At 67.2% G+C, this 52,062-nt stretch carries 61 protein-coding genes, 1 tRNA gene and 1 pseudogene; 11 read left to right on the top strand and 52 right to left on the bottom strand.

The annotated features are described in order from the left end of the window. From AX672_RS06830 to AX672_RS06735, 20 genes and pseudogenes are all read right to left on the bottom strand, one after another. Positions 1 to 727, bottom strand: a 727-nt coding sequence (locus AX672_RS06830) for an outer membrane protein (RefSeq protein WP_168727371.1), incomplete at its 3' end; no start/stop codon positions are given. Between the two features lie 118 nt (positions 728 to 845). Continuing rightward, on the bottom strand, positions 846 to 1,349 hold the full coding sequence (locus AX672_RS06825) for a DUF2793 domain-containing protein (protein WP_066650242.1): 504 nt from the start codon (positions 1,347 to 1,349) through the stop codon (positions 846 to 848). A gap of 22 nt (positions 1,350 to 1,371) precedes the next feature. Next, entirely contained in the window at positions 1,372 to 3,492 is a 2,121-nt protein-coding gene (locus tag AX672_RS06820; RefSeq protein WP_066650240.1) for a phage tail protein, read from the bottom strand. Continuing rightward, positions 3,492 to 3,800: a hypothetical protein gene (locus tag AX672_RS06815; protein ID WP_066650239.1), complete on the bottom strand. Its 309-nt coding sequence runs from the start codon at positions 3,798 to 3,800 to the stop codon at positions 3,492 to 3,494. The genes AX672_RS06820 and AX672_RS06815 overlap by 1 nt, the downstream gene beginning before the upstream one ends. Then, positions 3,797 to 4,600 (bottom strand): DUF2163 domain-containing protein, encoded by an 804-nt coding sequence (locus tag AX672_RS06810; RefSeq protein WP_066650238.1) that lies wholly within the window; start codon positions 4,598 to 4,600, stop codon positions 3,797 to 3,799. The genes AX672_RS06815 and AX672_RS06810 overlap by 4 nt, the downstream gene beginning before the upstream one ends. After that, positions 4,600 to 6,785 (bottom strand): annotated as a pseudogene (locus AX672_RS06805) (DUF2460 domain-containing protein). Before AX672_RS06805 ends, AX672_RS06810 begins: the two are co-directional and overlap by 1 nt. Beyond that, entirely contained in the window at positions 6,785 to 7,354 is a 570-nt protein-coding gene (locus AX672_RS06800; protein ID WP_066650237.1) for a tail tape measure protein, read from the bottom strand. Before AX672_RS06800 ends, AX672_RS06805 begins: the two are co-directional and overlap by 1 nt. Further along, entirely contained in the window at positions 7,347 to 7,667 is a 321-nt protein-coding gene (locus AX672_RS19255; RefSeq protein ID WP_066650229.1) for a phage tail assembly chaperone, read from the bottom strand. Before AX672_RS19255 ends, AX672_RS06800 begins: the two co-directional genes overlap by 8 nt. Next, the gene (locus tag AX672_RS06790; protein ID WP_066650225.1) at positions 7,667 to 7,981 is read right to left on the bottom strand and encodes a gene transfer agent family protein; all 315 of its coding nucleotides are present in this window, start codon (positions 7,979 to 7,981) and stop codon (positions 7,667 to 7,669) included. The genes AX672_RS19255 and AX672_RS06790 overlap by 1 nt, the downstream gene beginning before the upstream one ends. After that, entirely contained in the window at positions 7,978 to 8,385 is a 408-nt protein-coding gene (locus AX672_RS06785; RefSeq protein ID WP_066650224.1) for a phage major tail protein, TP901-1 family, read from the bottom strand. The genes AX672_RS06790 and AX672_RS06785 overlap by 4 nt, the downstream gene beginning before the upstream one ends. Positions 8,386 to 8,528: 143 nt before the next feature. Then, positions 8,529 to 8,918: a tail completion protein gp17 gene (gene gp17 / locus AX672_RS06780; RefSeq protein WP_066650222.1), complete on the bottom strand. Its 390-nt coding sequence runs from the start codon at positions 8,916 to 8,918 to the stop codon at positions 8,529 to 8,531. Next, positions 8,915 to 9,121, bottom strand: a complete 207-nt coding sequence (locus AX672_RS06775; protein ID WP_066650220.1) for a hypothetical protein — start codon at positions 9,119 to 9,121, stop codon at positions 8,915 to 8,917. Before AX672_RS06775 ends, gp17 begins: the two co-directional genes overlap by 4 nt. Then, the gene (locus AX672_RS06770) at positions 9,118 to 9,687 is read right to left on the bottom strand and encodes a head-tail connector protein (RefSeq protein ID WP_066650218.1); all 570 of its coding nucleotides are present in this window, start codon (positions 9,685 to 9,687) and stop codon (positions 9,118 to 9,120) included. Before AX672_RS06770 ends, AX672_RS06775 begins: the two co-directional genes overlap by 4 nt. Before the next feature lie 27 nt (positions 9,688 to 9,714). Further along, a complete protein-coding gene (locus tag AX672_RS06765; protein WP_066650217.1) occupies positions 9,715 to 10,617 on the bottom strand; it encodes a phage head spike fiber domain-containing protein in 903 nt (300 codons plus the stop codon). Further along, a complete protein-coding gene (locus AX672_RS06760; RefSeq protein ID WP_066650216.1) occupies positions 10,614 to 10,880 on the bottom strand; it encodes a spike base protein, RCAP_Rcc01079 family in 267 nt (88 codons plus the stop codon). Before AX672_RS06760 ends, AX672_RS06765 begins: the two co-directional genes overlap by 4 nt. Before the next feature lie 204 nt (positions 10,881 to 11,084). Then, a complete protein-coding gene (locus AX672_RS06755) occupies positions 11,085 to 12,125 on the bottom strand; it encodes a phage major capsid protein (RefSeq protein ID WP_231731188.1) in 1,041 nt (346 codons plus the stop codon). Positions 12,126 to 12,205: 80 nt separating this feature from the next. After that, positions 12,206 to 12,640 (bottom strand): HEAT repeat domain-containing protein, encoded by a 435-nt coding sequence (locus AX672_RS06750; protein ID WP_082730423.1) that lies wholly within the window; start codon positions 12,638 to 12,640, stop codon positions 12,206 to 12,208. Between the two features lie 41 nt (positions 12,641 to 12,681). Continuing rightward, complete coding sequence (locus AX672_RS06745; protein WP_202189264.1) at positions 12,682 to 13,071, bottom strand: HK97 family phage prohead protease; 390 nt, start codon at positions 13,069 to 13,071, stop codon at positions 12,682 to 12,684. Beyond that, complete coding sequence (locus tag AX672_RS06740) at positions 13,068 to 13,376, bottom strand: DUF6127 family protein (RefSeq protein ID WP_066650213.1); 309 nt, start codon at positions 13,374 to 13,376, stop codon at positions 13,068 to 13,070. Before AX672_RS06740 ends, AX672_RS06745 begins: the two co-directional genes overlap by 4 nt. Beyond that, positions 13,376 to 14,494 (bottom strand): phage portal protein, encoded by a 1,119-nt coding sequence (locus AX672_RS06735; protein WP_066650212.1) that lies wholly within the window; start codon positions 14,492 to 14,494, stop codon positions 13,376 to 13,378. Before AX672_RS06735 ends, AX672_RS06740 begins: the two co-directional genes overlap by 1 nt. Before the next feature lie 14 nt (positions 14,495 to 14,508). Between AX672_RS06735 and AX672_RS06730 the strand changes: the two genes are divergently transcribed. Further along, entirely contained in the window at positions 14,509 to 14,799 is a 291-nt protein-coding gene (locus tag AX672_RS06730; RefSeq protein ID WP_066650210.1) for a hypothetical protein, read from the top strand. A gap of 1 nt (position 14,800) precedes the next feature. On the opposite strand, the gene AX672_RS06725 is transcribed toward AX672_RS06730, so the two are convergent. Further along, positions 14,801 to 15,463 (bottom strand): spermidine synthase, encoded by a 663-nt coding sequence (locus AX672_RS06725; RefSeq protein WP_066650209.1) that lies wholly within the window; start codon positions 15,461 to 15,463, stop codon positions 14,801 to 14,803. A 223-nt stretch (positions 15,464 to 15,686) separates the two neighbouring features. On the opposite strand from AX672_RS06725, the gene AX672_RS06720 reads away from it, so the two are divergent. Beyond that, positions 15,687 to 15,965: a hypothetical protein gene (locus tag AX672_RS06720; protein WP_066650207.1), complete on the top strand. Its 279-nt coding sequence runs from the start codon at positions 15,687 to 15,689 to the stop codon at positions 15,963 to 15,965. Between the two features lie 161 nt (positions 15,966 to 16,126). Here the strand turns inward: AX672_RS06720 and AX672_RS06715 are convergent, their stop codons facing one another. From AX672_RS06715 to AX672_RS06695, 5 genes are all read right to left on the bottom strand, one after another. After that, positions 16,127 to 17,410: a DNA-packaging protein gene (locus AX672_RS06715; RefSeq protein WP_066650253.1), complete on the bottom strand. Its 1,284-nt coding sequence runs from the start codon at positions 17,408 to 17,410 to the stop codon at positions 16,127 to 16,129. 20 nt (positions 17,411 to 17,430) lie between these two features. After that, complete coding sequence (locus AX672_RS06710; protein ID WP_066650205.1) at positions 17,431 to 17,949, bottom strand: hypothetical protein; 519 nt, start codon at positions 17,947 to 17,949, stop codon at positions 17,431 to 17,433. 154 nt (positions 17,950 to 18,103) lie between these two features. Continuing rightward, positions 18,104 to 19,060, bottom strand: a complete 957-nt coding sequence (gene dapF / locus AX672_RS06705; RefSeq protein WP_066650203.1) for a diaminopimelate epimerase — start codon at positions 19,058 to 19,060, stop codon at positions 18,104 to 18,106. A 27-nt stretch (positions 19,061 to 19,087) separates the two neighbouring features. Continuing rightward, positions 19,088 to 19,750 (bottom strand): glutathione S-transferase family protein, encoded by a 663-nt coding sequence (locus AX672_RS06700; protein WP_066650201.1) that lies wholly within the window; start codon positions 19,748 to 19,750, stop codon positions 19,088 to 19,090. 77 nt (positions 19,751 to 19,827) lie between these two features. After that, positions 19,828 to 20,316 carry a DUF6456 domain-containing protein gene (locus AX672_RS06695; RefSeq protein ID WP_066650199.1) on the bottom strand — a complete coding sequence of 163 codons (489 nt, stop codon included), beginning with the start codon at positions 20,314 to 20,316 and terminating at the stop codon, positions 19,828 to 19,830. A 95-nt stretch (positions 20,317 to 20,411) separates the two neighbouring features. Here AX672_RS06695 and AX672_RS06690 point away from each other — a divergent pair, with 95 nt between their 5' ends. Then, positions 20,412 to 20,996, top strand: a complete 585-nt coding sequence (locus AX672_RS06690) for a helix-turn-helix domain-containing protein (RefSeq protein WP_066650197.1) — start codon at positions 20,412 to 20,414, stop codon at positions 20,994 to 20,996. Positions 20,997 to 21,008: 12 nt separating this feature from the next. Here the strand turns inward: AX672_RS06690 and AX672_RS06685 are convergent. From AX672_RS06685 to AX672_RS18175, 7 genes are all read right to left on the bottom strand, one after another. Further along, positions 21,009 to 21,084: transfer RNA gene (locus AX672_RS06685), tRNA-Val, on the bottom strand. A gap of 45 nt (positions 21,085 to 21,129) precedes the next feature. After that, positions 21,130 to 22,032 carry a MarR family transcriptional regulator gene (locus tag AX672_RS06680; RefSeq protein WP_066650194.1) on the bottom strand — a complete coding sequence of 301 codons (903 nt, stop codon included), beginning with the start codon at positions 22,030 to 22,032 and terminating at the stop codon, positions 21,130 to 21,132. A 9-nt stretch (positions 22,033 to 22,041) separates the two neighbouring features. Then, positions 22,042 to 23,466 carry an NAD(P)(+) transhydrogenase (Re/Si-specific) subunit beta gene (locus AX672_RS06675; protein WP_372587559.1) on the bottom strand — a complete coding sequence of 475 codons (1,425 nt, stop codon included), beginning with the start codon at positions 23,464 to 23,466 and terminating at the stop codon, positions 22,042 to 22,044. Between the two features lie 112 nt (positions 23,467 to 23,578). Then, positions 23,579 to 23,896, bottom strand: coding sequence for a proton-translocating transhydrogenase family protein (locus AX672_RS06670; protein WP_066650189.1), 318 nt, complete (start codon positions 23,894 to 23,896; stop codon positions 23,579 to 23,581). 3 nt (positions 23,897 to 23,899) lie between these two features. Next, positions 23,900 to 24,316, bottom strand: a complete 417-nt coding sequence (locus tag AX672_RS18180; RefSeq protein ID WP_231731185.1) for an endonuclease domain-containing protein — start codon at positions 24,314 to 24,316, stop codon at positions 23,900 to 23,902. A gap of 75 nt (positions 24,317 to 24,391) precedes the next feature. Beyond that, positions 24,392 to 25,513 carry an NAD(P) transhydrogenase subunit alpha gene (locus AX672_RS06665; protein ID WP_066650187.1) on the bottom strand — a complete coding sequence of 374 codons (1,122 nt, stop codon included), beginning with the start codon at positions 25,511 to 25,513 and terminating at the stop codon, positions 24,392 to 24,394. 7 nt (positions 25,514 to 25,520) lie between these two features. After that, positions 25,521 to 25,646, bottom strand: coding sequence for an aa3-type cytochrome c oxidase subunit IV (locus tag AX672_RS18175; protein ID WP_082730421.1), 126 nt, complete (start codon positions 25,644 to 25,646; stop codon positions 25,521 to 25,523). 136 nt (positions 25,647 to 25,782) lie between these two features. On the opposite strand from AX672_RS18175, the gene AX672_RS06660 reads away from it, so the two are divergent. Beyond that, positions 25,783 to 27,204, top strand: a complete 1,422-nt coding sequence (locus tag AX672_RS06660) for a sigma-54-dependent transcriptional regulator (RefSeq protein ID WP_066650185.1) — start codon at positions 25,783 to 25,785, stop codon at positions 27,202 to 27,204. Here AX672_RS06660 and folP read toward each other — a convergent pair. From folP to glmM, 14 genes are all read right to left on the bottom strand, one after another. After that, a complete protein-coding gene (folP, locus tag AX672_RS06655) occupies positions 27,201 to 28,265 on the bottom strand; it encodes a dihydropteroate synthase (RefSeq protein WP_066650183.1) in 1,065 nt (354 codons plus the stop codon). The genes AX672_RS06660 and folP overlap by 4 nt on opposite strands. 23 nt (positions 28,266 to 28,288) lie before the next feature. Next, a complete protein-coding gene (locus AX672_RS06650) occupies positions 28,289 to 29,407 on the bottom strand; it encodes a site-specific DNA-methyltransferase (RefSeq protein ID WP_066650181.1) in 1,119 nt (372 codons plus the stop codon). A gap of 182 nt (positions 29,408 to 29,589) precedes the next feature. Next, entirely contained in the window at positions 29,590 to 30,177 is a 588-nt protein-coding gene (locus AX672_RS06645; RefSeq protein WP_066650179.1) for a ribonuclease HII, read from the bottom strand. Further along, complete coding sequence (gene thiD, locus AX672_RS06640; protein WP_066650177.1) at positions 30,159 to 31,316, bottom strand: bifunctional hydroxymethylpyrimidine kinase/phosphomethylpyrimidine kinase; 1,158 nt, start codon at positions 31,314 to 31,316, stop codon at positions 30,159 to 30,161. The genes AX672_RS06645 and thiD overlap by 19 nt, the downstream gene beginning before the upstream one ends. 10 nt (positions 31,317 to 31,326) lie before the next feature. Next, a complete protein-coding gene (locus AX672_RS06635; RefSeq protein ID WP_066650175.1) occupies positions 31,327 to 31,551 on the bottom strand; it encodes a DUF1272 domain-containing protein in 225 nt (74 codons plus the stop codon). Continuing rightward, entirely contained in the window at positions 31,551 to 31,979 is a 429-nt protein-coding gene (locus AX672_RS06630; RefSeq protein ID WP_066650173.1) for an organic hydroperoxide resistance protein, read from the bottom strand. Before AX672_RS06630 ends, AX672_RS06635 begins: the two co-directional genes overlap by 1 nt. Positions 31,980 to 32,176: 197 nt before the next feature. Further along, on the bottom strand, positions 32,177 to 33,001 hold the full coding sequence (locus AX672_RS06625; RefSeq protein WP_202189263.1) for a DJ-1/PfpI family protein: 825 nt from the start codon (positions 32,999 to 33,001) through the stop codon (positions 32,177 to 32,179). A gap of 85 nt (positions 33,002 to 33,086) precedes the next feature. Further along, positions 33,087 to 34,457 carry a PepSY-associated TM helix domain-containing protein gene (locus tag AX672_RS06620; RefSeq protein WP_066650171.1) on the bottom strand — a complete coding sequence of 457 codons (1,371 nt, stop codon included), beginning with the start codon at positions 34,455 to 34,457 and terminating at the stop codon, positions 33,087 to 33,089. A 14-nt stretch (positions 34,458 to 34,471) separates the two neighbouring features. After that, positions 34,472 to 36,553, bottom strand: a complete 2,082-nt coding sequence (locus AX672_RS06615; RefSeq protein ID WP_066650168.1) for a TonB-dependent receptor — start codon at positions 36,551 to 36,553, stop codon at positions 34,472 to 34,474. Positions 36,554 to 36,585: 32 nt separating this feature from the next. Further along, the gene (locus tag AX672_RS06610; protein WP_082730418.1) at positions 36,586 to 37,212 is read right to left on the bottom strand and encodes an SCO family protein; all 627 of its coding nucleotides are present in this window, start codon (positions 37,210 to 37,212) and stop codon (positions 36,586 to 36,588) included. Next, positions 37,202 to 37,672 carry a copper chaperone PCu(A)C gene (locus AX672_RS06605; protein WP_066650165.1) on the bottom strand — a complete coding sequence of 157 codons (471 nt, stop codon included), beginning with the start codon at positions 37,670 to 37,672 and terminating at the stop codon, positions 37,202 to 37,204. The genes AX672_RS06610 and AX672_RS06605 overlap by 11 nt, the downstream gene beginning before the upstream one ends. A gap of 169 nt (positions 37,673 to 37,841) precedes the next feature. Then, positions 37,842 to 38,330, bottom strand: a complete 489-nt coding sequence (locus AX672_RS06600; protein ID WP_066650164.1) for a DUF2244 domain-containing protein — start codon at positions 38,328 to 38,330, stop codon at positions 37,842 to 37,844. A gap of 74 nt (positions 38,331 to 38,404) precedes the next feature. Continuing rightward, entirely contained in the window at positions 38,405 to 38,800 is a 396-nt protein-coding gene (locus tag AX672_RS06595; protein WP_066650163.1) for a DUF2946 family protein, read from the bottom strand. A gap of 84 nt (positions 38,801 to 38,884) precedes the next feature. Continuing rightward, complete coding sequence (glmM, locus tag AX672_RS06590; protein WP_066650162.1) at positions 38,885 to 40,222, bottom strand: phosphoglucosamine mutase; 1,338 nt, start codon at positions 40,220 to 40,222, stop codon at positions 38,885 to 38,887. Between the two features lie 77 nt (positions 40,223 to 40,299). On the opposite strand from glmM, the gene AX672_RS06585 reads away from it, so the two are divergent. Then, a complete protein-coding gene (locus tag AX672_RS06585) occupies positions 40,300 to 41,565 on the top strand; it encodes a dicarboxylate/amino acid:cation symporter (RefSeq protein ID WP_066650161.1) in 1,266 nt (421 codons plus the stop codon). Here the strand turns inward: AX672_RS06585 and AX672_RS06580 are convergent. Both AX672_RS06580 and AX672_RS06575 read right to left on the bottom strand, forming a co-directional pair. Further along, entirely contained in the window at positions 41,562 to 42,251 is a 690-nt protein-coding gene (locus tag AX672_RS06580; protein WP_066650159.1) for an NnrU family protein, read from the bottom strand. The genes AX672_RS06585 and AX672_RS06580 overlap by 4 nt on opposite strands. Positions 42,252 to 42,290: 39 nt before the next feature. Then, complete coding sequence (locus AX672_RS06575; RefSeq protein ID WP_066650157.1) at positions 42,291 to 44,081, bottom strand: peptide MFS transporter; 1,791 nt, start codon at positions 44,079 to 44,081, stop codon at positions 42,291 to 42,293. Positions 44,082 to 44,201: 120 nt separating this feature from the next. Here AX672_RS06575 and AX672_RS06570 point away from each other — a divergent pair, with 120 nt between their 5' ends. Both AX672_RS06570 and AX672_RS06565 read left to right on the top strand, forming a co-directional pair. Next, positions 44,202 to 44,780, top strand: a complete 579-nt coding sequence (locus tag AX672_RS06570; protein WP_066650156.1) for a nitroreductase family protein — start codon at positions 44,202 to 44,204, stop codon at positions 44,778 to 44,780. Between the two features lie 38 nt (positions 44,781 to 44,818). After that, positions 44,819 to 45,175 carry a GntR family transcriptional regulator gene (locus AX672_RS06565; protein WP_066650155.1) on the top strand — a complete coding sequence of 119 codons (357 nt, stop codon included), beginning with the start codon at positions 44,819 to 44,821 and terminating at the stop codon, positions 45,173 to 45,175. A gap of 309 nt (positions 45,176 to 45,484) precedes the next feature. Here AX672_RS06565 and AX672_RS06560 read toward each other — a convergent pair whose 3' ends face one another. Both AX672_RS06560 and AX672_RS06555 read right to left on the bottom strand, forming a co-directional pair. After that, a complete protein-coding gene (locus AX672_RS06560) occupies positions 45,485 to 46,399 on the bottom strand; it encodes an alpha/beta fold hydrolase (RefSeq protein WP_231731184.1) in 915 nt (304 codons plus the stop codon). Beyond that, entirely contained in the window at positions 46,396 to 48,117 is a 1,722-nt protein-coding gene (locus AX672_RS06555) for an acyl-CoA dehydrogenase (RefSeq protein WP_066650248.1), read from the bottom strand. The genes AX672_RS06560 and AX672_RS06555 overlap by 4 nt, the downstream gene beginning before the upstream one ends. 101 nt (positions 48,118 to 48,218) lie before the next feature. On the opposite strand from AX672_RS06555, the gene AX672_RS06550 reads away from it, so the two are divergent. Continuing rightward, a complete protein-coding gene (locus AX672_RS06550) occupies positions 48,219 to 49,109 on the top strand; it encodes an L-threonylcarbamoyladenylate synthase (RefSeq protein ID WP_231731182.1) in 891 nt (296 codons plus the stop codon). Positions 49,110 to 49,168: 59 nt separating this feature from the next. After that, a complete protein-coding gene (gene aqpZ / locus AX672_RS06545) occupies positions 49,169 to 49,900 on the top strand; it encodes an aquaporin Z (protein ID WP_066650148.1) in 732 nt (243 codons plus the stop codon). Between the two features lie 50 nt (positions 49,901 to 49,950). Here the strand turns inward: aqpZ and msrA are convergent, their stop codons facing one another. Then, positions 49,951 to 50,499 carry a peptide-methionine (S)-S-oxide reductase MsrA gene (msrA, locus tag AX672_RS06540; RefSeq protein WP_066650147.1) on the bottom strand — a complete coding sequence of 183 codons (549 nt, stop codon included), beginning with the start codon at positions 50,497 to 50,499 and terminating at the stop codon, positions 49,951 to 49,953. A 72-nt stretch (positions 50,500 to 50,571) separates the two neighbouring features. Between msrA and galE the strand changes: the two genes are divergently transcribed. Continuing rightward, positions 50,572 to 51,561, top strand: coding sequence for a UDP-glucose 4-epimerase GalE (galE, locus tag AX672_RS06535; protein ID WP_066650146.1), 990 nt, complete (start codon positions 50,572 to 50,574; stop codon positions 51,559 to 51,561). Between the two features lie 76 nt (positions 51,562 to 51,637). Beyond that, on the top strand, positions 51,638 to 52,062 hold a 425-nt coding region (locus AX672_RS06530), incomplete at its 3' end, for an HpcH/HpaI aldolase/citrate lyase family protein (RefSeq protein ID WP_231731180.1).

Genomic DNA, 52,062 nt, shown 5'->3' with positions numbered 1-52,062 from the left:
GCGGCGGTGCGGGCTCAGCCGGAGGCGGAGCTTCCGGACCACCGAAGTTGTACGTGATGCCGCCGAGCAGGCTGTGCGAGCGATAAGTGCCCGAGAAGTTACGGCCCTGAATGTCGACGAAGCGTGCATCGGGCGCTGTGAAGAAGCGATACTTCACCGACACGTCGATATGCTTGCTCAGCGGAGCACGGACACCGGCAATCGCCTGATAGGCAAAGCGCGTGTCCGAGTCGTCGAGGAACGCGCCTGGCGCGCTGATCGCGTAGCGCGATGCCTTCACGCGCGCGACACCGACACCGCCGCCGACAAAGCCCTGGATCTCATCATCGGCGCCGAAATCGAGCAGGCCGTTGACCATGAAGCTGAGCGCCGAGGTGTTGCCGCCAACGCCGTTGTAGAGGCCAGGGGCAACCGTGTAGAGGGTGCCATTGCCACCGATCGCCGCCGTGCGGGTCGACGAGCGGTAGTCACGAACGGTTGCGCGCTTGTAAGCGACTTCCGCTTCGACCCGGAACACGCCGAAGTCGTAGCCGATGTTGCCCGACACGTCGAAGCCATAGTCATGCGAGGCAGACGCCGCATCCCGAGCGGCACCGATGTCGTAATTGATTCGTTCGACGATCGTCGCACCACCATCGACGCCAACATACCACGACTTGTCGCGGGCGAGGGCAGGCGTGGCGATGATCGTGGAGGCAAGTGCCAGTGAAACGGCCAGCTTCCGCATCATAATCCCCTTTCTTGAGTGTCACTACGGACAGCCCGAACTCCCTAGCCAAAGCTTGGTTTCCACGCAAGCGAACAAATACCCCGAACTGTGGCGAAATAGCCACAACGGCGCCTTGTCATACCTCGATCAAACCATGGCCGCGCAGCGCGGTCAGGATCGCGGTAACCGCCTCGCGCGCCTCAATATCAACGGTTGCGCCACCTGCCGGATCGCCGATCGCGGGACGACGCGGGCCGATCAGCTGATCGTCCCCGATCATCAGCACGCTTCCCCGTAACTCGCCGCTGCGCCACGCGATTCCGTCGAATCGGCTGGCTTGGTCTTCGCTGCGGTTCCACACAGTCATTCCCTCGCGCGCAGGCACAAACCGCCAGCCGCCGCCGGTCCAGCCCGCAATCGCCAGCGCCTGCCCCGTCCAGCCACCGACGGGTGCGCTGCCGACCACCCAGCAGGCGCCCATCGCGGGGGCTGCCGGTGGCATATCGACACCAACCGCCTCGACGACGGCTTGAGTCGCAAAATCGAGCAGCGCGAGCGCTTCATTGTGGTAGAGTTCCTTTTGCGCCTGGCCCGGCTGCAGCAGCGGCAATGCCAGCCGTGCGGTGGTCTCGTCGGTCATCCCTTGCTCCTTCGGTTGTGGCTCAGCCAAGCGTGGCCGCGCGCGACAGTCCCTGCGTGCCGCGCTGACGCACCGTGACCGGCAGCGCCGCACCGTCCGCGATCGCGAGCGCGGGCGCCTGCGTCTCAACGCTTGCGCCATTCGCGAAATCGATGCGATAGGCTTCACTTTCCTCGCTGAGCGGCACGTCGCTGCCGTCGATCCAACGCCACCCGGTCCGGCTGCGCCGGGCCCAGCGCAACATGCCAGCGTCGTGGTCGATGCGCAGGTGGACGGGCGATGCCGGCAGCACCGATGCGCCCGTCACCACCATATCGACGCGCGCGGGGCCCTCGCTGTCGCCGACGCCCGATGCCATCACGGCAATCTGGCGGCCGATGGCGGTGACGGGCAGGTCGATCGCCACCAGCGCCTCGCGCTCGATCAGCACGAACCGGTCGCCAACCTGCTGGGCGCCTGCAGCAAATTCGGTGCCCCGCCGTCCGCGCAACAGCCTCGACAACCGCCAGCGCGCTGGCCCGATCGGCACAGCCTCACCGAATTGGAGCAGTTCATCACCGACCAGCGCCAGATTGGCACCGCTGTCGAGCGCGGCGTCATCGGCGTCGGCAAGGACCATGTCGGTCCGCGCCAGCTCGACTTCGACGCTGCTGACAAGATCGCGGAGCGCACTGCCCGCGGCGCGCGGCGGCGCCGCTACCGTACCGATCACGGCAGGCAGCGCGGTCGACCCGGCCGGGGTCCAGCGCCCGCCATTGTCGGTGCTGTAGAGCAGCGCGGCGCGCCGCCAGCCCGCACCGGTCCCGGCGGCGGCAACCAGCACCCGCGGCGATGAGAGGAGCGTATCGTCGAGCGCCGGCAGTTCAAACGCATGGATGATCGTCGGCCCGGCCGCCACGTCGGGACTCGCCAGTACCCGGCCCGAGCTTGCCGGCGATCCCGCCACGGCGCTGCCCAGCCGGACCAGATCGAGCGTCAGCACCATCGCCTCGAGCGACCAGCCGGTCACGCGCCAGCGCCCCGCTTCGCCCGCAATCGACACGACCGCGCCGGGCGCGAGATCGAGAGCCGACCAGCCGTGCGCGATCCGTCGGGTCTCGCGCCCAGCCTCGGCGCGGCGCAATTTGGCTTCGGCCATCGCCTTGGCAGGACCGGCATCGATCGCCGCCGCCACCTCGATGCGGATGCTGCGTTCGCCGGGGCCGGGACGGCGCGCGCGCTGGACACCAGTCTGGTAATCGCGCGCCGGGTCATAATGGGCGAGCGTGATCAGTTGCGGCACGGTTTCGATCGCGGCGATCTGCCTGACCGCCCGCGCGCCACGCTGGCCAGCGCCGGCACCTTCGTCGGCAATGGCGCGTTCGGGCAGACCATCGCCGCGCAGCGTCAGCGTGCCACCGGTCGGCGCGAGCCAATAGCCGCCCACCTCGATGAGCGCGCCGAGCGTCCCTCGCGCGCTGTCGCCATAGGCTGAAAAGCCCGCCAGCACTGTCGTTGCCCTGTCCGCCGATACCAGCCCTGCGCCGATCGCCTCGGCAATGGTACCAATCGCGACCGGGCCTTCGTCGGCGAAAACTTCGAAAGTGAGCGAAGGAATGCGATTGCCGAAATCGGCAAGCTGGAGATGCTCGAACACCGCATAGGCCAGCCCGCGATGCGCAGGCGCCAGCGCACCCTCGGCAGCGGCGATCAGCGGATCAACCGGCTGGTCCTCGCCGCCGGTATGAAGCCGGAAGCCGGTCGCGGTCTTAAAGTCGCCCCCACTCCCGCGCAGCAGATTGCCGTCGGCCCAGATCCGCCCCACGCGCTTGATCGGTCGCCCCGACAACGCGACGGCGAACGATGCCGAATAGCTGTAATTGGTGGTGCTCGGCTGCCCCTTGCCATTGCTGGTCTTCGAGGTGCTTTCGATCAGGTCGGTCGACCAGATCACCGTGCCCGCAACGCGCATCGTCCCAAAGATTGCAGGAATCGGGCTGCCATAGGACGAGGTCTGGACCGACAATTCGGTCAGCCGGGGGCCTTCGCGACCCTTGCCCTTGAACAGCTCGCGGTCGATCGCCTGGCCCGCAATGGCACCAATCGCACTGCCGATCCGCCCGCCGAACGCGGCACCGACCGCCGTCAGCAACAGCGTCGCCATCAATCCTCTCCCTTCAGCCGCCAGCGGCCGATCACCGTCCAGGGCACCGGCCCCGGCCGCTCGACGACGCGGCGCAGCATCGCATCGGCGTGAATCACCCCGCCGCCGCTATCGATTGCGAGATGCAACTGCCCCGGCCCGCTCGCGCACAGCAGAAGATCGCCTGCGCGCACGTCGACCGCTGCCACCGCCGCTTCGCCATAAGCCAGCGCGGCCAGCCCGACGCAATCGAGCCCCGTTGCCGCCTCGCGCCCGTGCAGCCGGAACCGCGCGCCGACTGCCGATCGCGCGCGTTCGACAATATTCACGCGCCCGGATAGCGCGTCAGCAGGTCGATCCCGGGCAGGAACGGCTCGCCGCGAAAATTGGCAGCATTGGCAAAGCGTCCGGCGCAGGTCGCGATGCTCTTGTCGCAACCCTCGCTGATCTCGACCAGCTCGCCCGCCGCTGGCGCGTAGACCGGTTCGGCGCGCAGCATGACCGACGCGCCGTCGGACGAAGCGATCACTGCCTCCAGCCCGGCATTGGCGCCGTCGAACCAGCGCAGCCGCCCGCCGCCATAGGCATTGGCGCTCGGCTCGGCGATATCGAGGCTCAGCGCGGCGCCATCGGCCGCGACCACGCGCGCGAACCGCCGCCGCCCCGCCATCGCCACGCCGCAGCGCCGGTCGCCCAGCTCAGCACGGCATTCGGGCGAGGTTTCCTCGGCCACCGCGCGGTCGAGCAGCGCGCTCGGCCCGCGCAGCTCGGCGGTAAAGCCGTCGCCCTGCGTCTCGATGGCGCCGATCAGCCCTTCACCCAGGTCGACGCGGCCCGGTGCGCCAGTCCAGTCGACCGCGAACAGCGCCACCCGCGCGCCGTCCCACCGCCCGGCGAGCAGATCGCGCGCGGCGATCGCCGCGCTGGTCAGTGCGCCAGCGACATCCATCGTATCGGCCTCCAGCGCGTCGCTGCGCTTGATTGCCGAAGGGGTCATCCCCGGCGCGGCACGATGGACCAGCCCGTCGATGGTCAGGTCGCGGTCGTGATCGGTCAGCCCGATCGTCACGCCATCGCGCCGCTCGATCCGCCAGCACAAGGCTATGGTGGTGAGGTCGCCGGTCAGCATCAGTCTTCCCGCACTTCGATCAGCGGGACCGAAGGCGCCGCACCCGCGAGGAAAGTCGCGCGGGTGACGCTCAGCGCATCCTCGGCAAAGCGCACCGGCACGTCGAAGCGAAAGCTCGCGCGCACCGTAGCGCCGGACGCGGGGGCGGCATCGAGAACCACCCAGCCGCCGGGCTCGACCGCAAACGCCGCCGTCTCGGCGCCGCCCACCGTTACCCGCACGCTGCCCACGATCGGCCGAGTGATCCGCCGCACCCCCTCGTCATAATGTTTCACCAGCGCAAAGCGGGTGTTGACCCCATCGCCGGTCCCGATCGACTGATCGACGCCCTCGGCATCGAACGGATCGCGCAGGCGGAACCCCCGCGCCGGCCCCATCCGCGCGCGGAAGAAGTCGAGCAGCGCGGCGATGTCCGCCTCGGACCGCACGCCGGGGCCGACATCATAGCGCGTGCGCGCCGCCGACCAGCTCGCGTTGCGTGCTTCATGCCCGCCCGCGCTCGTCACGATCGCGGTCGAGAAGGTCGGCGTCACTTCGGCCTCGCGCCCGAGCGCCAGCGGAAACAGCACGTCGTCAAAGGGCTGCACGTCCTCTTCCTCCTCCTGCTCATCGAAATGGACGAAGCCATCGCGGATCACTTGCGGCAGCGCCCAGATGAAGGCCTGCGCTACGCCGCGCGCCCACGCCGCCCGAGCCGCAAGGTCGCCGCCGCGGCGCCCCGCGCGCTGCGCGATGTGTCCCCCGCCGTCACCCAGTCATAATCCTCGAGCTGAAGCACATCGAACGCAGGCGACGCCCAGCCGATCGGCAGGTTCATCCGCTCGACCTCAGGCGCGGCGGCATCGAGCAGGCTCGGCAGATAAGCGAGCACCAATGTCTCGCACCCCGGCGCGACGGCCTTCACCGCTGCCGCCAGCGCGGCGGTCGACGCCGCCAGCAGCGCCCCCGCCGCATCGAGCACCGCGATCGTGGCGGCATCCTGCGGCCCCCGGACATTGATCGCGGGCGGATTGCCGAGCGCGGCCCGCGCGGCATCGTCGTAGATACAGGGCCGCCCATCGGCCATCACCCACCACCACGGCTCGCCGACCTGAAACTTCGGTGCCAACCCCGCCGCCACCGCAATCTCGATGAAGGCGACCGCGACTGCCCGCAGATAGGCCATTGCGCCGGCGCTCGCCGGGCTCAGCAGCGTCGACGGCGGTTCCCAGCCGGTGAGGGCAGGCGACCCATCGACCGCGCGCTGCTTCCAGTCGCCCCAGCAATGTGCGTCGAACAGCTCGTAGCTGAGCGACCAGATCACGTCGTATCCGAGCGCCCTGGCCCGCTCGGCGAAATCGCGGTGCCACGCGGCGCAGGCGACGTTGAGCACGCCCCCGGTCAGGCTCGCATAGAGCCCGCCCGAATTGGCCTCGAGCCGGAAATAGTGGCTCATCCCGACATAATGGTTGATCGCGCCGCGATACCCTAGGTGGAGCGCATTGCGCAGCAGCCGCGCGGGTGTGACATTATAGCTGTCGTCATACCCGCTCGCGATGCCGAGGCCATGGTCGGGGACGATCGCATCGCCGATGCCCAGCACCGCGCCCGCACCGGTGCAGCCGATGTCGCTCAGCTCGACCCAGCCCTCGGCGGGCGCGGCCAGCATTCCCCCGGCGGGGTCGAACCCTGGCGGCACCAGCGACACGAACATCCGGTCGACATCGCCCGCCCACACGGGATCGGCCTCGCCCGGCAGCAGGAAGCCGCCGTCGAGCGCGGCGAAATCGATCCGCACCACCGCATCCTCGGGCGAGCCGCTCGCATAATTCCACAGCCGCACATACCAGGCGCGGGGATTGCCCCCGGCATCGCGCCCCTCGATCGTCAGCGTCGGGCCGTTAACCGCATCGAGCGGCAGCACTCCGCCCGACCGCCAGCGAAAGCTGAGCGCGCAATCGCGGAAATCGCGCCGCGTCTCATAGGCAAGCAGCGGATGATCGAAGCGATCCTCCGCCTCCCAGATCAGCCCCGCGAGATCGTCGGCGCGGTAAAACACCGCATCGACGCGCAACGCATCGGGCGCAGTCGTCACCACGCTCGCCATCATCGGGCGCGGGAAATTGACGCTCCAATACGCCGGATCGAAGCGCGAGACGAACCCCGTCGCCTGCCCGCGCCGCTGCGTCGCCAGCCAATGGCCCATCACGCGTCCTCCGCCAGCGACGCCCGCACCGCGCGCGCGATCTGGCGGCTCGAGCGGGCGAGCGCCTGCGGTTCGGTGCCCGCAGGCGCGGCGATGTTGATCGCGATCCGCACATCGCGCCCGCCGCCGCTGCCGCGCGTCTCGACCCGCCCGCTCGACGTCGGCACGAACAGTTCCGGCCCACGCTCGCCCACCACATAGGCGCGGCCCGGCGCCACCGGCCCGCCGGTCGCACGCCCCGGCGCGCCGAACAGCGACCCGATCGCGCCGAGCAAGCCCCCGTCGCCGCTGCCCGAGCGGCCACCGCCCAGGATCGCGTCGATGCCGCTCCGGATCGCGCTCGCGGCGATATCGGCGAGCACCGACAGCGCGACCTTGCGCAGATCGTCGAAGCCAAGCTTGCCGCTTCGCGTCGCGCGCACCAGCGCATTTTCGATCCCGCGCCCGGCCGCATCGGCGGCGCCCTGCAGCGGCCCGTAGAGCTGCCCGCGCATCGCCGCGACATCGCGCGCAAAGCCGCTGGTGTCGGCGCGCACGCTCACCACCAGCCGGTCGATTTCCTCATCCATCGGGAAATGCCTCCATCAATTGGGCGATTGTCGCGGGGTCGGGGGGCGGGGGCGCGGCGTCACCGACAAGCGCCGCGACGACGCTCGCAAGTTCGGCCGGGGTCGCATTCCAAAAAGTATCTGGACTCCAGCCGAACAGCGCGCCCGCCAGCCCCGCGAGCTTGGCGGCGCGATCCGCAAAATCCTCCCCGGAAGCGGGAGGGGGACCGCCGAAGGCGGTGGAGGGGGCAGGCCCCGAGCGATTCGCCTGTGGCACACCCCCTCCGTCGGCCTGCGGCCGCCACCTCCCCCGTGGGGGGAGGATCGTGCTCATCACCGCCCCGCCAGAATCTGCCCAAGCAGCACCTTCAGCGCGGGCGTCGTATTGGCGAGCCCCCCCGCCGCAACACCCTCGGCAAAGGCCTCACGCGTCATCCCCTCGGGCACTTCGGCCAGACAGTGCCAGAACAGTGCGACCAGCTCGCCCAGCCCCAGCCGCTGGTCGGCGGCGCGCTCGACGAGCGCGAACAGCGGCCCCAGTTCCGCCTCGGCGGCGACCAATGCCGTGAACGTCGGCCGCAAGGTGAGCATCGCGCCGCCCACCCGCACTGCCGCCTCGCCTCTCGCCGGATTGGCAGGCGGATTCATGCGCTCACCACCGCGCCCGAGCTTTCGAGCGCGAGCGTGTAGTTGCGTTCGCCATTGTAATCGCCGGCATAGTCGAGCCGCGTCACCAGGAACCGCCCGGTCAAGCTCTCGCCGCTTTCGAAGCTCAGCCGGTAATCGTCGATCGTCCCGCTCAGCGCATTGCCCTTCAGCCGCGCTTCGGCGGCGGAACCGGTGAAGATCCCCGCCCCCGAAACGCTCACCGATCGCACACCCGCGCCCGACAGCAATTCGCGCCAGCCGCCCGAATCCTTGGAGGTGATTGCCACCGCCTCGCCGTTGATCTGCAACTGCGTCGTGCGCAGCCCCGCGACCGTGGTGAACACCGGCGGCGTCGCGCCATTGCCGATCTTGAGCAGGAACGCGCTGCCCTTTTCCGCTGCCATGTCTCTTCTCCCGTGATTATGTCGCCAGCACCCCAGCACCCCAGCACCCGCCGTCATTGCGAGCACCGCGAAGCAATCCAGGGGCATGCTCGCGTGGTGCTCTGCATTGCTTCGCTGCGCTCGCAATGACGTTGAAGGGCGCGTTATTCCGCCAGCACCCGCGCGCGGTGTTCGATCAGCGCGGTCCATTGCCCGACGCCCGACCGCACGATGCGATTGCGCACCAGCACGACGCTCGCGATCCGCCAGCCGTCAAGCGCCGGTGCCATGCCGCGGATCGCGGCATCGGCGTCGCAGGCAAGGCCTTGCAGCCGCACCGCCGTCTCGGCCCGGTCGCGCAGCTGGATCAAGCTGCGCAGCTCGCGCCCCTCGGCATCCTTGGTGCTCCAGTCGATGCTCAGCAGCTCGCCGATCTCGGCATAGGGCGCGGTGGCTTTCACCGCTGGCCCCTCGAACACGCCGTTCAGCCGGTCACCGATCGCATTGGTCAGTGCGTCGGTCAGCGCCGCCTGGAAGACGGCCTCGGCGCTCATCGCAACAGGCTCCCGATCCAGCGCAGCGCGGCATTGACCAGCCGCCGCCGCGCGAGCCCGCGCCCTTCGACGATGATGCGGCCGCGCTCGGTCGACACGCGCGCTTCAGGCAGTGCTTCCTGAATGGCCGCCGCCGCGCGTTCGGTTGCGGCGACTTGTACCTGCGCGGCGATGTCGCGCGCGGTGTCTTCGATATTGCTCATGCGTGGATACTCCCGGTCAGTGTCAGGGTTCGGTAAGGGCGCCACAGCGCGGTGATCGCGCCGGACGGCGGGCGGCTGGTGTCGCGCTCGCTGAAGAGGTAAGCGGCGAGCAGCACCGCGCCCTGGCGGATCGCCGCCGGGATCGCGTCCCAATCGGCGGCGACCCCGGCCGTCACCGACGCGGTGACCCGCACCGCCGCGCCGACGTCGCGCAGCCGCGCCCAGCCTTCGCCGCGCAGGATGTCGATGTCATAGCCATGCACCGGCAGCATCACCGCGCTCCCGTCCGCCGCCACGCCCGCCAGATTGGCAATGGCCGTCACCGGGGCAACGCCGATCCGCTGCCACCCCGTCCGCACCGGCAGCGTCACCACCACCGTCCGCGCGATCAGCATCTGCCCCAGAAACTGTTCGGCCAGCCCCAGCGCGGTTTCGGCCAGCGCCGCGAGCAGATCGTCATGGTCGTCGAGGCTCAGCTCGAGCGCCGCTTTCACTGCCGCGACCGCGCGCACGCGGTCCTCAGCGCCCAGCGTCACTGCGCCGGGGCCGTTTGCCTCGATGGTCATCGTCTCAATCCCTTGAAAAGCGCCGCCTCAGGCGCGCTCGATCCGGCGCAGATGGGCGCGGGGCAGGTCGGTCGGCACGTGCGCCGTGCCGCCGCTTACGGTCTGGGTGGCGGCAAGGCTGCTGCCGTCGTCGAACAGGTAGCGCACCGCCAGCGGCCCGTCGGGCACGCCGCGCGTGCCCCAGTCGAGCGTCAGCACATCGGCTGCGCGTGTCACTGGCGCCGCCGCGGTGGCGATGTAGCTGCCGGGGGCAGCGCCTGCCTCGAACTGCGCGCCCCAGGCGTGCACCGTCGCGGTCGCGGGTGACGTGGCGACCGCTGCCCAGAGCAGCAGCTGGCATTGCGTGGCGCCTGCCACCGGCGCGACAACCGAATAGCGTCGCCAGTCGCCGTCGATCGTCAGCGCCGGGCTGAGGATATTGTCGATCGCGAGTGCAATCGAGCGCCCGGGCTGCGGCGTGCGCAACCAGATGCTGAGGCAATGGTCGCCCGGCGCGGCGATCGCCGGATAGAAGATCGCCCGCGCATAGCCGCCGAGGTGCTCGAAAAACAGCCGCGTCGCGGTGGTGCTGCCGTCGGGCGCGACCGCGTCGGCGGGCGTCACCACGACCGGGTTCGCGCCGCCGCCGGCATCGGTCGTCCACAGCGCGATATTGCCCGCATGGGTGACGAAATTGGTCGCGGCGGGCTCGATCAGCAAGCCGCGCCGCGCCACGCCGGACGCGCTCGCGGCATGATCGAAGCGCGGGGCGTCGGCGGCCGCCTGCCGCATCACGCCGTCGGCGTCGGTGACGCTGGCAGGCGACGCGCGAGTGAGCGTCGCGCCAGCGGGCAGGCGCGTGCCGCCGAAATCGAACCCGCGCGGATCGACCGCGGCCGCGCCCGCCCGACCAGTGCCGAGCGCAAGGCCCAGCCCGAGCGGCCGGCTCATGACAGCGCCAATATGTCGCCGGCCGTGGTGCCGGTCGCGCGGATATGGCTCGGCCGGAACGGCAGCACGCTGCCCGAAGGGACGTTCGCCCAGACGCTGTCGGCGCTGTCGCCACTGCCACGCATCGTGATCGCGCCGCCGCTGCCGATATAGAGCGCCTTGGGAATTTCGGGCAGCGCATTGCCGTCATGCGGCGTCACCGCACGCGCCCGGGCCGCCGGTGCCGACACGCTGTCGGCCCGGGTCGAGAAGGGATCGGTCATGGGGGTCTCCGGTTTGATGTGTGCCGCTGCCTCGCGGCAAGCAAAGCCCCTCCCCTTGAGGGGAGGGGTTGGGGTGGGGCGCTTCAACGGGCGAAGCACTTGCGGAGAGGCCCCACCCCTTTCCAGTTCGGGCGCCCTTGGTCCCGTCCGGGGGACGGGACTGCGCGCGAACTCCTGAAGGGGAGGGGTTAGATCGGTCGCGCCTCAGCTCGCGGCGAACTTCATCAGCTTGATGGCCTCCGAATTGCTCACGCAACCGCCAATCCGCTTGGTCGCGTAGAAGGTAACGAACGGCTTGTTGCTGTACGGATCGCGCAGGATTGCGGTTTCGGCCCGCTCGGCGATCAGATAGCCGGCGCGGAAATTGCCGAACGCGATCGACAGCGAATTCGCGGCGATATCGGGCATGTCCTCGGCCTCGATCACCGGATAGCCGAGCAGCGTATCGGGCTGCCCCGCCGCCAGCCCCGGCGACCAGATGAACGCGCCTTCGCTCGTCTTGAATTTGCGGATCCGCGCGAGCGTCGCCGAATTCATTACGAACACCGCGCCCTGGCGATAGGGGCTGCGCAAGCTCTGGACGAGGTCGATCAGCCGGTCCTGCGGATTGGCGGCAAAATCGCCGGCCGCACCACTCGCCAGATATTGCAGCGTCCCGAACGCGCGCGTCCCGTCGCCGGTCGCCGCCGTCGGCGCGGCGAGGAAACCCTTGGGCCGGTTGGTACCGCTGCCGTTGACGAACGCCGCGCCTTCGGCCTTGGCGAATTCGGTCGCGATTTCGCTCGCCAGCCACGCCTCGACATCGAACGCCGCATCGTCGAGCATCGCCTGGGTCGCGCTCGGATTGGCGTAAAGCTCGCCGAACGGCGGCGCGATTTCGACGAAGGCAGGCGTCGCCGTCTCGCTACGCGCGCCATCCTCGGCCGCCCAGCCCGACGCGGTGCCGCCGGTCGTCACCAGCTTGCGATAGCCCGCCGATCCGACCTGCACGACATTGGCGATGCTGCGGATGGGCGAGATCGACTTGAGCGTCGCATCGATCATCGCATCGATTTCCTGCGGGATCGCTACGCCACCAGTCGCATCGCTGGTGCCCGCAAACGTCTTCACCTCGGTAGTGGCGCCGCTGCGCAGATAGCCCTCGAACGCCGCACCCCCGGCGCGCGCCCCGCTCAGCATCGGCCGCTCGACGGCGCCCTTCATCGTCACCTGCTCGAAGCTCGCCGCGAGCGTATCGGTCGTCATGTCCATGTCCTTCTCCCACGAAAAAGGCGCGCCGCAAGGGTGCGACGCGCCTGAATGATTTGTGTATTCAGATTTGGCGGTTAGCCTGCTGTCGACCCACCACATGCCGCGATGGCATGTGCCAAAGCCTTGTCGATCCGGTCGGGCGGATTGGCTCGATCCCCCCACCATGCCATCAAAATCGGCAGCAGCGTCCGATCGGCAAGTGCCTCGGCGGCCTCGATCAAGACCGTGTTACAGTCATTTCCCTGCAGTTCGGCGGCAACGAGCGGCAGCGCCAGTTCACGGTCGCGTTGCACCAAACCGACCAGCGCTTCAGCGCGGACGATCGCGTCGGTATCGCCGACCCGCTCCAATAGTGCCGCCCGGACTTCTGCCGTATCGATTTCAGTCTGCGCCAACAGCATCGTCGCCCAGTCGCGATTGGCCGTGTCGGGGTCGCTCGTCAAAGCAATCAGCCGCCGCAAATTGGCTTCGGCAAACGCAGACCCGCTGAACGGCACGTGTTCGTTCATGCATAAACACAGAAAATCGGATGGCGGAAAATACTCCTTGGTCATGCGCCTTCGTTAGCATCCGAAACCACCGCATGCACCCGCGCCAGCGGCTGCATCGGTTGCGCGACCAGACTGACCTCGACCAGCGCGACGTGCGTCAGCTCGCGGTAGTGGCGGTGCTTCACCCCCGTCGCGCGATAGCCGAACGAGAGGCCGGTCACCGCCCCGCCACGCACTTGCGCCGCGAGCGCCGGATCGTCGATCCGCCCTATCACGCGCAGGCCCTTGGCGTCCTCGGTAATTGTCTCGATCACCCCGACCGGGCGCCCGCGATGCTGCCACAGCAAAGGCACCGGGCGCGGCGCCCCGAAAGCCCCGGCGCGCACCACATCGCCGCCGCGATCGGGTCGATCGAACACCGCCGCATAGCCCGCAAAGCGCACGCTCATTTGAACGGCTCCAGCACCCCGAACTTGATCGCCAGCCCTGCCAGCACCACCGTGCCCGCCAGCCGCGCGACCCACCCCAGCGCCGCCTTCCACAGCGACGCGCGCGCATCGCGCCACAGCGCCAGCAACTCGCGCAGCTCGCCCATGTCCTTCGCCGCGGCCGCATCGTCGAGCCCCAGCCGCGCCAGCGCCCGCTCGGCCGCCAATGCGCCCGCTTCCTCGGCGAGCGCGCGCAGCGTCGCGAGATCGGCGCCCGCCGCCTGCCCCTGCGCCATCAGCTGCGCCAGGATCGCCCCGTCGTTCATCATGCTTCTCCCGCAATGCCGAGCATCGCTCGCTTCTCCTGCGGGCTCAGGAAATCCGCCGCGCTCACTTGCGCCCAAAGCCGCTCGCGGTCCTCGGCAAGCGCCGTCACCCGGTCGAGATCGACGCGCAGGCTTGCATTGTCGAACCATCCGCCGAGCGCCTGCCCCAGCCCGCTCAAGATCGTCTCCGCCAGCGGCAGGATCGCCAGCCGCCACAGCGCGCGATTGGCCTCGCGGTAATTGGCATAGGTCGCGTCCCCCGGCAGGCCGAGCAGCATCGGCGGCACCCCGAACGCCGTCGCAATCTCGCGCGCCGCCGCCTCGCGCGTGCCGGCGAAATCGAGATCGGCGGGCGACAGGCTGAGCGGCTGCCACTTCAATCCGCCTTCGAGCAGCATCGGCCGCCCGGCATTGCCGACGCCCGAGAAGCTCGCCTCGATATCGGCGCGCAGCCGCTCGAGCTGCTCGCGCGACAGGCTCGACCCGTCGCCGGGTTCGTAGACGAGCGCGCCGGAGGGCCTTGCGGCATTGTCGAGCAGCGCCTTGTTCCAGCGCGCGGCGGCATTGTGGACCGCGATCGCCCCCGCCGCCGCGCCCAGGCAGCCCAGCCCATAATGATCGTCAAGCGGGTTGAAGCTCTTCAGATGAACGATCTGCGGGCGCGGCTCCTCGGCGGAGAGGCTGCTTACCCGCTCACCGACGCGGTAGTCGTACGCGACCGGCCAGCCGCGCGCATCGGGCGCGACCCGCACCCGCTCGGGCCGCAGCGCGAACAGTTCGGCGACGTCGCCCGCGCCATCGGTCGCGATCTGGACATAGGCATTGCCGTGAAGCAGCAGCTGCGCCGCCACCGTCTCGACCAGCGCCTGCCCGCCCGACCGCACGCTCACCAACGCTGCGAGCGCCGGATCGGAAGCGATGAGCGGCGCCCCACCCACCCCTTCCGCCACCAGCCGCACGCAGCGCTGGGCGATGGCATTGCGCGCATAGCCCTCGCGCACCTGCGCTTCGTAAGTCAAAGGCCATTCGCCGAGTGTCGCGCCCGTGCTGAGGCCATAACGCGAGAGGGCCGGACGGAATCGCTCCCGCCCGGCCGCCTTCCAGCCGAAGATTTTCATGCTATGCTCCTGAAATGACCCTGTTCGACCTCGCCCAGTGGATTCTGGCCATCGGCAGAGCCGCGATTCCGGTGGTGTTGACGTGCATGCTCGTTTGGTGGTTCGCCGATTATGATGGCTTCAACCGCCGCTTTTCGTCACTCCCCCACGCGGCCCAAGTCATCATGAGCATTTTCTTGTTGTTACCTGTTGCCACCCTCGGCTTGGAAGGTGATCACTGGGCGACCGCGATGATCGTCCTCGCCATGTGCTTCTTGGGTATCGCGATATTCATCCGCGCTCGGCGGCGCCGAGCCTCCGCCTAACTTACCGCCGGCCGAACCAGATCACGTGCCTTGCGCCCTTGCCGCTCGCTCTTGCGCGTACCACTACTTCGTCGACGTCCAATCCCGCCCGCTCCAGCGCCTTGGCGAACGCCGGATCGGCCGCTGCCGACCACACCGCCAGCACCCCGCCGGGCCGCAGCGCCGCGCGTGCCGCCGCCAGGCCCGCCTCCGAATAGAGCCGGTCGTTGCCCTTGCGCGTCAGCCCGTCGGGGCCGTTGTCGACATCGAGCAGGATCGCGTCCCACGCCCCCGCGCCGCGCGCGATCACCGCGCCGACATCATCCTCGACCACCCGAACGCGGGGATCGTCGAGGCACCCGGCGGCGAACGCCGCCATCGGCCCCTTCGCCCAGGCGATCACCGCCGGCACCAGCTCGGCGACCGTCACTTGCGCCGTCGGCCCCAGCCGCCCGAGCACCGCACGCAAGGTAAAGCCCATCCCGTAACCGCCGATCAGCACCCGCGCGTCCGTCCCGATCCGGTCGCACGCCATCGTGCCGAGCGCTTCTTCGGAGCCGCTCATCCGGCTCGACATCAGTTCCTCGCGGCCGAGCATGATGAACCAGTCGGTGCCGCGCCGCACCAGCCGCATCTCGCCGCCACCGGGCACCTGCACCGTATCGATCAGTTCGCGCGGGATCATCGGGCCTCCATAATGCTGGTTCGCGTGACCCGCTGCCGGGCCGATTGCGCCCGGGGCTCGTTACAGCACAATGCGTCACGCTGAACTTGTTTCAGCATCCACTGCGCCAGATCAGCCAACCTCCGTGTTGCACGATGGACCCTGAAACAAGTTCAGGGTGACGGATCGCCATGGGCAAGCGCTCGCTATAGCCGCGCCCGCCCCCGCGCGATAGGATGCCCCCATGCCCAGTCTCGCCCAGGCCGGTTGGATCGCGCTCGCGCTGCTGTTTGCGGTGCCGCTGATCGGTTTCGGCTGGTTCTTCGTCCATGAAGATAGCGCACGCCGCCACCTTGGCGGAATCACGCCCTATCTGGTCTATATCCTGCCGCTCTATTGCACCGTCATCGGCGCGATCGGCGTGGCGATGAACGATCCCCACACCGCGATGACGGGGTTTGCGGTGGCGGTGTTCACCCTGTTCCCGGCGGCGAGCGCCTGGCGCAAGCGGGGGCGGTCCTGATTGAGCCCACTCCCTGAGCTTTGCACCGTCATCCCCGCGCAGGCGGGGATCCATAGTCCTTCATTGGCGCGAGTCTCTTGAGCGTCAGCCAGAATGGATTCCCGCCTTCGCGGGAATGACGGATAGAGCTGCTCTTGTTCGGCCCCGGTCGTCGGCAAAGCTCACAACCGCCGCACCCCCACCTCGCGCCGCCGCCGCAGCATCAGCTCGCTCAGTGCCCACACCAGCGCATCCGCCCGATCCGGCGACCGTCCCGGCCCCTCATAGCCGCCGCCCGCGATCAGGCCGCACAGCTCGTCCTCCAGCGCCGGAAAAGCACCGAGGTGCTTCACACGCCCGCGCTCGTACAGCGCCGCGACCGGCTCGGCCCGCGCGCTCTTGCCGTGGGCAGCGTGGACCAACGTCACCGGCAACGCGGCGTCGGCGCCGATCAGCACGCTGCGCACCATCGCGCCGCCGTTGTTCGCCTCCGCTACCACCCGATCGGCGCCGACCCGCGCGGCGCAATCCGCCACCGCGCGCGCCCAGCCCTCGGGCGAGGCCCCCGCGACGCTCGCATCCTCGATCACATAGCCCAGCCCGTCGTCGCCCAGCCCGACCGCGACGATCCCGCAGGCATCGCCGCCGACGCTCGCCGACGGATCAACGCCGACCACCACTCGCACCAGCGACGGCAGCACGCGCACCCGGCATACCTCCAGCAGTGCGCGGGTCCACAAGGCGCCCGCGGCATCCTCGATCAGCTCACCGTCCAGTTCCTGCCGCCCCAGCCGGGTGCCGCCGTACAGCCGCCCCATCGCCTCGGCAAAATGCACTGGCAGATGCGGATTGTCGCGCGTTGCCCCGCGCGTTTCGACAAAGCCCGGCATCGCCATCACCCGCCGCATCAACGCATTGGCGCGCGGCGTCGTCGTCACCAAGACGCGCGGATGCTGGCCAAGCCGCAGCCCGAGCAACAGATTGTCCCACGCGGCATCCCCGCTGCGCCACTTTGCCAGTTCGTCACACCAGGCGGCATGATGTTCGGGCCCGCGCAGCTTTTCGGGCGCCTCGGCCGAATAGACATAGGCCCGCGCGCCCGAATCAAAGATCACTTCGCCCGCGACCTGGCGCCACTCGATCCGCTCGCCGCCGTGGCGCACCGCCATCAGGCCGCTCTCGCCCTCGATCATCACCCGGCGCACATCGTCGACGGTGCCGCCCACCAGTGCGATCCGGGCGTCGGGCTTCGCGCGGGCGATGCCACTGATCCATTCGGCGCCCGCACGGGTCTTGCCGAATCCGCGACCGGCGCGGATCATCCAGACATGCCAGTCACCGGGCGGCGCGTTCTGGCCGGGCAGGGCCCAGACATCCCAACTATCGAGCAGCGCCCGTAATTCGGGCTCGGTTAGCCGAGCGAGCAGCTTTCGACGCTGTTCGGCGGGTAACAGCGCCAGTCGCATGACGGCGGCATCCAGCGCACTCAAGGCGCACCCCCTCGCGAAGCGCGCAGCCGCTTTTCAAGGGCCGCCAGCTGCCGTTCGAGCGCTTTGGTCAACTGGTCGCGGTCGATCTTCTTATACTTGGGTCCGGGCGCATTCGGCGCATGGCGATCGGGATTTGCCCCCCGCCGTGCAAGGACTTTCAAAGCGACTTCGGGGTCGATCCGCTTGGCAAAGGCGGCTTCCTCCACGGCGCGGTCGGCATCGACCTCTTCATCGACAGTCGAAGTCCCGAGCGCGCGGGCCAGCACTTCGCCCTCAAGCCGTGCATAAGCGGTTTGCAAGGCCGTCTGCCAAAGCTCTGCAAACGCCGGGTCGCGCCGCCGCAAACTATAGGCCGCATGCGGCTTCAGCCCGACGCCGCGCGTTGCCTGAGCAACATTGGCAGTGGCCGCAAGCGTGTTCAGGAATGCCTTGCGCTTGGCATTGGTCCAGCCGTCACGGCGGGGTGTCCGGCGCTGGATCGGGCGGTCCTTGCCGCTGGAAATCTTGTCGGTCATCAACCGCCTTTCGCCAACCGCCGGAGCCAGACAGCCGCACTTCACGCCACCACTTGGCGGCGCCAACGCAAAAGGGCGGCCCGGCTCATCGCCTGACCGCCCCGACTCGCAATTCTTCAGCGTTCCTGTTATGTACCAAATTAGCGTGACGATGTCAAGCGTTTTGTGCCTGATTGGTTAGTCGCTCGATCACGCCTGCCCAGGCGGCAATCTCGTCATTGTGCCAGCGATCGATCACCAGATCGCCGGCCAGCCCGCGCCCGGCGTCGAGCTCGACCGATCCTTCCCATTCGAAGGTCGCATTGCCGCTCAGCGTGACCATGCCATCCGACGCCGCTTCGGCGCGGACCATCCCGCCCGCATTGAACACCGTCAGCGGCACCGCGAACGGCACGCGCCCGGTCAGGCAGGCGGCATAGGTCGACGCGGCCATCGCCGACCCGCAACTGTCAGTCAGCCCGACGCCGCGCTCGAAAGTGCGCACGAACAAATCGCCGCCGCGCGACGTCACGAACGACACATTGGCGCGATTGGGGAGCCACGACGGCGCGGCTTCGCATACCCCACCCAACGCGCTCAGCTCGGCATCGTCGACGGTATCGACGAAGCTGATCAGATGCGGGTTGGGAATCGCGATCGCGGTGAACAGCCGTTCGCTCGGCAGGTTCGGCACCCGCGCATCGACCAGCAGCGCCGCGCCAGCCAGCGGCCAGTGGCTGACATCGGGATCGGCGGGGCCGGCGGTCTCGCGGATCGTGACGACGCCGGGGGCAAGATCGGGATCGATCGCCACCACCGCGCTCGACGTCTTGAGCCTGACCCGCGCCTCGCTGCCGCCCAGCGCCGCAAAGCCCGCGCGCGCGACGCAGCGCAGCCCATTGAGGCACGTCTCGGCCTCGGACCCGTCCGAATTGAACATCCGCATGCCGAACGCGTGCGCCTCGTCGCCCGCGGTCAGCAGCAGCAACCCGTCGCCGCCGACCGGCCCGGTGCGATCGGCGAGCGCGCGCGCAATCCCCGCCCAGGTCGCATCGGGCAGTTGAAGCGCGCGCGCGTCGATCAGCGGGAAGTCATTCCCCGACCCATGGCATTTGGTGAAAGCGATCCGCATGCCGCCGATGTAGCGCGCCGCAGCGCCTCACGCCATTGCCGCGACCATCGCCTTTTCGGCGGCAACGATCGGCGCAAAGCTCGGCCGCGCCAGAATCGCCGCGATATAGGCCGCCGTCTTGGGCCAGCGCGCCGCGTCGATCGGGTCGCTGCAATGCGACAGATTGACGAACGGGCTCGCCACCGCGAGGTCGGCGAGCGTGATGCGATCCTCGACCAGGAAGCCGCTGTCGGGAATCATGCCTTCGAGATAATCGAGCAGCGGCGGCAATTCCTTGGCCTCGGCTTCGTCGGCCACCGCCAGATCGCCGTCACGCTTCAAGAATTTCGGCGCAACCAGGCGGTTAAAGAAGATCTTGCCCCCGCAAGCCACGAAAATCGTGTCCGAAAATTCCTCGAACCAGATCGTACGGGCACGGGCGATCGGGTCGGTCGGGATCAGATTCGGCTCCGGGAATTTGGCTTCGAGATAGGCGATGATCGCGGTCGAATCCGAAATCACGAAATCGCGGCCCGCATCGGCGCCGGGGTCGCGGAAAGCCGGCATTTTCCGGAACGGGCTGGCCTCGTAAAATTCGGGTGAGCCGCCGCCCAGCCCGGCGCGCTCGAGCGTCAGCTCGATGCCCTTTTCATGCGCGAAGGCCATGGTCTTGCGGACGAATGGGGACATGCTGTTGCCGTAAAGGATCATTGCGACTCTCCTGCTCCTGTTTCGCCCGATCTACGCCGTTCAGTTTCGATCGGCAACGCATCGACTCAGGCCAAAGCTTAACAGGGAAACCGGTAATGATCGGCGAGCCGGTCGAGCGCGAGGCCGAGCACGAGCTTGCCCGAACGGACGGGCCACCCCAGCGCTTTCTCGGCGATCGGCAGCCCTTCACACGCGCACACCACGCGCCACAATATGTCGCTCAGCCCCGGCCCGGCGGCAGCGATCGCTTCGCCGAAACGGCGCTTGGCGGCGATCTGCGCGAGGGTCGGATCGAGCGGCGCATCGGCGGCGCGGCGCCCGCGCGCAACCGGCGTCGCTTCCCAGCGCATCGTCACGCGCGGGCCAAGCTGGGCAGTTTCGTAATCGGCGCGCAGCCGCTCGCCTGCCTCGAACTGGCGCGCATCGACCATCCCGCGCGAGCGCAACCACGCCAGCGGCGATTCGGCAAGGTTCACGGTGACGCTGCGCGCGCGCCGCGCCGAGGCCGCCTTGCCTTCGGGCAGCAGCCCGCGGTCGTCGATCGTCCGTTCGGCAAGCTCGCGCATCGTTGTACCTCATTTGTTCCGATTCGCGAAGGCTATTGCCACAACGGCACCGATGTTGGAAAGTGAAAAAACCAGATGGGTTATAGGAGCGCGGGATGATCACGGCGATTCGCGAAGTGCGCCGCGCCAAGGGCATGACGCTTGACGATGTCGCCCGGGCCTGTGTGCCGCCCACGACGGCGCAGACGATCGGGCGGCTCGAAACCGGCACCAGAACTGTGTCGGTCGGCTGGCTCAACCGCATCGCTGCCGCGTTGGGCGTCGAAGCTGCCGATCTCGTTAAGCTGCCCGAATCGGCCGACATCGCCGTGGCGGCGATCCTCGACGCGAGCGGCGCGCACGCCCCGCGCCAGCCGGCCAGCGTCGTGCCGCCGCGCCCCGCCGCCGGGCTCGTCGCGATCACGGTCGCCGCCAGCATCGGGGATTATCGCAGTGGCGACGAAATCTGGGCTGAGCGGCTCGCCCCTGCTGATTTCGCGCGCGCGCTCAACCGCGACGTGCTGGTGCCGCGCCCCGCGGGTCGCTTCGTCTTCGCGCGGCTGATCGGGCGCGAGGCCCCGACGGGCGAGGATGCGCCCGGCAAGCTCCAGCTGCTGCCGCTCGGCGCGGGCGCACGGCAACAGGTGGTCGCCGACCCGGCATGGATCGCACAGGCCGTGCGGCTGGTCCGCAAGCTTTGAATGGTGGCCGGATGGTGGGCGATGACGGGCTCGAACCGCCGACATTCTCGGTGTAAACGAGACGCTCTACCAACTGAGCTAATCGCCCCCGCGCCGGGAGGCTGCTTCTAGCCGCTGCACCGCGTGCGTCAACTCACGCCGGAGCTGCGCCCAGTTTTCTCAGCGCTTGCCAATAACCGACCATCCCCGCCCGCGCGGCTGGCGAAAGCCTCAGAAAGGCGCGCCGCCGGTCGCCGGGATCGGGCTCGCGTTCGAACAGCCCGGCGTCGCTCATGCGACCGATCCAGCGCAGCGCCGTAGTAGGAGCGACGGCGGCGGCGATGCACAGGCTCGATACCGACACCCGCGCACGTTCGAGGTCGGCGGCGAACAGGTCGAGCAGCATATCCCACGCCGGATCCTCGAACAGCCCGCCGCCGAAGAATTGGTCGCGCAGCCGCCGTGCCCGGATCGCGCGGCGAATCTCGGCCGGGGCAATCGCGCTATCGTCGCGCTCGCCCGCGAAGGCCAAACTGCGATCGGCAAACCCCGACGGCTGCGGCGCGTGCCCGATCCGCGCCAGCAGATCGGCAATGCGCGCGACCTCGTCATTGAGCCGCCGCAGCCGCGCCGTTTCGGACTCGGGATCGCTCTCGCGCAGCCGCCCGCCACGTCGTCCCGCCAGCGCAACTGCCAAGGCGGCGGCGCGGTCGGCTGGCCCGGGGGCACATAAAAGCTGCGCGCGGCGGCCAAGCATCGCTGCGGCGACCTGATCGAGCTGGGTTTCGGGGAAGCTGACGATCACGGCGACGCCGCGCGCAGCCGGATCAGCGATCACCTCAAGCACGGCGCCGAGCAGCTCGGGGTCGGTCCCCGCGGTTTCGACCAGCAGCGCATCGGCATCGGGCTGATCGTCCAGCCCTGCCGCTGCATGAGTCAAATCGATCGTCGCAAGTTGCCGGGCGCCACTCGCCGCGATCGCCGTGGCGGCGGCGTCGACCGCGGCTGCACTGGCGATCAGTAGAGCAGTCGGTGCTGCCGCACCCCAATCATTCATCGCGTGCGATCAGTCGAGCGACTTGACGATGTCTTCGACCATCTTCTTGGCGTCGGCGAGCAGCATCATGGTATTGTCCATGTAGAAGACATCGTTGTCGACGCCGGCATAGCCCACGCCGCCCATCGACCGCTTGATGAACAGCACGGTCTTGGCCTTTTCGACGTCGAACACCGGCATGCCGTAAATCGGCGATCCTTTGTCGGTCTTGGCTGCCGGATTGACGACGTCGTTGGCGCCGATGATGAACGCGACATCGGTCTGCGCGAATTCGCTGTTGATGTCCTCGAGCTCGAACACTTCGTCATAGGGCACGCTGGCTTCGGCCAGCAGCACGTTCATATGCCCCGGCATGCGCCCGGCGACCGGGTGGATCGCGAACTTCACCTTGACGCCGTGTTCCTTCAGCTTGTCGGTCATCTCGCGCAGCACATGCTGTGCCTGCGCGACCGCCATGCCGTAGCCGGGGACGATGATGACCTGTTCGGCCTGCCCCATCAGGAAAGCTGCGTCCTCGGCGCTGCCGCGCTTCCACGGGCGCTGTTCCTTGGCGGCACCGCCGCCCGCGCCCGCCTCGGCACCGAAGCCGCCGGCGATCACGCTGATGAAGCTGCGGTTCATCGCCGCGCACATGATGTAGGACAGGATCGCGCCCGACGAGCCGACCAGCGCGCCGGTGATGATCATCGCGGTGTTGTGGAGCGTGAAGCCCATCGCCGCCGCTGCCCAGCCCGAATAGCTGTTGAGCATCGACACCACGACCGGCATGTCGGCGCCACCGATCGGGATGATCAGCAGGAAGCCGATCACGAAGCTGAGGATAGTGATCGTGAAGAACACCCAGGGGCTCTGGTCGGTCAGGAAATAGCCGACCAGCCCGAGGATCGCGGCCAGCGTGCCGAGATTGATCACGTGGCGCGCGGGCAGGATGATCGGCTTGCCGCTCATATTGCCGTTGAGCTTGGCAAAGGCGATCACCGATCCGCTGAAGGTGATCGCACCGATCGCGACGCCAAGGCCCAGCTCGACGCGGCTCTGAAGCAGAATCTTCCCGGCTTCGGCAATGCCGAACGCATCGGGGTTGAGATAGGCCGACATCCCGACCAGCACCGCCGCCAAGCCCACCAGCGAGTGGAAGGCAGCGACCAACTGCGGCATGTCGGTCATCTTGATGCGGCGGGCGGTCGCGATGCCGATGGCGGCCCCGATGCCGATCGCGACGAGGATTTCAGCAGCGGTGACGAAATCGATCGTCGATGCGTCGATGCGCGGCGCATGGACGATCAGCGTCGTCACCACCGCGATCGTCATGCCGATCATGCCGTTGCGGTTGCCGCGCTGGCTGGTCGCGGGGCTCGACAACCCGCGCAGCGCGAGGATGAAGCACACCCCCGCCACCAGATAGGCCAGTGCTGCCCAGGGATTTACCGCCATATGTTCCACGTTTTTCTACCCCTCTCGTCACCCCGGCCTTGCGCCGGGGTCCCGCTGTTCTTCCCGCTTGCACCAAAAAGCGGGACCCCGGGTCGAGCCCGGGGTGACGAAATCAATGTTTAGTCGCAGCCGCGGCCGGCTTGTCCTTCTTCTTGTACATCGCCAGCATGCGCTGGGTGACGGCAAAGCCGCCGAAGATGTTGACGCTCGCCAGGACGACCGCGAGCAGCCCCAGCCATTTTGAGGTTGCCCCGCCGCTGCCGATGCCGGCCGCCGCACTCGCGATCAGCGCGCCAACGATGATCACCGACGAAATTGCATTGGTGACGGCCATCAGCGGCGTGTGCAGCGCCGGCGTCACCGACCAGACGACGTAATAGCCGACGAAACACGCCATGACGAAAATCGAAAGGGTTGAGATGAAGTCCATCGGTCAAGACACCTGATGAAATCCTCCCCCACTGGGGGAGGTGGCAGCGCGTAGCGCTGACGGTGGGGGAACAGTGGCGCAGTGGCGAACAATCGCGTCGGCTGCGCCTGCCACGTCATTGAGGACATCGACAGCGGACAATCTCAGGACATCGATTTTTTGTGCATGCAGCCACGCTTCGCGACGATCATCGCGTGCGGGGCGATCGCCCAGATCATGGGCGATACCGTCAATCTCGACCGCGAGGCGCTTTTCTGCACAATAGAAGTCGACGACAAAATCGCCGACCGGGTGTTGTTTGCGGAACTTCAGGCCCAGCGGTTTGCCACGAAGATGATTCCACAGCAGAACTTCCGGGAGGGACATGGTCCTACGGAGGCGACGGGCTGCTGCGAGCGCTTCGGGCGTGTGATCTTCCACGCTACGCCCCCACCGTCAGCGCTTCGCGCTGCCACCTCCCCCAGCGGGGGAGGATTGGCAGGACAACCGACAGCGTCACGCCAGCAACCTCTCGCTCACAACCTTGCCGCCTTGCGTCAGCCGCACGGCGTTGCCGATTTCTTCGTCGAGCACGGGCTTGCCCGCTTCCTTGTCCCAGAAGGTCGAGAGAAAGTTGAACAGGTTGCGCGCGAACAGCGCCGAGGCGTCGGCGGGCAGGCGGCTGGCGACATTTCGGTGACCGACCAGCTTCACGCCGTGGACCTCGACCACGTCGCCCGCCACCGACCCCTCGACGTTGCCGCCGCTTTCTACCGCCAGGTCGACGATCACGCTGCCCGGCCGCATCGTCGCGATCTGCGCATCGCTGATCAGCCGCGGCGCCGGGCGGCCGGGGATCAGCGCAGTGGTGATGACGATGTCCTGCTTGGCGATGTGCGACGATACCAGCTCGGCCTGCGCTGCCTGATATTCGGGGCTCATCTCGGTCGCATAGCCGCCCGATCCCTCGCCCTCGATGCCTTTCACATTCTCGACGAAGATCGGCTTCGCACCCAGCGACAGAATCTGCTCCTTGGTCGCCGATCGCACGTCGGTGGCCGATACCTGCGCGCCGAGCCGCCGCGCCGTCGCGATTGCCTGAAGCCCCGCGACGCCGACCCCCATCACGAACACCCGCGCGGCCGACACCGTGCCCGCCGCCGTCATCATCATCGGGAAAGCCCGGCCATATTCGGCGGCGGCATCGAGCACCGCCTTGTAACCGGCAAGGTTCGCCTGGCTCGACAATATGTCCATCGACTGCGCGCGAGTGATGCGCGGCATGAATTCCATCGCCAGCGCTTCGAAGCCCGCAGCGGCATAAGCATCGACGCGCGCGCGCTCGACGAAGGGATTAAGGCTGGCGACGATCCAAGCGCCGGGCGCAGCGCCGCTCAGGCTCGCCGGATCGGGACCCTGCACGCCAAGCAGGATGTCGGCGCCCGCGACCGTCGCGGCGCGATCGGCGACCGTCGCCCCCGCTTCGGCGAACTGCGCGTCGCTGATCGCGGCCTGCTCGCCCGCGCCCGCCTCGACCGCGACACTGGCGCCAAGACCGACGAATTTCTTGACCGTCTCGGGCGTTGCCGCCACGCGCCGCTCGCCCGCCTGCTGCTCCTTCAGGACCGCGATCTTCATGCGCAGGCTAGCGCTTGATCAGCAGGATGACGAAGAACGTCAGCACCGCCGACGCGGCCGCGCCATATTTCAGCAACCCCACCACAAAATTATAGGTCGCACGGTGCGAATCGATATTGCCGTTGCCGGTCATCAGCCCCTCCGTTCGGTCATGTTTATGTCTCGACCCTTAACCGCGCCTCCCCGACTCCTCAAGCCCCGCGCGGTTTAAGGCCGCCTTTACTCCCGGGCATTAAGGTTACCCGCTGAATGGGGATGAGACAGGTGCCATGACGCGCAACGGCCAGCGGTTGCTGATGCTGATCGACGACGAACCGGCCCAGCGGCGGCTGGTGTCGGCGCTCGCCGCGCGCGCGGGCTGGCGCTCGGTTTTTGCCAACGACGCCGAAATGGCGATTGCGATGCTCGGCACGCAGGACGGGATGCAGCTCGATTGCATCCTGCTCGATCACTGGGCCGATGAAGGCGCCGCCGCCACGCTGATCTGCGAACTGCGTGGACGCCGCCCGCAGCTGCCGATTCTGGTGCTGACCGCCAATGGCTCGGTCAGTCATGCGGTGAGCGCGATGCGCAGCGGCGCGACCGATTTCCTCGTCAAGCCGCTGGCGCCCGAACGGCTGATCGCCGCCCTCGACGCCGCCGTCAGTGGCGTCGGCACCGGCGAGCTGCGCCCGCTGACCGAAAAGATCGCGGCGCCGCTGGGCTTCGACGAGATCGTCGGCTCCGAACCCAAATTCCGCGCCGCGCTCGCAATCGCTGCCAAGGCGGCACGCGCGCGGGTGCCGGTGCTGATCGAAGGCGAAAGCGGCGTCGGCAAGGAAGTGGTGGCCGAGGCGATCCACGCCGCGTCGCCCCGCGCCCGCAAGCCGATGCTTGCCGTCAACTGCGGTGCAATCCCGGCGAACCTCGTCGAAAGCGAGCTGTTCGGGCACGAGAAAGGCGCTTTCACCGGCGCCTTCGAGCGCAAGATCGGCCGCTTTGCGCAGGCCGACGGCTCGACGATCTTCCTCGACGAAATCGGCGAGATGCCGCTCGAAGCGCAGGTCAAGCTGCTGCGTGTGCTCGAAAGCGGTGAAGTCCAGCCGATCGGCGCGCGCCACCCGCGCGAAGTCGATGTCCGCATCGTCGCCGCCACCAACAAGAAATTGCTCGATGAAGTTGAAGCCGGGCGTTTCCGCGAGGATCTCTACTACCGGCTCAACGTCGTGCAGGTGACGATCCCGCCCTTGCGCGAGCGAGCAAGCGACATTCCTGCGCTCGCGCGGCATTTGATGGCCCGGATCGCACAGCAACCGGGGTTACGACCGATCGGGATTACCGATGCCGCGCTCCAGCTGCTCGTCGACTACGACTGGCCGGGCAATGTCCGCCAGCTCCAAAATGCGCTGTTCCGTGCCGCTGTGCTGTGCGATGCGACCGCGCTGACCCCCGCCGATTTCCCGCAGATCGCGAGCCTGGGCGAGCGCCGCACGCTGCCCCACAGCACCGCCGCCACGCCCGCCAGCGGCGGCGTCACCCTCTTCCGCCCCGACGGCAACATGCGCCCGCTCGAGGAAATCGAAGCCGATGTGATTCGCCTCGCGATCGGCCACTACCGCGGCCGCATGACGGAGGTTGCGCGACGGCTGGGGATCGGTCGGTCGACGCTTTACCGAAAGCTCGGCGAACTGGGCATCGACAACGCGGCTTAGCGTCCCACCAGCGCTGCATCGCGCATCCCGCGCCACACGCGCACGGCCTGCACCGTTTCCGAGACGTCATGCACGCGCAGCAACTGCACCCCTGCCTCGGCGCCTTTCAGCGCGAGCGCGAGGCTGCCGCCGAGCCGCTCGCTGACCGGTGCCTCGCCCGACAGCGCGCCGATGATGCGCTTGCGGCTGGCGCCGAGCATGATCGGACAGCCGAGCCCGTGGAACAGCGCCAGACCGTTGAGCAGCGCGAGGTTGTCGGTAAGCGCCTTGCCGAAGCCGATGCCGGGATCGACGATGATCTTCGCCCGGTCGATGCCCGCCGCGACCGCTGCGGCGATGCGCGCTTCGAGCCAGTCGAAGGTCTCGATCAGCGGATTATCATAGCCCTTCCCGCCGTGCGGTCCCTTCGCCGGATCAGGCGAGTGCATCAGCACCACCGGCACCCCGGCCCCGGCCACCACTTCGGCCGAGCGGCTGTCCCACAATAGCGCCGACACGTCGTTGACCATCGCCGCCCCACCCGCGAGCGCGGCCTCCATCACCGCCGCCTTGCGCGTGTCGATCGAGACCGGCGCGGTGCGCGCGAGCCGATCGACGACCGGGGCAATGCGCTTGATCTCGTCGCCTTCCCAGACCAGCGGCGCGCCGGGGCGGGTCGATTCACCGCCAAGGTCGATCAGCGCCGCGCCCCTGGCGATCATGTCGAACCCGGCTTCTGCCGCGGCCTGCGGGTCATCCTCGAGCTTGCCGCCGTCGGAGAAGCTGTCCGGCGTCACGTTGAGGATGCCGACGACATGCGGCTGGTCGAAGCGCAGCACGCGATCGCCAAGCGTGATTGGCGCGCGCGGCGCGGTGATCGCGGTATGGAGCGCGGCGGCGCGTTCGTTGTCGCGCGCGAGGGTGGCTTCGAACTCGGCGATGGCGACAGTGCGCTTGGCCCCGCCCTCGATTACCTCATAGGCGGCGAACCACTGCATGCCGCCCGCGAGCCGCGCGACTTCGCCATCGCGGCCAATGGGCGAATCGACGAACTGGACGGGGCGGAGGTGGAGCGATGCCATCGAAGCCTCGTCTTGCTTGACCGTCAGGGCTGCGTCGCCAGCAGATACAGCTGACGCAGCGTATCAATCGGCTTCAGCTCGCCGGCGTGCTCATAATGCCAGAAGGTCCAGCCGTTGCACGCGGGCGCGCCTTGGAGCAGCGACCCGAGCTTGTGGATTGACCCGCTCTCGCCGCCCGGCGCCAGCACCGATCCGTCGGCGCGCACCACGGCGCGATAGCGGCGCTTGGCATCGCTCAACACGGTGCCGGCGGGCAGCATCCCGTTCTCGACGATCGTCCCGAAGGCGACGCGCGGGGCCGACTTGGGCGACTGCATCGTCGCCAGCGCCGATTCGTCGAGCGGAAGTGCAGCGGCAATACGCTCCTCGGCAGCGTCGATATAGACACCCTCGCGCTCGATTCCGATCCAGCGCCGCCCCAGCCGCTTGGCGACCGCCCCCGTGGTGCCGGTGCCGAAAAACGGATCGAGCACGACATCGCCGGGCTTCGTGCACGCCAGCAGGATGCGGTAGAGCAATGCCTCGGGCTTTTGCGTCGGGTGGACTTTCACGCCGTCGCGCTTCAACCGCTCGGGGCCGCCGCATACCGGGAATTCCCAGTCGCTGCGCATCTGTAGCTCGTCGTTCAGTGTCTTCATGCTGCGATAGTTGAAGGTGTAGCGCGCCTTCTCGCCCATCGACGCCCAGATCAGCGTTTCATGCGCGTTGGTGAAGCGCGTGCCCTTGAAATTGGGCATCGGGTTCGATTTGCGCCACACGATGTCGTTCAGGATCCAGTATCCCAGATCTTGGATCGCCGCGCCGACCTTGAAGATGTTGTGATAGCTGCCGATCACCCAGATCGTGCCGTCGTCCTTCAGGATGCGCTTCGCCTCGGCAAGCCAGGCGCGGGTGAAGCGGTCATAGGCGGCAAGGCTGTCGAACTTGTCCCATGCATCGGTGACGGCATCGACATGGCTGCCATCGGGGCGCGAGAGGTCGCCGCCGAGCTGGAGGTTGTAGGGCGGATCGGCGAAGATCATGTCGACCGACTTCGCGGGCAGCTCGCGCATCGCTGCGATGCAATCGCCGCGAATGATCGCGTCCAGCGGGAGCGTGACCGCGGGTGCGGCGCTGCGCTTAACCTTTTCGATTACCCCCATCGACCAGCCCCCGCCTGAAACAGCGCGCATCCGTGGCCGAAACGCAGCCACCGTCAAGCAAAGAATGGTTAACGAAAATCCTTGCGAATCCGTTAACTTGGCGGAACATTTGCGGACATGACCAGATGTTGAGTCCGCGAGTTATCCACAGCCGCTATTAGCTGCGGTGTGGCGCGGAAGACTCACCCGCAACGGGCTTGCGATTTTTCCATACAGCGCGCGACCGGCGCAAAGCTTCGCCGGTGCAGCGGCGTGGGGCCCAGCGTTTCGAGCGCCGCCAGGTGCACCGCCGCGCCATAGCCCTTGTTCGAGGCCCAGCCATAGCCGGGGTGCGTGCGGTCGGCCTCGATCATCATCGCGTCGCGCGTGGTCTTGGCGATGATCGAGGCGGCGGAGATGCACGGCTCGGTCGCATCGCCGCCGATGATCGCACGGGCAGGCCAGTGCCAGTTGGGGCAGCGATTGCCGTCGACCAGCACCTCGCGGATGTCGACCGTCAGCGCGGCGACCGCGCGCTCCATTGCCAGCATCGTCGCCCAGAGGATGTTGAGTTCGTCGATTTCCTCGACGCTCGCGATGCCGACGCCGACGTGGCAGTGGCGCCGGATCGCTTCGGCCAGCCGTTCGCGCTGGAGGGCGGTGAGCTTCTTGCTGTCCGCCAGCCCCACGATGCCGTCAGGGCACAGCACGACTGCCGCCGCTACCACGGGCCCCGCGAGCGGCCCGCGCCCGGCTTCGTCGACGCCTGCGATCACCTCGCCAGCCGCCACGGCGGGAACCGCCTGTTCTCGTCGGCCTGATAGAGGCAGATCGCATTGCCCGCCGGATCGGTGAGCCGCGCCTCGCGCCACAGCCATTCCTGCTCGGTCGGCAGATGGTCGAACACGACGCCCGCCGCCAGCAACCGCGCGACTTCGGCATCGAGGTCTTCGCATTCGAAGAAGATCGTCGGCGCCGCGCCATGCTCGACCGAGAGTGTCGCGCCGCCCGCAGCCTCGAAGCGGGCATAATGGCCGTCCTCGGTATCGACGATCTGCGTGAGGCCGAGCGTGCGGTAGAAGGCCTCCGACCCCGCCGCCATTGGCACCGTCACCTGATTGAGCCGCACGCCGGGGCCAAGATCGAGCCGCACTTTCTGATGCCCCATCGGCCCATGCCCGCCGCCGAATCCCGGCGCATCCTTGAGCGCGATCCGCACGAACTGGCGCGCACGAGCCACGGCGGCCTGCAGTGGATAGCCATAAGCGAGGTAGGTCGCGATCGCCGAGGCAAGCGTGCAGCCGGTGCCGTGGGTGCTGGTGGTTTCGATACGCTTCGCCGTCCAATCGATGTTATCGCCTTCCAGCCCGAAAAGCGTATCAGTGATCTCGTCCCCGGCTGCATCGCCCCCCTTATAGAGGATCGGTACGCCGCGATCGGTGAAGCCCGGGATATCGAAGAGAATACGCGCTTCGTGATGGTTGGGCGTAACCAGACTGGCGAACGGCATCAGCCTGCCTACTATGGCCCTGGCCACCGAGGTGTCGGCCAATGCGTCACCGCTGGTCGCGACGAGCACCGGATCGAGCACCACCGGCACTGGCATTCGCGTGCCGGGAAGCCATCGTTCGGGCGGCCCGCGCCAGGCCAGCAGCACGCCAGCAACAATCCGGACGACCTCCTCATTGGGCAACATCCCGATCTTGATCGCGTCCACGCCAATGTCGTCGAGCACCGAGGCCATTTGCTCGGCGACCACATCGGGCGAAACCGGAGCAACGAGCTGCACCCCAAGCGTATTCTGCGCGGTGATCGCCGTCACCGCCGTCATCGCGTGGCCGCCGAGCATCGTCACCGTCTTGATGTCGGCTTGAATGCCGGCACCACCGCCGGAATCCGAGCCGGCGATAATCAGGATGCGCGGCGTCACAGTTTCGCGATCACGACTGGAACTTGCGCGCACTGCTCGCCGGATATTGCTTCAGCGCCTTGCCCGTGCGCGTCGGGCGATCGAGCAACTCACCCCCGCAATTGGGGCAGCGCTCGTCGAGCGCATCGGCGCATTCGGCGCAAAAGCTGCACTCGAACGAACAGATGAACGCGCCGGGCGCGTCGGCGGGCAGATCGGCCCCGCAACGTTCGCAATCCGGGCGCATCTCGAGCATCAGGCGCCGCCCTTCACCTCGAAATCGACCGCGATGTTGCCGCGCGTCGCGTTCGAATAGGGGCAGACCTGATGCGCGTCATGGACGAGCTTTTCGGCCGCCGCCTGATCGAGCGTCGGCAGGGTGACGACATGCTTGACCGCAAGGCCAAAGCCCACGCCATTGTCGTTGGGGCCGATCGAGACATGCCCCTCAACCGTCGAATCGCCGATGTCGAGCTTCTGGCTGCGCGCGACGAACATCATCGCCGACTGGAAACACGCCGCATAGCCCGCCGCGAACAGCTGTTCGGGATTGGTCGCCGCGCCGCCGGGGCCACCCATTGCCTTGGGCGTCGCAGTGTCGAGATCGAGCACGCCATCATCGCTGGTGACATGGCCCTGACGGCCCCCATGCGCGGTGGCAACGGCAGTATAGAGCGTTTTCATGGGGTGAGCCCCTTTCTGGAGGGATGGCGGTGATGCGGGAGCTATAGCGCGGATTGGCGGCGGGGTGGAGGGGGCGTTGGGGAGGTGACGGCTTTGCGTCTCATCACCCGTCATCAGGGCGACTTAGCATCAATACCAAAATCAGCCTCTGGTCTGGCAGGTTAGGGCCTACGGCCTGCAGGGATAGCTCTCGGAACTTAACCCCGCGCCGCCTTTGCAAATCCTTCCCGGACCGCCGCGAACATATCATCCATCGCGGTGGCGATCGGCGGTGGTGTCGTGGCGAGCGTCCCGCCAGCGAGCGGCGGCTCGGGGTGATATTCGGCCTGCAGCATCAGCGCCTGCGCATAGGGCGCGCCGCGGAGCCGCGCGACGATGGCAAGCGCGAAGTCGAGCCCGGCGGAAACGCCTGCGCCCGTCACGACACTGCAGTCGGTGACCACGCGGGCATCAACAGGGGTCGCGCCGACCCGGGTCAGCAAGGGCCGGGTCACCCAATGCGAAGTCGCGCGCTTGCCCTTCAGCAGCCCCGCCTTGCCGAGCAGCATCGAGCCGGTGCAGACGCTGGTGACGAGCTTGGCGCGTGCGCCGCGATCCGCTAGCCAACCGGTGATCCTTTTGTCGTCCATTGCCGCGATCGTGCCGGTGGTGCCCCCGGGGACGAACAGCAGGTCGAGATTGCGGGGCACGCTGTCGAGCGTCGCGGTCGGCTGGATCGCAAGGCCGAGGTCGGAAGGCACGGCCGCATGCGGCGTACCGGTCGTCACCAGATGCACCGTCGCTCCCATCATGCACGCGAAGAAATAATGCGGGCCGACGAGATCGAGCACAGTGAACCCCGGATAGAGCAGCATCGCGACCTTTTCATCGCCGTGCATCTTCATGCCCGGGATCGCCATCAAATCGGCATGCGCGGCGCCATCCTGCGCAACGGCAGCGACCGCGCGTTCGAGCGCGAGGAACGGGGAAAGCGCCGCTGCGCCTGCCATGCCGCCCAGCAGCATTCGTCGGTCAATCGTCACGGTCTTTCTCCCTTGCTGCAAAGGCCGCGCTGCCGTCCCATGACGGCAAAGCCCTGTGAACCCAATCCAGTCACCGCCCGATCGGTCACCGCGCCGCGCGAACCGACCGCTCGCGCTGCGTCAAGCCGATCACGCCGACCACCAGCAGCGACGCCCCGACGAGCGGGAACAGCAACGCCATGACTAGGCCCGTGGCGATGAGCGGCCCGGGCAGCCGATCGCCCGCTTGCCGGGGCGGGACGCCGAGCGTGCCGGGCGCGCGACGCTTCCACCATGCCGCCAATCCCGCGATCACCGCCCCGATGATCGCGAGGCAGAACGCCAGATTGACGAGCTGGTTGGCGAGGCCGAACTGGCGGCCCATGTGCGTCATCACGCCCCATTCGATGGCCTTTGCCGCCGGGCTGTAATCGGCCCAGCCGACGTCGCCGATCACCCGGCCATTGCCCGGATCGACATAGAGGGTGCGTTGCCCCTCGGCCTTGTCGGGCAGGTAGTTGATCATGAAGACATCGCCGGCGCCGCGCGGATAGAAGATGCGGATACCCGGCCCCCAGCGCGACTGATCGAGCATCGGCAGCAACGCCTCGACTTCGGCGATTCCCACCGCGCGGCCACCGGACCCCGCAGGCGGCATGCTGTGGCGGATCGTCCAGGGGATGCCCGCGTCGGCCCGGTGCTCGGCATGCGGATCGACCACCGGCGCCTGCGCCGCTACCGCGGCCACCGGCTGTGGTGCCGGCGCCCCGAAGTTCGGCGACGGCGCGACGAACGGGATGCTCTGGCCGATCCGGGAAAGTTGATCGCCCCAAAATACCGACCAGGGCAGCCCGCTCAGCACCAGAAAGCCGAGGAACAGCGCCACGAACACCGATGGCACCGCGTGCAGATCACGCCAGAAAATCCGCCCCTTGGCGCTCAGCCGGGGCACGAAAACTCCGGCGATTTGCCACGTTCTCGGCCACCACAGGACCAGCCCCGAGACGATCATCGCGAGCGTCCAGCAAGCGGCAAGCTCGACGAGATAGCGCCCCCAGGGCTCGAGCATCAGCCCGGCATGCAGCCGCCGGGCCATGTCGAGCGGTTGATACGCCGGATCGACCACGCCCGTCACCCGCACGCGATAGGGATCGACATAGGCCTTGCGCGCAGCCCCGCTCGCCAGCGTGATCCCCCATTCGCTTGCTTCCCCCGCATCGTGCGGAATCCGGACCTGACGGATCGACGCGCCCGGAAAAGCGGCGCGCACCGCCGCTTCCTGCCGGGCAAGCGGCGCGGCTCGCCCGGCAGGATTGATCTGCGAATAGCGCGCGTTCCACCAGCCCTCGATCTCGCGATCGAACAGATAGAGCGCGCCGGTCGCCGCCAGCACGATCATTACCGGGGCCACCAACAGGCCGACATAGAAATGCCAGCGCCAGATCGTGCGGTGGTGTGCGGGGGAAAGCGTTGCCATCGCTCCAGTCCCGCTCAAAAGGCCACACCGAGGCGAAGTGCAATTGTTCTCGGGTCTCCCGGAAACACCGCACTGGCATTGCCGGTGCTGGTGAAATAGCGGCGATCGAAGAGATTGTTCACGCTAAGATCGGCGCGGAAGCGGCCGATGCTGCCGCCAATGCCGAGATCAGCGAGGACGACCTCGGGAATCAGCACGGTGCTGGCCGTGGCGGCGGCGCGCGGTCCCTGATAATTGACGCCGCCGCGCACATCGATCGGGGTGCCCGGCACCAGATAGCGCGCACGGATATTGCCCGAATGTGAAGGGAGATCGACGATGCGCCCGCCCACTTCGCTTGCGGTCGCACTGCGGGACACGACACCGTCGAGATAAGCATAACCGAAGCTCAGCTGCAGATGCTTCGTCGGTTCCAATTCGCCCTCCAATTCAATTCCGCGCACCCGGAAGGCGCCGAAATTGCGCGAGAAGCCGGGATTGTCGGGATCGTCGCCCGCCACGTCGCGGCGGCGAATCTCGAATGCCGCTATGCTGAGGCGCGCGCCGGGTCGGCTGAACCGTGCACCAAGTTCATATTGTTCGGAGGTCTCGGGGGAAAGCCGTTGCCCTGTCACGGTCGGGGCACCGCCGAAGCTGTTCTCGACGTCATAGCCGCTGTTATAGCCGCCGAAGACGCTAAACCCGCCGCCCAGCTTGTACGTTGCGCCCGCCTGAATGCTGGTCTGCTCGACCCGCTCGGTATCGGGTGTGCCAAAGGTCGTCGGATCGCTGCTGAAAAAGCCATCGTTGCTGAGCCATGCGTGTCGCACGCCGATCACGATCCCCAGCCGTTCGCCGATCGACACCTGATCCTGCGCGTACAGGGCATGGCCGTCGAGGCGTTGGCGGAAGTTGAACGCAAAGGTGAGCGCGGGGCGCTGAGCGGCGCTGAGATACACCGGGTTCAGCGCGTTGATCGACGGGACGCTGACGAAGTTCGACTGGATGAACACGCTGCGCTCCCGGTCATACTCATAGCCAAGCAGCAGCTTGTGCGTGATCGCGCCCGTCTTGACCGTGCCGGTCAGGTCAAGCTGCACGATGGTGTAGCTGTCATCCTCCGCGCCGATCCGCCCATTGCGGCGGACGTCCGACGGATTGGCGGCATTAACGCCCAGAACACGGATTTGCGTGAACGGCGTGTTGAGCTCGGAATATTGCGCCCTCGGCGTGATCGTCCAGCCACTGCCAAGATCGATGGAGACCCACGCCTGTAACAGCGGCGAATTGGCGCTCAATGGCGAGAATGCCGGTTCCGCCAGAAACGTCTCGCGCCGGATCGGCGCGATGCCATTGCTGGTGATGGTGCCAACCGCCGGCAGCCCCGGATTGCTGAGCGTGCGCCGCTCGACATATTCAGCGACGAAATGGGCATCGACCCCCGGGGTCGGCCGCCAGTTGAGCGTCAGGGCGATGTTATCGCGATCGATGTCCTGAAAATCGACAAATGTCCCCGACCGCTCGATTTCACCCGTCACTCGAATGCCAAACGTCGAACTGATCGGCCCGCCGATATCGATCGTGCCGACACGCTGATCGAAACTGCCGACGGTGAACGCTGCCGATCCCGCCCATTTGGCGGTGGGCTGCTTGGTGATGATGCTGGCAATGCCCCCCACAGCGGACTGGCCATATAGGACCGCTGAAGGCCCTTTCAGAATTTCGATTCGCTCGATGTTCGACAGCGCCGACGCATCGACATCTTCATAGTAACGTTGCCGGATGCCGTTGCGCATCTGATCGAGCAGGAAGCCACGGACGTTCAGGCTGAAGCTCTGATAACGCGACACGCGACTGTTGCCGATGCTGGCGGAGGGCACCGTGCGAAGCACGTCGGCGATGCTCGTCGCCCCGCGTTGGATGATTTCGTCCGCAGAGATGATCTGCACCGATTGCGGCAGCCGATCTAACGGAATGCCCGATTTCTCCCCAAAATCACCGGATTTGGTCCCGGTGACGACGATGTCGTCAGCGCGCTCGGCGCTTTGCTGGGCGAAAGCAGGCTTGGCGATGGCGGCCAGCGCGGTGCCGGCGAGCAGAAGTGTTCCCTTTGTCATGGTTCTTGGTCTTTCGTTTGTGGAAATGGAGATCAGGCGATGAGCTTGCGCAGCTCGGCGAGCGCAGCGGCGTCATCGTCGTCGTGGGTGATAGCGGAGGCGAAGTGGCCTTCACGGTCCATCAGATAGATCGCGGCGCTGTGGTCGATCGTGTAATCGCCGCCCTCAAGCGGCACCTTCTTGTAGAAGACGCTGAACGACTTGGTCGCACGGTCGATCTGCGCCTGGCTGCCGCCGAGTCCTAGGATCGGCGTGCCGAACAGGTCGACATAGGCGCCGACATCCCTGGGCGTGTCGCGCGCGGCATCGACCGACACGAACACGATGCGGAACTTGTCGCCGTCCTTGCCCATCAGCTTGCGCCAGCGGGCAACCTTGGTCAGCGTCGTCGGGCACACGTCCGGGCAGCGGGTGAAGCCGAAGAAGATGGCATAGGGCTGGCCGCGCAGGGTGGCGGGCGTGACGGTCTTGCCGTTGCGATCGGTCAGCGCGAAGTCCTCGCCGATTTGCTTCGCGTCCGCGATCTGTGTCGTCGTGCTGCCGCCGGGCTGGCGCAGCAATAGCGCCACCCCTGCCGCAAGCGCCACGACGATCGCGACGCCCCACAGCCAGCGACGCACGCGGGCCATGCCCGGTCTCGCCGACGCATCAGTGGTCATGGCTGGGGCCTCCATAGGTGACCGGCTCGATCTTGAGCGCGACCTTCACCACGCCGGCGCGGGCGAAGCGCAGCGTCATCGGCACCAACTCGCCGAGCTTGAGCGGGCGTTTCAGCCCGATCAGCATGATGTGATAGCCACCGGGCGCGAGCGTCACGGTCTCACCCGCCGGAATGGTCAGGCCGCCCTTGACCGGGCGCATCCGCATCACGCCACCGTCCATCGACATGCTGTGCAGCTCGACTCTGGCGGCGACATCAGCGGTTGCGCTCAGCAGGCGCTCCTCCTGCTTGCCATTATTGGTCAGCGACAGGAACGCGCCACCCGCCTGCTGGCCGGGCGCGGTCTGGCGTGCCCAGGGATGGCCGATCTTGAGCGTGCCGACGGTAACGCCATGCGCGGCAAGCGGCGTCGCGACGGCAAGGGCAATCAGGGCAAGGGGCGTGAATGAACGGGTCATCGATGATACTCCGGCATGGATTGGGATGGGGTTGATTGCGCAACGGCCGAGGCGGGGTGCTGATCGGCAAGTTGGAGCGGCGTGCAGCACAGGATCGCGAGCCACGCGGATCGGCGGATACGACGCAGCGCGGCGATATGGCGGGGCAGAGGTGGGGCAGCCGACTTGGTCATGCCCACCCCCGCACATCGCCCAGCGCTTTGTGGATCAGCCCAGCTACTTCGCGGCGCTCGTCCAGCGAAAGGCACTGGCCGACCTGATGCCGATCCTGCCGGAAGCGTAGCCACAGTGTCAGGTCGAGCGGTGCGCGCTCCTCCGCCTCGAACTTTGCCCAATAGGCGGGCATGGCGATCTCGCGCCCGTCGCTGGCGCACCAGGCGACTTCGCCATCTCGAAGGCTTAGCCGTTCGGTGGGTGGTGAACGGCGGGCAAATATGTGGAACGCGCCTGCCAGCAGGCCGATGTCGATCAGCGAAAAGATCGCCACCGGCCAGGCGCCAAGCGCCACGAAGCGGATCGACAGCAACGCGAGCACAATGCCCGCTGCAACCACGACATAGTGCGTCGGAAACGGCAAGGAGGAGCGATTCGCCTGCATATGCAGTTCGAATGCGCCCCCGGACGACCGCTCGGGTCGCCCGACGACATGATAGGTCATGCGAAAATCTCTCGTCAGGGTGCGGAGCCATCCCTTCGGGATGGCGCGCGCGTCAGCGGATCAAACGGATATGATCAGCCGAGGACGGGAGGGGCGCGGAGTGGTGGTCGCAACCGCGCGACAGCGGGGCGCGGCGGTGCAGTGATCGCCAGAAAGCCGAGCGTCAGGACATAAGCGAAGGCAATTGCCAGCAGCACGATGTCCGCGCCGCCCATCGCCGACATGCCGAGGCCTGAGAAGGCGCAGGGGTGATCGGCTGTCGCGCCGTCTTGATGATCGCCGTCATGCTTGTCGACGTCGATCGCAACCATTTGCGCGGCCTGGCCCGAGCAGATCGAGACCATGATCGTGCCGTTCGACGGCGTGACCATATAGCCCTGCGGCAACAATGCCCGCATGCTCAGGGCAAGCGCCACCAGCAGCAGTGCGAGCCGCGGATGGTTGCGAATGAGGGCGCGCCAGTTGGTCACAAGCGGCGCTTAGTCGAGCACCTTCGATTTGTCACCAGCAAGCGCAGGCTTAGGCAACCGTAAACGACCCAAAGGCCGCCGCCCTCACGCCACCGCCCTTACCGCCTCGCAAATCCGGTCCACCACCGCTTCCACCTGCCCCAGATCATCCCCTTCCGCCATCACGCGGATCACCGGCTCGGTCCCTGACGGGCGGATCACCAGACGGCCCTTGCCGTTCAGTTCGGCCTCGGCGTCGGCGATCACCGCTTTCACGCCTGCGTCCTCCAGCGGCTTGCCGCCCGCGAAACGCACATTCTTCAGCAATTGTGGCAGCGGGTCGAAGCGGTGGAGCACTTCGCTTGCGGGTTTCCCCGCGCGGACGATCTCGGCCAAAATCTGGAGCGCCGCGACCAGCCCGTCGCCGGTGGTCGCATAATCCGACAGGATAATGTGCCCCGATTGCTCGCCGCCGACGTTGCAGCCGCGCGACCGCATCGCCTCCAGCACATAACGGTCGCCGACCTTGGTGCGGATCAGCCCCAGTTCATGGCTTTCGAGATAGCGTTCGAGGCCGAGGTTCGACATCACCGTCGCCACGAGCGACCCGTTCTTGAGCAAGCCGCGCCGCGCCCAGCCCATCGCGATCGTCGCCATCAGCTGGTCGCCGTCGACCACCCGCCCCGCCTCGTCGACCACGATCAGCCGGTCGGCGTCTCCGTCGAGCGCGATGCCAATCTGCGCGCCGCTGGCGACCACGGTCTCGCGCAGCAATTGCGGCGCGGTCGATCCGACGCCGTCGTTGATGTTGCGGCCATTGGGCTCGACCCCGATCGCGACGACGTCGGCGCCGAGCTCCCACAGCGCCGAGGGGGCCACGTTATAGGCGGCCCCGTTGGCGCAATCGACGACAATGCGCAGGCCATCGAGCGTCAGTTCTGACGGAAAGGTCGCCTTCGCCGAATTGATGTAGCGCCCGCGCGCATCCTCGACCCGGCGCGCACGCCCGATCTGCGGCGCGGGGGCAAGCGGAATGTCGCCCGCGATCAGTTCCTCGATCGCCATTTCGTCGGCGTCGGACAGCTTGTAGCCGTCGGGGCCGAACAGCTTGATACCGTTATCGGCAAAGGGATTGTGGCTGGCGGAAATCATCACGCCCATGTCGGCGCGCATCGAATGAGTGAGCATCGCGACCGCCGGGGTCGGCATCGGCCCGACCAGCACCACGTCCATGCCGACACTGGTGAAGCCCGCGACCATCGCCGATTCGAGCATATAGCCCGAAAGCCGCGTATCCTTACCGATCACGACGCGGTGGCGGTGGTCGCCGCGGCGGAAATGCGCACCGGCGGCCATGCCGACCTTCATCGCCATCTCGGCCGTCATCGGGGAGATGTTGGTCAGGCCGCGGATGCCATCGGTGCCGAAATATTTTCTTGCCATCTGCAATCGCTCATTTCGCTTGCCGTGGGCGGAGCCGCGCGACAGGTGTTGGGTTTTACGACCTTACAAGAGGCCGCATGTCACAACCCACCCGCATATTGCTATCGCTAATTTTGGGGCTGATCGTCGGGATTGCGGCGGCGGCGAGCGGCGGCGCGTGGGTCGATGGCGCGGTGGCGGTTGCGCAGCCGATCGGCGACACGTGGCTCAACGGCTTGCGGATGACGATCGTGCCGCTGGTGGTATCGCTGCTCGTCACCGGGATCGCGGCGACGGCAGAGACCGCGCGGTCGGGGCGGATCGCGGCAAGGTCGCTGATGCTGTTCCTGAGCTTTTTGATGTGCGGCGCCGCGCTCGCGGCGGTGTTGACCCCGGCCTATCTCGCGCTGTTCCCGCTGCCACAGCAATCGGCGGCGGCGCTGAAGGCAGCGCTGAGCGGCGCGCAGAAGGTGGGCGAGGTGCCAGGGCTCGGCGCCTTCATGAAATCGGTCGTGCCGACCAATCCGATTGCGGCCGCCGCAAACGACGCGATCGTGCCGCTGATCGTCTTCACCATGGCGTTTGCGTTCGCGATCACCCGGCTGCCCGCCGAACAGCGCAAGACGCTGACCGACTTTTTCCAGGCGATTGCCGATGCGATGCTGGTGATCGTCGGCTGGGTGTTGTGGCTGGCGCCGATCGGGGTCGGCGCGCTGGCGTTCGTCGTCGGCGCGCGGGCGGGGACGGGCGCGGTCGGGGCGCTGCTCCATTATATCCTGATCGTGTCGGCGGTGGGCGCGACGATCGGGCTGGTTGCCTATCCGGTGGCGCTGATCGGCGGGCGGCGCGGGCTGATCGCCTTTGCGCGCGGCGTGGCGCCGGCGCAGGCGGTCGCGATCAGCACGCAGAGTTCGCTTGCCTCGCTCCCGGCGATGCTGCGCGGGGCAGCGACGCTGGGCGTGCCGGTCGAAACGTCAGGCGTAGTGCTGCCGCTTGCGGTCGCGGTGTTCCGGGTGACGGCGCCGCCGATGAACCTCGCGGTCGCGCTCTACATCGCGCATTGGTACGGCATTCAGCTGACGCCGTTCCAATATGTCGCCGCCGTGGGCGCTGCCACGGTCACGACCTTCAGCGGCGTCGGGCTGCCGGGGCAGATTACCTTCTACGCCGGGGTCGCGCCGATTTGTCTGGCGATTGGGGTGCCAATCGAAGCGCTCGGGTTGCTGATCGCGGTCGAGACGATCCCCGACATTTTCCGCACGATCGGCAATGTGACGATGGACGTCGCGGTGACGACGGTGATTTCGGAGCGCGTCGGCGGCGGCGCCGAAACGAGCGAAGCCGATGCGTTGCTGAAGGGCTAGAGGAGCCAGCGCCAGATGCCTGCCGCGATCCCCGCGGCGGGGATATGCGCCCAGGTCGCCGCCAGCCAGATCACCAAACCGCCTGCGATATCATGCGGGCGAAAACCGCCGAACTTGGCGCGCCCCTCGGCAATCGCCTGAAACGGCACATAGCTCGTCACGGCCTTCCACGGGGTCCAAAGTTCGGGGACCAGCTTGGCCTTTTTTGCATCGAGCGCGGCGGCGCCCACCAGCGCAAACGCCGCAATCCCTCCCGCGACGATCAGGTTCGCCGCGATCGGATAGACGATGATGTGCGCCAGCCCCCACAGCGCGAACGACCACAGCATCGGGTGGCGAGTGACGGCATAGACGCCGCGCGCCTGCGTCGGTGCGGTCTTGACCATGCCGGGCATCGCCGGATTGCCGATCAGCGAGCCGACCAGCAGCACGCTCGCCACCAGCATGATCACGCTGGCGACCGCCCACAGCCCATCGCCGACAGCCCAGAGTGGGTCAGTCGGCGGCGCATCCTTGTAGGTCTTGCTGATCCACCACAGGCTCGCGAGCGCAACCACGGCATAGACGCCCGTAAACCCGCCGTTGCCGAGCGCCTTCACCAGCGGCGCGCGCAAGGGATGCGACAGCAGCAAATGGCTGCCCACGAAGAGCGCGACCGCGAGTGCGACCATCATCGTACCGTCCATATCGTCTCTCCCGTTGGTGCCCGGGCAGACGCTAGCCGATCACTTGACGCCGTGCATCCACTTCTTGAGCGGGAAGGACAGCACCAGCAGCAACACGCCCAGCGCGATCGACACTTCGGCGATCGTCGTGAACACGCCGACATAGGTGTCGAGGCTGACCTTGAGGTTGGTCACTTGTCCGCCGACCGTCTCGACGCTGGCAAACTGCGCGACGATCCCGGCGACATATTGCGCAACCGCGATCGACAGGAACCACACGCCCATCATCAGCCCGACGACGCGCGCAATCGACAATTTAGTGATCATCGACAGCCCGACCGGCGAAATGCACAGCTCAGCGATCGAGTGGATCAGGTAGAGCCCCGCCAGCCACCAAAGCCCGACCTTGAAATCGGGGCCGGCGAATTGCGATCCCCAGACGAGGAACAGGAACCCGCCACCCACCGCCATCAGCGCGATCGCGAACTTGATCGGAATCGTCGGCTCGATACCGCTCTTGGCCATCGCGTTCCACATCACACTGAACAGCGGCGCAAGCAGCACGATGAACAGCGCGTTGAAAAACTGCGTCTGCCCCGCCGAGATCGAGAACCACCCGAACACCGACAAATCAGTATTGCGATCGGCAAACAGCGTCAGCGACGATCCCGCCTGTTCGAACAGGGTCCAGAACACGGTGTTGAAGGTGATGAGCACCATCGCTGCCAGCATCATCTGGAATTCCTGCGTCGATCCTTTCAGCCGCGCCCAGATCAGGATGCCGGGCACGCTGATCAGGAACGTGCCGAACATGATCTTGCCCATGATCGGCAGGCCGAGGAAATACCCGACGATACCCGCTCCCGCCTCGGGGCGGACGTAGCTCATCAGGTTCGAAAACAGGAACCACACGACCGGAATCGCCAGAATCGCCCCGCCATAAATCAGGAAATCGCGGTTGGTCGGTGCGTCCGCAGGGCGATCACCGATGCCGTCGAGGCGACCGCCGTCGAACTGGATCAACGTCCACGAAATCAGCATGCCGGTGGCGGCAAGCGCAAAGCCCGCCCACCAGCCGAGCCCACCCCAGCTGCCCATGCCGACGGCAAGCAGCGGACACAGGATCTGCGAGAACAGCGACCCGAGATTGATGCCCATGTAAAAAATGGTGAACCCGGCATCGCGGCGCCGATCGCCCTGCGCATAGAGCGCGCCGACCATCGTCGAGATGTTGGGCTTGAAGAAGCCGTTACCGATCGTCACCAGCGCCAACCCGATCAACAGCAGGAACACCGAAAGGGGCGCGCGATCGCCGCCCGCTTCGAAGCCCCCGGCGGCGATGCGGCGGGCTTCCTTGCCGTCTGTGCCGAGCAGCGAGACGGTCTTGTCTTCATTGCCCTTGATCTGCAGTTCGCTACCGCCGTCGACCACGAACTGCTGGCGGGCGTCGCCGCTGCCCTTGACGGTGACTTCGTAACGCTGGCCGTCGATCGTCGCGAACGGCTTGGCCGGCTGGCCGCCAAAGCAGAGCGTCAGATAGCCGAGCGACATCATGACCGCGCCGAATTTGACCGAGCGCTTCGAGCCAAGGAAGCGGTCGGCCATCAGCCCGCCGATCAGCGGCGTGAGGTACACGAGCGCGGTGAAGCCTCCATAAATGCCGGTCGTCGTGGTGTCGCTGAACAGGAAATGCTGCGCCAGATAGAGCGTCAGCAGCGCGCGCATGCCGTAATAGCCAAAGCGTTCCATCGCTTCGGTCGTGAACAAGCGCGCGAGTTGCACCGGGTGGCCGAACCAGGTCTTGCCCTCTGGCACGCCGCCGTGCGCGGCGCCGCTGCTGCTGTCGGTCATTGATACGCTCCCCAAACTGGCCCTGATGTCCCTGCCGCTTCTTATGTGGCGGCAAAGGTCGCGACACTAACGGCAAACGCGGGGCTGTAAATGGCCGGTTTAGGCGGTATCGACGCCGTCATGCTCAACGATAGTACCTCTCCGCTTTCCCTGCTCGCCACCCGCCGCTCGGGGCGCCCGCGCGATATGGTCGCGCCCGGCCCCGATGCCGCGCAACTCGACGCCATGCTCGCCGTTGCGATGCGCACCCCCGATCACGGCAAGCTCGCCCCCTGGCGGTTCGTGATCGTCGACGCCGACCAGCGCGACCGGCTCGCCGAAGTGATCGTCACCGCGTATCGCGCCGAGCGCCCGCAGGCCGCGCGGCTCGAGATTGAGGCGATGGAGAGTTTTGCGCGGCAGGCGCCGACGCTGGTGGTCGTCCTGTCGTCGCCGCGGCCCGAAAGCCATATCCCGCTGTGGGAGCAGGAGCTGTCGGCTGGGGCGGCGTGCATGAACCTGCTCCATGCCGCGCACGCGATGGGGTTCGTCGGCGGCTGGCTGACCGGCTGGGCGGCCTATTCGGACGCGGTGCGCGATGCCTTCGGATCGGCGCCCGAACGCGTCGCCGGCTTCGTCTTCATCGGCACTCCCGGCCAGCCGGTCGAGGAGCGCGCGCGCCCCGATCCGGGCAGGCTGGTCTCCCGCTGGGACGGTTAGGGGGTGGACCCGGCGAGCAATTGGTGTATTAAGGCAGCATGACGGCCCTGAACAGCGAAGACAGCCCGGTCTATATCCGGCTCCGGCAATATATCGCCGCTGCGGTTCTGCGCGGCGATTTCAAGGCGGGCGATCAACTGCCATCGGTGCGGGCGCTGGCGGCCGAACATGGCGCCAATCCGCTCACCGTCGCCAAGGCCTATCAGCGGTTCCAGGACGACGGCTATGTCGAGGTCCGGCGTGGGGTTGGCATGTTTGTGCTGGCGGGCGCGGCCGAAAAACTCCGCCATGCCGAACGCACGCACTTTATCGATTCGGTCTGGCCCAAGGTGCGCGCTCAGATCGATCTGCTCGGGCTCGATGCCGACGAATTGCTCAACGGCGAGTTAGCCTGAGTTCTTCGCGTCAAATTTCCGGTCGCGTACATAAATCAACGGTTCATCGGGAACCGGATACGGTTCATCGTGCTTTAGACCATTGAAGCATTGGGAGCCGCAAATGTTGCACTCGCCTATTCAACTCGGTCGATCGGGTTTTCGACCGGCCTTTCGCCTCGACGGCGCCAATCCTTGCCCGGGGTGCGGGAAATCGCATTGGTACGTCGGTCGAATGACTGCCGAATGCGCCTTTTGCGCCACTGCCTTGCCGATTGCGGCCGGCGGCATGCCCTCGCGCGGCCAGTTCGCGCGCGCGGCCTGAAGCCGTCAGGCCGGGAGTGGTTGCGCGAGCCAGTCGCCGAGTAGCTTATTGACGGCCTCGGGGGCTTCCTGCTGGACCCAGTGCGACACGCCCGGCAGGCGGTGCAGCGTCAGCTTCGGCACCCATTGCTCGACGCCCTCGGTACACCAGATGCCGAGTGCCTTGTCTTCCTCGCCCCAGATCATCAGCGTCGGCGTTTCGACGCGGCCATCGCCGATATCGGCATAATCGGGCGTCTTCAGCAACGCGCGATAGTAATTGACCATGGCCGTCAACGCGCCCGGCCGCAGCGCCGCCGCGCGATAGACATCGGTGACTTCGGTAGGGAAGCGCGCCTTGTCGATTGCCATACCTGTGAAGGCCCCGGCGATGCGCCGCGCGCCGCTCTGCCTCAACCCGAATTCGGGCAGCCATGGCAGCTGGAAGAAGAAGACATACCAGCTCATGGCCATTTGCCGCCAATTGCTACGCTCGCGTCGGGTCACCATCGGGTGCGGCACATTCATGATGACGAGCCGGGCGAGCGGACGCAGCCGCTTGATCGCGAAATGCCAGGCGACGATCGCGCCCCAGTCATGCGCGACCAGCATCACTTCACGCGCGCCGCTGGCATCGATCAGCGCGGCGACATCGGCGGCGAGCGTGTCGAGCCGGTACGCCTCGATTCCGTCCGGCCGCGACGAAGCGCCATAGCCGCGCATGTTCGGCGCCCATACCCGCCAGCCAAGCGCGCTGAGCAGCGGCATCTGGTAACGCCAGCTGAAGTTGAGTTCAGGGAAGCCGTGCAGGCACAGCGCCAGCCGGTCGGTGCCGCCGTCCGCTGCGTCGAGTTCGGCGAGTTCGAAGTCGATGCCACCTGCGGGCTGCATCCGGACGCGGATCCCGCTGTCGGCGGGCGGGACCCACGACCAGTCGCTCACGCCGCGAACGCCGTCGGCTCAAGCGCGTAAAGCTGCGCCGCCGACGCCATTGCTGCCGCCTTCAGCCCCAGTGCTTCGGGCACGATTTGGGCCACATAGAAATCGGCGACGGCACGCTTCATCGCGAGATATTCGGGATCGCCGTCGGCATTCGCCGCCGCGCGGCCCTGCGCTTCCATCAGCCAGCCGCACACCGCGGTCGAGAGCATCGTCAGGAAGGGATAGCTCGCCGCCAGCCGGTCATCGACGTCCGCCGTCAGCAGCCGCCGTGCAACCTCATCACACGCATCGATCAGCCCGCGCAGCCCCGCATCCTGTGCGTCCCTGCGCATTTCGTCGATCAGCCCGAGCATCACCCCGCCATTGTCCATGCTGAGCTTGCGCCCGACCAGATCGGCGGCCTGGATGCCGTTGGTGCCTTCGTAGATCGGCGTGATCCGCGCATCGCGGAAGAACTGCGCGACGCCGGTTTCCTCGACATAGCCCATGCCGCCATGCACCTGGATGGCAAGCGACGATACTTCGCAGCCGATGTCGGTGCCATGCGCCTTGGCGAGCGGCGTCAGCAGATCGACCCGCGCCTGCGCGCCCGGCACCCCGAGCGTCGCCCGGTCGACTTCGCCTGCCGCCAGATAGACGAGCGCGCGCGCCGCCTGCGTCTGCGCCTTCATCCGCATCAGCATGCGGCGGACATCGGGATGCTCGATGATCGCGACCGGCTCGCGCCCACCCCCGGCGCGCGCGGACTGGATGCGCTCGCGGGCATAGGCGACCGCATGCTGGGTCGCGCGCTCGGCGATCTGCACGCCCTGCAGGCCGACATTGAGTCGCGCGTTGTTCATCATCGTGAACATCGCGCGGATGCCGCCCAGTTCCGGCCCAATCAACTCGCCGATGCAATCGCCATTGTCGCCGAAGCTGAGCACGCAGGTGGGCGAGGCATGCAAGCCCAACTTATGCTCGATCGAGACGACGCGGACGTCGTTGAGCACGCCCGGCTTGCCCTCGGCATCGAGCCGGTATTTGGGCACCAGGAACAGCGACAGTCCCTTGGTCCCCGGCGGGGCATCGGGCGTGCGCGCGAGCACGAGGTGGACGATATTCTCGGCCATGTCGTGGTCGCCAAATGAAATGTAGATTTTCTGCCCCGTGATCGACCACTTCCCGTCGCCGCGCGGCTCGGCCTTGCTGCGGACAGCACCGACATCGCTGCCCGCCTGCGGCTCGGTGAGGTTCATCGTGCCGGTCCACGCGCCGGTCGCCAGATGCGGCAGGTAGAGTGCCTGTTGCTCGGGGCTACCATGATGCCCCAGCGCCTCGATCGCGCCGACCGTCAGCGTCGGGCAGAGCGCAAAGCCCATGTTCGCCGCACCCAAAGTCTCGAGTACCGCGGTCTGCAGCACGAAGGGCAGGCCCTGCCCGCCGAACTCCTCCGGCACGCCGATCGTGCCCCAGCCGCCCTCGACATAGGCCTGATAGGCCGCGCCAAAGCCTTCGGGCATCACCACGCCGTCCGGCGTCCACTTTGCCCCGACCGTGTCGCCCAACCGGCTGAGCGGCGCCCATTCGCCTTCCGCAAAGGCGCCTGCACCTTCGAGCACGGCATCGACGACATCGGGGCTGGCGGCAGCAAAGCGATCGCTCGCGGCGATTTCGCCTAGGCGCACGACATGATCCAGAACGAAACGCTGATCGGCGACGGCGGCAGTGAAGGGCATGTTCATCCTCTCTTGTCGAAAGCCAATCATCGCTATAGCTCGCGCGTGTGGACGCAACAAATTCCTTCGCCACACGCTGCCGGGCTTTCGACGCAGCCGCATTGGCGGAAGCCGCCAGATTGATTGCCGAGGGCCATCCGGTCGCGGTTGCGACCGAGACGGTCTATGGCCTTGCCGCCGATGCGACCAACCCACGCGCGGTTGCTGCCATCTACGCCGCCAAGGGACGCCCGAGCTTCAACCCGCTGATCGTGCATGTCGCAAGCCTTGCCGCCGCCGAGGCGCTCGCAGTGTTCGATGCAGGCGCACGCGCGCTGGCTGAGGCGTTCTGGCCGGGACCACTGACGTTAGTGCTGCCCGCGCGGAAGGATTCAGGGATCGCGTCGCTCACCACTGCCGGGCTGCCTACAATCGCGATTCGCATACCCGCCCACCGCGCGATCCAGGGCCTCATCGAAGCATCGGGCAAGCCGCTCGCGGCGCCATCCGCCAATGCGAGCGGCGGCATCAGTCCTACCCGCGCCGCGCATGTGCTGATGAGCCTCGAAGGCCGCATCCCGCTGGTGCTCGACGACGGGCCGTGCCCTGAGGGGCTCGAATCGACGATCGTCATGACCGGCGAGGCGCCGCGCCTCTTGCGCCCGGGGCCGATCACCGCAGCAGCAGTCGCGGCAGTGCTCGGCCAGCCGCTCGCCAATGCGGTTGGCGGCATTATCGCGCCGGGCCAGCTCGCCAGCCATTATGCGCCGGCCAAGCCGCTGCGGCTCCACGCAGACGTAGCGAGCGCCGACGAATGGCTGATCGGTTTCGGACCCGTCCCCGGTGACGACACGCTGTCGGCGACCGGTGACCTGATCGAGGCAGCGGCAAACCTGTTCGACACGCTCCACGGCGCCGACGCCAGCGCCAAGCCGCGCATCGCGGTGGCGCCGGTGCCCGACGAAGGGCTGGGCGCCGCCATCAACGACCGGCTCGCGCGCGCCGCGCACTGACTTCCGACCGTCACCGAAACGGGTTATAGCTTTACGCCTGCTTCGGGGGGAGTTGGGCAATGGACGTGGCGCGGCGGGGCCTTGCGGAATTCATCGGGACTTTCTGGCTGGTGCTGGGCGGCTGCGGCAGCGCGGTGCTGGCGGCGGCGTTCCCACAAGTCGGGATCGGCCTGGCGGGCGTGTCGCTCGCCTTTGGCCTCACTGTGCTGACGATGGCCTATGCGATCGGCCATATCTCGGGCTGCCACCTCAACCCGGCGGTGACGATCGGGCTGGTCGCGGGCGGACGCTTCCCGGCGAAGGACGTGCCGCTCTATGTGATCGCGCAAGTGCTGGGCGCAGCGGTCGGCGCCGTCGTGCTCGCAGTAATCGCGGGCGGCAAGCCGGGGTTCGATCTGGTCGCGAGCGGCTTTGCCGCCAACGGCTTCGACGCGCATTCGCCGGGCCAATATTCGATGGTCGCGGGTTTCGTGACCGAAGTGGTGATGACCTTTTTCTTCCTGATCATCATCATGGGCTCAACCGACGGCCGTGCGCCTGCCGGCTTCGCGCCGATCGCGATTGGCCTCGGGCTAACGCTCATCCACCTGATCAGCATTCCGGTGACCAACACCTCGGTCAATCCCGCGCGCTCGACGGGCCCCGCGCTGCTGGTCGGCGGCTGGGCAGTGGAGCAGCTGTGGCTGTTCTGGGTCGCCCCGATCCTGGGCGGCGCGCTTGGCGGGATCGCGTACAAGGCGCTGGGCGCGGACGCGCTGCCGAAGCCGCCTATCGAGGGGGATGCGCGGTAAGGGCGTTTACCCCGCCTTCCCCGACGACAGTGGGGAAGGACCAAGAACCTTCACCCCACTGCCTGCGCCGACTTCGATCGCGCCGCAAAGCTCTTGCGCAGCTTGTTGAGCTTGGGCGGGATCACCGCGATGCAGTACGGATTCCGCTGGCCTTCGCCGTCCCAATATTCCTGGTGGTAATCCTCCGCCACATACCATTCGCTTAAGGGCTCGATCGTCGTCACGATTGGCGCGGGCCAGCCGGAGGCGGCGCGCTGCATCGCGGCTTTCGCTTCGATCCGCTGCTCGTCCGAATGCGGGAAGATCGCCGAGCGATATTGCGTGCCGACGTCATTGCCCTGGCGATTGAGCGTCGTCGGGTCGTGCGTTGCGAAGAACATGTCGAGGATGTCGCCATAACTGACCACGTCATTGTCGAACGTCACCCGGATCGCTTCCGCATGCCCCGTGTCGCCGCCGCAGACCTGGCGATAGGTCGGGTTGGGGACATGGCCGCCGATATAGCCGCTTTCGACCTTTTCGACGCCGATCACGTCGTTGAACACCGCTTCGGTGCACCAGAAGCACCCGCCGGCAAGCGTCGCGATTTCCGTGGCCATCAATTGCTCCTTTAATCTCTCTGCGCATTAGATAGGAGCGCGGGCGCGGCACGCAATCGGGAAGGACCAAGGATGGACGGCGCGATACTGGTGACGGGCGGGGCGGGCTATATCGGCAGCCACGCGGTGCTGGCGCTGTGCGACGCGGGGCACCGGGTGGTGGTGGTCGACAATCTCGTCACCGGCTTTGACTGGGCAGTCGACTGCCGCGCGACGCTGGTGCAGGCAAACATCGAGGACGCGGCGGTGCGCGACGTGATGCGCGAGCATGATGTCCGCGCGATCATGCATTTCGCCGGATCGGTGGTGGTCCCTGAATCGGTCAGCGACCCGCTAAAATATTACCGCAACAACACCGCCGCGAGCCGCTCGCTGATCGAAAGCGCGGTCGCCTGTGGCGTGCCGCATTTCATCTTTTCGTCGACGGCGGCGACCTATGGCATTCCCGAAGTGGTGCCGGTGCGTGAGGACATGCCCAAACGCCCGATCAATCCCTATGGCATGTCGAAGCTGATGACCGAGCATATGCTCGCCGATGTCGCCGCGGCGCATCCGATCAATTACTGCGCGCTGCGCTATTTCAACGTCGCAGGTGCCGATCCGGAGGGGCGGTCGGGCCAGTCGACAGCGGGCGCGACGCATCTGATCAAGGTCGCGGTCGAAGCGGCGACCGGCAAGCGCGGCCATGTCAGCATCTTCGGCACCGATTTCGCGACGCCCGACGGCACCGGCGTGCGCGATTACATTCATGTGAGCGATCTGGCGGCGGCGCACGTCCACGCACTCGACCTGCTGATGGCGCGACCGGGCGAGAGCCACACGATGAACTGCGGCTATGGGCGCGGCTATTCGGTCAACGACGTGCTCGACGCGGTCGACCGGGTGACCAACGTTAAGATCGAGCGCCGCTACGAAGGCCGCCGCGCGGGCGACCCCGATGCGCTGACCGCGGACAATGCGCGGATTCTGGCGACCCTGCCATGGCGGCCGAAGCTCGACGATCTCGACACGATCGTCGCGCATGCGCTGGCGTGGGAGCGGAAACTGGCGGAGCGTGGCTGATCGGTGATCTTGTGGCAAGCCTTGCCCCGTCACGCGGTGCTGGCGCTGCCGCTGCCGGTGGAATAAGGCCAATCCGATGCCACGCTTGCGATCCTTGCTGTTTGTCCCCGGGGACCGGCCCGAACGCATGGCGAAGGCGCTGACATTGGGGGCCGATGCGCTCATCCTCGACCTCGAGGATTCGGTGGCGCTCGCGAACAAGTCAGGCGCGCGCACTGCGGTAGCCGAGTTCCTAGGCCGGCCGCGCTCGACGACACTCTTCGTGCGGATCAACCCGCTCGATTCGGGGCTGGCCGACGATGATCTTGCGGCCGTGCTCCCCGCACGGCCTGACGGCATCGTCCTGCCCAAGGCCGAAGGCGCGGCCTCGCTCGCCGCACTCGACGCCAGGCTCGACGGCGACATCATGATCCTGCCGATCGCGACCGAAACCCCGGCAGCGATCTTCGCACTCGACAGTTATGGCGGGGTAACGCCCCGGCTGGCAGGGCTGACCTGGGG

The organism is Sphingomonas sp. CCH10-B3, assembly GCF_001556185.1.
Classification (GTDB): domain Bacteria; phylum Pseudomonadota; class Alphaproteobacteria; order Sphingomonadales; family Sphingomonadaceae; genus Sphingomonas; species Sphingomonas aquatica.
The sequence above is the reverse complement of the archived record's forward strand: the minus strand, read 5'-3'. Positions and strand labels throughout refer to the sequence as shown.

What these genes read in the sequence shown, in the direction of transcription:
- AX672_RS06635 (WP_066650175.1), bottom strand. Translation starts at nt 31,551, where the DNA reads ATGCTCGAGATGCGCCCGGATTGCGAACGTTGCGGGGCCGATCTGCCC.
- AX672_RS06565 (WP_066650155.1), top strand. Translation starts at nt 44,819, where the DNA reads ATGACGGCCCTGAACAGCGAAGACAGCCCGGTCTATATCCGGCTCCGG.
- AX672_RS06610 (WP_082730418.1), bottom strand. Translation starts at nt 37,212, where the DNA reads ATGACCACTGATGCGTCGGCGAGACCGGGCATGGCCCGCGTGCGTCGC.
- AX672_RS06760 (WP_066650216.1), bottom strand. Translation starts at nt 10,880, where the DNA reads ATGACCGATCCCTTCTCGACCCGGGCCGACAGCGTGTCGGCACCGGCG.
- AX672_RS06765 (WP_066650217.1), bottom strand. Translation starts at nt 10,617, where the DNA reads ATGAGCCGGCCGCTCGGGCTGGGCCTTGCGCTCGGCACTGGTCGGGCG.
- AX672_RS06725 (WP_066650209.1), bottom strand. Translation starts at nt 15,463, where the DNA reads ATGATCCCGCGCGAACTGATCGATACGGTGCAGGTGCCCGGTGGCGGC.
- AX672_RS06735 (WP_066650212.1), bottom strand. Translation starts at nt 14,494, where the DNA reads ATGAAAATCTTCGGCTGGAAGGCGGCCGGGCGGGAGCGATTCCGTCCG.
- AX672_RS06740 (WP_066650213.1), bottom strand. Translation starts at nt 13,376, where the DNA reads ATGAACGACGGGGCGATCCTGGCGCAGCTGATGGCGCAGGGGCAGGCG.
- AX672_RS19255 (WP_066650229.1), bottom strand. Translation starts at nt 7,667, where the DNA reads ATGAGCACGATCCTCCCCCCACGGGGGAGGTGGCGGCCGCAGGCCGAC.
- msrA (WP_066650147.1), bottom strand. Translation starts at nt 50,499, where the DNA reads ATGGCCACGGAAATCGCGACGCTTGCCGGCGGGTGCTTCTGGTGCACC.
- AX672_RS06730 (WP_066650210.1), top strand. Translation starts at nt 14,509, where the DNA reads ATGACCCTGTTCGACCTCGCCCAGTGGATTCTGGCCATCGGCAGAGCC.
- AX672_RS06650 (WP_066650181.1), bottom strand. Translation starts at nt 29,407, where the DNA reads ATGGGGGTAATCGAAAAGGTTAAGCGCAGCGCCGCACCCGCGGTCACG.
- AX672_RS06810 (WP_066650238.1), bottom strand. Translation starts at nt 4,600, where the DNA reads ATGCTGACCGGCGACCTCACCACCATAGCCTTGTGCTGGCGGATCGAG.
- AX672_RS18175 (WP_082730421.1), bottom strand. Translation starts at nt 25,646, where the DNA reads ATGACCGGCAACGGCAATATCGATTCGCACCGTGCGACCTATAATTTT.
- AX672_RS06555 (WP_066650248.1), bottom strand. Translation starts at nt 48,117, where the DNA reads ATGCCCTTCACTGCCGCCGTCGCCGATCAGCGTTTCGTTCTGGATCAT.
- AX672_RS06820 (WP_066650240.1), bottom strand. Translation starts at nt 3,492, where the DNA reads ATGGCGACGCTGTTGCTGACGGCGGTCGGTGCCGCGTTCGGCGGGCGG.
- AX672_RS06825 (WP_066650242.1), bottom strand. Translation starts at nt 1,349, where the DNA reads ATGACCGACGAGACCACCGCACGGCTGGCATTGCCGCTGCTGCAGCCG.
- AX672_RS06690 (WP_066650197.1), top strand. Translation starts at nt 20,412, where the DNA reads ATGATCACGGCGATTCGCGAAGTGCGCCGCGCCAAGGGCATGACGCTT.
- dapF (WP_066650203.1), bottom strand. Translation starts at nt 19,060, where the DNA reads ATGCGGATCGCTTTCACCAAATGCCATGGGTCGGGGAATGACTTCCCG.
- AX672_RS06785 (WP_066650224.1), bottom strand. Translation starts at nt 8,385, where the DNA reads ATGGCAGCGGAAAAGGGCAGCGCGTTCCTGCTCAAGATCGGCAATGGC.
- AX672_RS06750 (WP_082730423.1), bottom strand. Translation starts at nt 12,640, where the DNA reads ATGAACGAACACGTGCCGTTCAGCGGGTCTGCGTTTGCCGAAGCCAAT.
- galE (WP_066650146.1), top strand. Translation starts at nt 50,572, where the DNA reads ATGGACGGCGCGATACTGGTGACGGGCGGGGCGGGCTATATCGGCAGC.
- gp17 (WP_066650222.1), bottom strand. Translation starts at nt 8,918, where the DNA reads ATGAGCGCCGAGGCCGTCTTCCAGGCGGCGCTGACCGACGCACTGACC.
- AX672_RS06570 (WP_066650156.1), top strand. Translation starts at nt 44,202, where the DNA reads ATGCTCAACGATAGTACCTCTCCGCTTTCCCTGCTCGCCACCCGCCGC.
- AX672_RS06715 (WP_066650253.1), bottom strand. Translation starts at nt 17,410, where the DNA reads ATGCGACTGGCGCTGTTACCCGCCGAACAGCGTCGAAAGCTGCTCGCT.
- AX672_RS06745 (WP_202189264.1), bottom strand. Translation starts at nt 13,071, where the DNA reads ATGAGCGTGCGCTTTGCGGGCTATGCGGCGGTGTTCGATCGACCCGAT.
- AX672_RS06580 (WP_066650159.1), bottom strand. Translation starts at nt 42,251, where the DNA reads ATGGACGGTACGATGATGGTCGCACTCGCGGTCGCGCTCTTCGTGGGC.
- AX672_RS06600 (WP_066650164.1), bottom strand. Translation starts at nt 38,330, where the DNA reads ATGACCTATCATGTCGTCGGGCGACCCGAGCGGTCGTCCGGGGGCGCA.
- glmM (WP_066650162.1), bottom strand. Translation starts at nt 40,222, where the DNA reads ATGGCAAGAAAATATTTCGGCACCGATGGCATCCGCGGCCTGACCAAC.
- AX672_RS06680 (WP_066650194.1), bottom strand. Translation starts at nt 22,032, where the DNA reads ATGAATGATTGGGGTGCGGCAGCACCGACTGCTCTACTGATCGCCAGT.
- AX672_RS06770 (WP_066650218.1), bottom strand. Translation starts at nt 9,687, where the DNA reads ATGACCATCGAGGCAAACGGCCCCGGCGCAGTGACGCTGGGCGCTGAG.
- AX672_RS06605 (WP_066650165.1), bottom strand. Translation starts at nt 37,672, where the DNA reads ATGACCCGTTCATTCACGCCCCTTGCCCTGATTGCCCTTGCCGTCGCG.
- AX672_RS06630 (WP_066650173.1), bottom strand. Translation starts at nt 31,979, where the DNA reads ATGAAAACGCTCTATACTGCCGTTGCCACCGCGCATGGGGGCCGTCAG.
- AX672_RS06775 (WP_066650220.1), bottom strand. Translation starts at nt 9,121, where the DNA reads ATGAGCAATATCGAAGACACCGCGCGCGACATCGCCGCGCAGGTACAA.
- AX672_RS06620 (WP_066650171.1), bottom strand. Translation starts at nt 34,457, where the DNA reads ATGGCAACGCTTTCCCCCGCACACCACCGCACGATCTGGCGCTGGCAT.
- AX672_RS06720 (WP_066650207.1), top strand. Translation starts at nt 15,687, where the DNA reads ATGCCCAGTCTCGCCCAGGCCGGTTGGATCGCGCTCGCGCTGCTGTTT.
- AX672_RS06710 (WP_066650205.1), bottom strand. Translation starts at nt 17,949, where the DNA reads ATGACCGACAAGATTTCCAGCGGCAAGGACCGCCCGATCCAGCGCCGG.
- AX672_RS06695 (WP_066650199.1), bottom strand. Translation starts at nt 20,316, where the DNA reads ATGCGCGAGCTTGCCGAACGGACGATCGACGACCGCGGGCTGCTGCCC.
- AX672_RS06800 (WP_066650237.1), bottom strand. Translation starts at nt 7,354, where the DNA reads ATGGATGAGGAAATCGACCGGCTGGTGGTGAGCGTGCGCGCCGACACC.
- AX672_RS06675 (WP_372587559.1), bottom strand. Translation starts at nt 23,466, where the DNA reads ATGGCGGTAAATCCCTGGGCAGCACTGGCCTATCTGGTGGCGGGGGTG.
- aqpZ (WP_066650148.1), top strand. Translation starts at nt 49,169, where the DNA reads ATGGACGTGGCGCGGCGGGGCCTTGCGGAATTCATCGGGACTTTCTGG.
- AX672_RS06670 (WP_066650189.1), bottom strand. Translation starts at nt 23,896, where the DNA reads ATGGACTTCATCTCAACCCTTTCGATTTTCGTCATGGCGTGTTTCGTC.
- AX672_RS06790 (WP_066650225.1), bottom strand. Translation starts at nt 7,981, where the DNA reads ATGAATCCGCCTGCCAATCCGGCGAGAGGCGAGGCGGCAGTGCGGGTG.
- folP (WP_066650183.1), bottom strand. Translation starts at nt 28,265, where the DNA reads ATGGCATCGCTCCACCTCCGCCCCGTCCAGTTCGTCGATTCGCCCATT.
- AX672_RS06575 (WP_066650157.1), bottom strand. Translation starts at nt 44,081, where the DNA reads ATGACCGACAGCAGCAGCGGCGCCGCGCACGGCGGCGTGCCAGAGGGC.
- AX672_RS06700 (WP_066650201.1), bottom strand. Translation starts at nt 19,750, where the DNA reads ATGATCCTTTACGGCAACAGCATGTCCCCATTCGTCCGCAAGACCATG.
- AX672_RS06660 (WP_066650185.1), top strand. Translation starts at nt 25,783, where the DNA reads ATGACGCGCAACGGCCAGCGGTTGCTGATGCTGATCGACGACGAACCG.
- AX672_RS06615 (WP_066650168.1), bottom strand. Translation starts at nt 36,553, where the DNA reads ATGACAAAGGGAACACTTCTGCTCGCCGGCACCGCGCTGGCCGCCATC.
- AX672_RS06585 (WP_066650161.1), top strand. Translation starts at nt 40,300, where the DNA reads ATGTCACAACCCACCCGCATATTGCTATCGCTAATTTTGGGGCTGATC.
- AX672_RS06755 (WP_231731188.1), bottom strand. Translation starts at nt 12,125, where the DNA reads ATGACGACCGATACGCTCGCGGCGAGCTTCGAGCAGGTGACGATGAAG.
- AX672_RS06665 (WP_066650187.1), bottom strand. Translation starts at nt 25,513, where the DNA reads ATGAAGATCGCGGTCCTGAAGGAGCAGCAGGCGGGCGAGCGGCGCGTG.